General features: G+C 64.4%; 57 protein-coding genes and 3 pseudogenes (2 of these 60 only partly in view). 9 read left to right on the plus strand and 51 right to left on the minus strand.

What is annotated here, in order from left to right; genetic code table 11:
* The 8 genes from AC3ANW_RS18030 to AC3ANW_RS18065 form a co-directional block, all read right to left on the minus strand.
* Positions 1-745, minus strand: the 5' portion of a protein-coding gene (locus tag AC3ANW_RS18030) for a hypothetical protein (protein ID WP_488342213.1). The gene continues 11 nt to the left of window position 1, outside the view; only the first 745 of its 756 coding nucleotides appear in the window; it begins with the start codon at positions 743-745; its stop codon lies beyond the left edge, outside the window.
* Positions 746-1,085: 340 nt separating this feature from the next.
* Positions 1,086-1,607, minus strand: coding sequence for a ClpXP protease specificity-enhancing factor (locus AC3ANW_RS18035; RefSeq protein ID WP_488342214.1), 522 nt, complete (start codon positions 1,605-1,607; stop codon positions 1,086-1,088).
* A gap of 13 nt (positions 1,608-1,620) precedes the next feature.
* Complete coding sequence (locus AC3ANW_RS18040) at positions 1,621-2,232, minus strand: glutathione S-transferase N-terminal domain-containing protein (RefSeq protein WP_488342215.1); 612 nt, start codon at positions 2,230-2,232, stop codon at positions 1,621-1,623.
* 103 nt (positions 2,233-2,335) lie between these two features.
* Positions 2,336-3,097, minus strand: a complete 762-nt coding sequence (locus AC3ANW_RS18045; protein WP_488342216.1) for a cytochrome c1 — start codon at positions 3,095-3,097, stop codon at positions 2,336-2,338.
* Between the two features lie 16 nt (positions 3,098-3,113).
* Complete coding sequence (locus AC3ANW_RS18050; protein ID WP_488342217.1) at positions 3,114-4,514, minus strand: cytochrome b N-terminal domain-containing protein; 1,401 nt, start codon at positions 4,512-4,514, stop codon at positions 3,114-3,116.
* 21 nt (positions 4,515-4,535) lie between these two features.
* Positions 4,536-5,153 (minus strand): ubiquinol-cytochrome c reductase iron-sulfur subunit, encoded by a 618-nt coding sequence (gene petA / locus AC3ANW_RS18055; RefSeq protein WP_488342218.1) that lies wholly within the window; start codon positions 5,151-5,153, stop codon positions 4,536-4,538.
* Positions 5,154-5,256: 103 nt separating this feature from the next.
* Entirely contained in the window at positions 5,257-6,285 is a 1,029-nt protein-coding gene (pdxA, locus tag AC3ANW_RS18060) for a 4-hydroxythreonine-4-phosphate dehydrogenase PdxA (protein ID WP_488342219.1), read from the minus strand.
* Entirely contained in the window at positions 6,282-7,061 is a 780-nt protein-coding gene (locus tag AC3ANW_RS18065; protein ID WP_488342220.1) for a Nif3-like dinuclear metal center hexameric protein, read from the minus strand. Before AC3ANW_RS18065 ends, pdxA begins: the two co-directional genes overlap by 4 nt.
* A 92-nt stretch (positions 7,062-7,153) precedes the next feature.
* Between AC3ANW_RS18065 and AC3ANW_RS18070 the strand changes: the two genes are divergently transcribed.
* From AC3ANW_RS18070 to AC3ANW_RS18095, 6 genes and pseudogenes are all read left to right on the plus strand, one after another.
* A complete protein-coding gene (locus AC3ANW_RS18070) occupies positions 7,154-8,317 on the plus strand; it encodes a S1C family serine protease (protein ID WP_488342221.1) in 1,164 nt (387 codons plus the stop codon).
* Between the two features lie 146 nt (positions 8,318-8,463).
* Complete coding sequence (locus tag AC3ANW_RS18075; protein WP_488345456.1) at positions 8,464-9,594, plus strand: ABC transporter substrate-binding protein; 1,131 nt, start codon at positions 8,464-8,466, stop codon at positions 9,592-9,594.
* A gap of 109 nt (positions 9,595-9,703) precedes the next feature.
* On the plus strand, positions 9,704-10,585 hold the full coding sequence (locus AC3ANW_RS18080) for a branched-chain amino acid ABC transporter permease (RefSeq protein WP_488342222.1): 882 nt from the start codon (positions 9,704-9,706) through the stop codon (positions 10,583-10,585).
* A gap of 2 nt (positions 10,586-10,587) precedes the next feature.
* The gene (locus AC3ANW_RS18085; protein WP_488342223.1) at positions 10,588-11,451 is read left to right on the plus strand and encodes a branched-chain amino acid ABC transporter permease; all 864 of its coding nucleotides are present in this window, start codon (positions 10,588-10,590) and stop codon (positions 11,449-11,451) included.
* Positions 11,448-12,215: pseudogene (locus AC3ANW_RS18090) on the plus strand (ABC transporter ATP-binding protein); the annotation flags it as partial. The gene AC3ANW_RS18085 and the pseudogene AC3ANW_RS18090, both read left to right, overlap by 4 nt.
* Before the next feature lie 101 nt (positions 12,216-12,316).
* Positions 12,317-13,054, plus strand: a complete 738-nt coding sequence (locus AC3ANW_RS18095) for an ABC transporter ATP-binding protein (RefSeq protein ID WP_488342224.1) — start codon at positions 12,317-12,319, stop codon at positions 13,052-13,054.
* Positions 13,055-13,124: 70 nt separating this feature from the next.
* Here the strand turns inward: AC3ANW_RS18095 and tatC are convergent, their stop codons facing one another.
* The 41 genes and pseudogenes from tatC to AC3ANW_RS18300 form a co-directional block, all read right to left on the minus strand.
* Entirely contained in the window at positions 13,125-13,925 is an 801-nt protein-coding gene (tatC, locus tag AC3ANW_RS18100; RefSeq protein WP_488342225.1) for a twin-arginine translocase subunit TatC, read from the minus strand.
* 39 nt (positions 13,926-13,964) lie between these two features.
* Positions 13,965-14,114 (minus strand): annotated as a pseudogene (gene tatB, locus AC3ANW_RS18105) (Sec-independent protein translocase protein TatB); the annotation flags it as partial.
* A gap of 71 nt (positions 14,115-14,185) precedes the next feature.
* Positions 14,186-14,444, minus strand: a pseudogene (gene tatB, locus AC3ANW_RS18110) (Sec-independent protein translocase protein TatB); the annotation flags it as partial.
* Between the two features lie 37 nt (positions 14,445-14,481).
* Positions 14,482-14,727, minus strand: a complete 246-nt coding sequence (gene tatA / locus AC3ANW_RS18115) for a Sec-independent protein translocase subunit TatA (protein WP_488342226.1) — start codon at positions 14,725-14,727, stop codon at positions 14,482-14,484.
* Positions 14,728-14,801: 74 nt separating this feature from the next.
* Positions 14,802-15,176 (minus strand): histidine triad nucleotide-binding protein, encoded by a 375-nt coding sequence (locus AC3ANW_RS18120; protein WP_488342227.1) that lies wholly within the window; start codon positions 15,174-15,176, stop codon positions 14,802-14,804.
* A 37-nt stretch (positions 15,177-15,213) separates the two neighbouring features.
* On the minus strand, positions 15,214-15,606 hold the full coding sequence (locus tag AC3ANW_RS18125; RefSeq protein WP_488342228.1) for a DUF4870 family protein: 393 nt from the start codon (positions 15,604-15,606) through the stop codon (positions 15,214-15,216).
* Positions 15,607-15,623: 17 nt separating this feature from the next.
* Positions 15,624-16,019 carry a phosphoribosyl-ATP diphosphatase gene (locus AC3ANW_RS18130; RefSeq protein ID WP_488342229.1) on the minus strand — a complete coding sequence of 132 codons (396 nt, stop codon included), beginning with the start codon at positions 16,017-16,019 and terminating at the stop codon, positions 15,624-15,626.
* Positions 16,016-16,405: a phosphoribosyl-AMP cyclohydrolase gene (hisI, locus tag AC3ANW_RS18135; RefSeq protein ID WP_488342230.1), complete on the minus strand. Its 390-nt coding sequence runs from the start codon at positions 16,403-16,405 to the stop codon at positions 16,016-16,018. Before hisI ends, AC3ANW_RS18130 begins: the two co-directional genes overlap by 4 nt.
* Before the next feature lie 47 nt (positions 16,406-16,452).
* A complete protein-coding gene (gene hisF / locus AC3ANW_RS18140; RefSeq protein WP_488342231.1) occupies positions 16,453-17,232 on the minus strand; it encodes an imidazole glycerol phosphate synthase subunit HisF in 780 nt (259 codons plus the stop codon).
* Positions 17,233-17,277: 45 nt separating this feature from the next.
* Positions 17,278-18,117 (minus strand): D-hexose-6-phosphate mutarotase, encoded by an 840-nt coding sequence (locus tag AC3ANW_RS18145; RefSeq protein WP_488342232.1) that lies wholly within the window; start codon positions 18,115-18,117, stop codon positions 17,278-17,280.
* 4 nt (positions 18,118-18,121) lie between these two features.
* Positions 18,122-18,862 carry a 1-(5-phosphoribosyl)-5-[(5-phosphoribosylamino)methylideneamino]imidazole-4-carboxamide isomerase gene (gene hisA / locus AC3ANW_RS18150; protein ID WP_488342233.1) on the minus strand — a complete coding sequence of 247 codons (741 nt, stop codon included), beginning with the start codon at positions 18,860-18,862 and terminating at the stop codon, positions 18,122-18,124.
* Positions 18,863-18,906: 44 nt separating this feature from the next.
* A complete protein-coding gene (gene hisH, locus AC3ANW_RS18155) occupies positions 18,907-19,575 on the minus strand; it encodes an imidazole glycerol phosphate synthase subunit HisH (protein ID WP_488342234.1) in 669 nt (222 codons plus the stop codon).
* Between the two features lie 51 nt (positions 19,576-19,626).
* Positions 19,627-20,247, minus strand: a complete 621-nt coding sequence (gene hisB / locus AC3ANW_RS18160; RefSeq protein ID WP_488342235.1) for an imidazoleglycerol-phosphate dehydratase HisB — start codon at positions 20,245-20,247, stop codon at positions 19,627-19,629.
* A complete protein-coding gene (locus AC3ANW_RS18165) occupies positions 20,244-21,356 on the minus strand; it encodes a pyridoxal phosphate-dependent aminotransferase (protein WP_488342236.1) in 1,113 nt (370 codons plus the stop codon). The genes hisB and AC3ANW_RS18165 overlap by 4 nt, the downstream gene beginning before the upstream one ends.
* Positions 21,353-22,684: a histidinol dehydrogenase gene (gene hisD / locus AC3ANW_RS18170; protein ID WP_488342237.1), complete on the minus strand. Its 1,332-nt coding sequence runs from the start codon at positions 22,682-22,684 to the stop codon at positions 21,353-21,355. Before hisD ends, AC3ANW_RS18165 begins: the two co-directional genes overlap by 4 nt.
* 18 nt (positions 22,685-22,702) lie before the next feature.
* A complete protein-coding gene (gene hisG / locus AC3ANW_RS18175) occupies positions 22,703-23,359 on the minus strand; it encodes an ATP phosphoribosyltransferase (protein WP_488342238.1) in 657 nt (218 codons plus the stop codon).
* Positions 23,356-24,645: a UDP-N-acetylglucosamine 1-carboxyvinyltransferase gene (gene murA / locus AC3ANW_RS18180; protein ID WP_488342239.1), complete on the minus strand. Its 1,290-nt coding sequence runs from the start codon at positions 24,643-24,645 to the stop codon at positions 23,356-23,358. Before murA ends, hisG begins: the two co-directional genes overlap by 4 nt.
* Complete coding sequence (locus tag AC3ANW_RS18185) at positions 24,645-24,893, minus strand: BolA family protein (protein ID WP_488342240.1); 249 nt, start codon at positions 24,891-24,893, stop codon at positions 24,645-24,647. The genes murA and AC3ANW_RS18185 overlap by 1 nt, the downstream gene beginning before the upstream one ends.
* Before the next feature lie 52 nt (positions 24,894-24,945).
* Positions 24,946-25,704 carry an ABC transporter permease gene (locus tag AC3ANW_RS18190; RefSeq protein ID WP_488345457.1) on the minus strand — a complete coding sequence of 253 codons (759 nt, stop codon included), beginning with the start codon at positions 25,702-25,704 and terminating at the stop codon, positions 24,946-24,948.
* An 8-nt stretch (positions 25,705-25,712) separates the two neighbouring features.
* Positions 25,713-26,651, minus strand: a complete 939-nt coding sequence (locus AC3ANW_RS18195; RefSeq protein WP_488342241.1) for an ABC transporter ATP-binding protein — start codon at positions 26,649-26,651, stop codon at positions 25,713-25,715.
* Positions 26,652-26,759: 108 nt separating this feature from the next.
* Positions 26,760-27,029 carry an STAS domain-containing protein gene (locus AC3ANW_RS18200; RefSeq protein WP_488345458.1) on the minus strand — a complete coding sequence of 90 codons (270 nt, stop codon included), beginning with the start codon at positions 27,027-27,029 and terminating at the stop codon, positions 26,760-26,762.
* 53 nt (positions 27,030-27,082) lie between these two features.
* On the minus strand, positions 27,083-27,733 hold the full coding sequence (locus AC3ANW_RS18205) for an MlaC/ttg2D family ABC transporter substrate-binding protein (protein WP_488342242.1): 651 nt from the start codon (positions 27,731-27,733) through the stop codon (positions 27,083-27,085).
* A gap of 145 nt (positions 27,734-27,878) precedes the next feature.
* Positions 27,879-28,685 (minus strand): MlaA family lipoprotein, encoded by an 807-nt coding sequence (locus AC3ANW_RS18210; RefSeq protein ID WP_488342243.1) that lies wholly within the window; start codon positions 28,683-28,685, stop codon positions 27,879-27,881.
* Positions 28,682-29,167, minus strand: a complete 486-nt coding sequence (gene mlaD, locus AC3ANW_RS18215) for an outer membrane lipid asymmetry maintenance protein MlaD (protein WP_488342244.1) — start codon at positions 29,165-29,167, stop codon at positions 28,682-28,684. Before mlaD ends, AC3ANW_RS18210 begins: the two co-directional genes overlap by 4 nt.
* A 60-nt stretch (positions 29,168-29,227) precedes the next feature.
* A complete protein-coding gene (gene mlaE / locus AC3ANW_RS18220; RefSeq protein WP_488342245.1) occupies positions 29,228-30,010 on the minus strand; it encodes a lipid asymmetry maintenance ABC transporter permease subunit MlaE in 783 nt (260 codons plus the stop codon).
* Positions 30,007-30,867 (minus strand): ABC transporter ATP-binding protein, encoded by an 861-nt coding sequence (locus AC3ANW_RS18225; protein ID WP_488342246.1) that lies wholly within the window; start codon positions 30,865-30,867, stop codon positions 30,007-30,009. Before AC3ANW_RS18225 ends, mlaE begins: the two co-directional genes overlap by 4 nt.
* 92 nt (positions 30,868-30,959) lie before the next feature.
* On the minus strand, positions 30,960-32,138 hold the full coding sequence (locus tag AC3ANW_RS18230; RefSeq protein WP_488345459.1) for an aminotransferase-like domain-containing protein: 1,179 nt from the start codon (positions 32,136-32,138) through the stop codon (positions 30,960-30,962).
* Positions 32,139-32,533: 395 nt separating this feature from the next.
* A complete protein-coding gene (locus AC3ANW_RS18235; protein WP_488342247.1) occupies positions 32,534-34,012 on the minus strand; it encodes a glutamate synthase subunit beta in 1,479 nt (492 codons plus the stop codon).
* A gap of 29 nt (positions 34,013-34,041) precedes the next feature.
* Positions 34,042-38,769 carry a glutamate synthase-related protein gene (locus AC3ANW_RS18240; RefSeq protein WP_488342248.1) on the minus strand — a complete coding sequence of 1,576 codons (4,728 nt, stop codon included), beginning with the start codon at positions 38,767-38,769 and terminating at the stop codon, positions 34,042-34,044.
* A 179-nt stretch (positions 38,770-38,948) separates the two neighbouring features.
* Positions 38,949-39,644 carry a transposase gene (locus tag AC3ANW_RS18245; RefSeq protein ID WP_488342249.1) on the minus strand — a complete coding sequence of 232 codons (696 nt, stop codon included), beginning with the start codon at positions 39,642-39,644 and terminating at the stop codon, positions 38,949-38,951.
* Between the two features lie 3 nt (positions 39,645-39,647).
* Complete coding sequence (locus tag AC3ANW_RS18250; protein ID WP_488342250.1) at positions 39,648-40,562, minus strand: class I SAM-dependent methyltransferase; 915 nt, start codon at positions 40,560-40,562, stop codon at positions 39,648-39,650.
* Positions 40,559-41,152: a DUF1415 domain-containing protein gene (locus AC3ANW_RS18255; RefSeq protein ID WP_488342251.1), complete on the minus strand. Its 594-nt coding sequence runs from the start codon at positions 41,150-41,152 to the stop codon at positions 40,559-40,561. Before AC3ANW_RS18255 ends, AC3ANW_RS18250 begins: the two co-directional genes overlap by 4 nt.
* A gap of 26 nt (positions 41,153-41,178) precedes the next feature.
* Positions 41,179-42,342: a deoxyguanosinetriphosphate triphosphohydrolase gene (locus AC3ANW_RS18260; protein WP_488342252.1), complete on the minus strand. Its 1,164-nt coding sequence runs from the start codon at positions 42,340-42,342 to the stop codon at positions 41,179-41,181.
* 17 nt (positions 42,343-42,359) lie between these two features.
* Positions 42,360-43,508 (minus strand): 3-dehydroquinate synthase, encoded by a 1,149-nt coding sequence (gene aroB / locus AC3ANW_RS18265; protein WP_488342253.1) that lies wholly within the window; start codon positions 43,506-43,508, stop codon positions 42,360-42,362.
* Between the two features lie 78 nt (positions 43,509-43,586).
* Positions 43,587-44,132 (minus strand): shikimate kinase, encoded by a 546-nt coding sequence (locus AC3ANW_RS18270; RefSeq protein WP_488345460.1) that lies wholly within the window; start codon positions 44,130-44,132, stop codon positions 43,587-43,589.
* Positions 44,132-46,114 (minus strand): hypothetical protein, encoded by a 1,983-nt coding sequence (locus tag AC3ANW_RS18275; RefSeq protein ID WP_488342254.1) that lies wholly within the window; start codon positions 46,112-46,114, stop codon positions 44,132-44,134. The genes AC3ANW_RS18270 and AC3ANW_RS18275 overlap by 1 nt, the downstream gene beginning before the upstream one ends.
* 38 nt (positions 46,115-46,152) lie before the next feature.
* On the minus strand, positions 46,153-48,315 hold the full coding sequence (locus AC3ANW_RS18280) for a type IV pilus secretin PilQ (RefSeq protein WP_488342255.1): 2,163 nt from the start codon (positions 48,313-48,315) through the stop codon (positions 46,153-46,155).
* The gene (locus AC3ANW_RS18285; protein ID WP_488342256.1) at positions 48,312-48,848 is read right to left on the minus strand and encodes a pilus assembly protein PilP; all 537 of its coding nucleotides are present in this window, start codon (positions 48,846-48,848) and stop codon (positions 48,312-48,314) included. The genes AC3ANW_RS18280 and AC3ANW_RS18285 overlap by 4 nt, the downstream gene beginning before the upstream one ends.
* Positions 48,845-49,513 (minus strand): type IV pilus inner membrane component PilO, encoded by a 669-nt coding sequence (locus AC3ANW_RS18290; protein ID WP_488342257.1) that lies wholly within the window; start codon positions 49,511-49,513, stop codon positions 48,845-48,847. The genes AC3ANW_RS18285 and AC3ANW_RS18290 overlap by 4 nt, the downstream gene beginning before the upstream one ends.
* Positions 49,514-49,526: 13 nt before the next feature.
* Positions 49,527-50,180, minus strand: a complete 654-nt coding sequence (locus AC3ANW_RS18295) for a PilN domain-containing protein (protein WP_488342258.1) — start codon at positions 50,178-50,180, stop codon at positions 49,527-49,529.
* Positions 50,177-51,247, minus strand: coding sequence for a pilus assembly protein PilM (locus tag AC3ANW_RS18300; RefSeq protein ID WP_488345461.1), 1,071 nt, complete (start codon positions 51,245-51,247; stop codon positions 50,177-50,179). The genes AC3ANW_RS18295 and AC3ANW_RS18300 overlap by 4 nt, the downstream gene beginning before the upstream one ends.
* Positions 51,248-51,508: 261 nt before the next feature.
* Here AC3ANW_RS18300 and AC3ANW_RS18305 point away from each other — a divergent pair, with 261 nt between their 5' ends.
* Complete coding sequence (locus AC3ANW_RS18305) at positions 51,509-53,962, plus strand: penicillin-binding protein 1A (RefSeq protein WP_488342259.1); 2,454 nt, start codon at positions 51,509-51,511, stop codon at positions 53,960-53,962.
* 6 nt (positions 53,963-53,968) lie between these two features.
* Here the strand turns inward: AC3ANW_RS18305 and cyaY are convergent, their stop codons facing one another.
* Positions 53,969-54,292, minus strand: a complete 324-nt coding sequence (cyaY, locus tag AC3ANW_RS18310) for an iron donor protein CyaY (protein ID WP_488342260.1) — start codon at positions 54,290-54,292, stop codon at positions 53,969-53,971.
* A 45-nt stretch (positions 54,293-54,337) separates the two neighbouring features.
* Between cyaY and lptM the strand changes: the two genes are divergently transcribed.
* On the plus strand, positions 54,338-54,598 hold the full coding sequence (gene lptM, locus AC3ANW_RS18315; RefSeq protein ID WP_488342261.1) for an LPS translocon maturation chaperone LptM: 261 nt from the start codon (positions 54,338-54,340) through the stop codon (positions 54,596-54,598).
* Between the two features lie 65 nt (positions 54,599-54,663).
* Positions 54,664-55,947 (plus strand): diaminopimelate decarboxylase, encoded by a 1,284-nt coding sequence (gene lysA, locus AC3ANW_RS18320; protein WP_488342262.1) that lies wholly within the window; start codon positions 54,664-54,666, stop codon positions 55,945-55,947.
* 15 nt (positions 55,948-55,962) lie between these two features.
* Here the strand turns inward: lysA and msrQ are convergent, their stop codons facing one another.
* Positions 55,963-56,284: the final stretch of a protein-methionine-sulfoxide reductase heme-binding subunit MsrQ gene (msrQ, locus tag AC3ANW_RS18325; RefSeq protein WP_488342263.1), read on the minus strand. 338 nt of this gene lie beyond the right edge of the window; 322 of the gene's 660 nt are visible here — the last part of the coding sequence; the start codon falls outside the window, past its right edge; its stop codon occupies positions 55,963-55,965.

A 56,284-nucleotide genomic window follows, 5' to 3' on the forward strand; every position in this document is an offset into this window, starting at 1 on the left:
CCCGCATCTTGGGAGCGAAGCACCCAGCCAGACCCGGCCAGGCCGGCGGGTACGAGCAGCCGACGCCATAGATAGATGATCGATGCATCACTGCATCAGCCCAGTGCGACCTGGTCTCGCCGGTGTGCAGCGTCAGGTGACAAAGTCCTTTGCTCATGTTGCCAGCGAGATCGGTGCAAACCAAGTCGACATCCTTGCGACCGTCGTCACCCAGGTCCAGGCTACCGGATACTGGCTCCTGGCTTGCCATGTCTAGCCGCCATGCGCCACTGCTTTCGACGACGGCAACAAAAGTCGCACCGGCAAAAGTGACGGACACGACACCACCCGGCTCGGCGTGCCCCTTCAGCAAGAGGGCGTCGCGGAACAAATGATCCGTTGCCAGCGTCGGAGGCTCCGGAGAGGCCGTCGAAACTGTAAACACACCTTCGACAACTCGACTCCGACCTTTGGTGTCGATAACGGTCACCATCAGTTTTTTGCGTCCGTCCGACTTCAAGTTGAAGCGGCCCGACAAGGGCACCTCGATGCGGGTATCGAGCGACCACTCTCCAGCGTCGGTAGCGGTGGTTCCGAAGACCGCCCCGCCGATGCTGATCAATACGGTGCAGCCATGGTCGGCCGTGCCGCCGATCAATGGCGTCACGTCGTTGATGGTTTGACCCAAAAGACTTGTCCGCGCCTCTGCTTCGATATTCACAAAACACTGGCGACCGCCAACTGGGCTCATACGCGGCAACTGCATGGTGATGACCTCCGGCAGAACTACTCTGACTAACTGCATGCCGGCGAAGATAAACCTACTACCAAACGTAAACAATATTTAATTGCGGCAGTTTCTCTTTATATAAATAAAATCAACAAATACAAATGAATTCATCCGCACAGTACGGGCGGGGCAATCGAAAGCAAGCATTTGCATTCATTCTGACGCTGATGAACGCAATCCCGATTTGCATCGGCGATGGACTCCAGAAAAATCAAGGTCTGCGAGACGGCCGCCATGAGGCGGACATTTCGCAGACCTGATTTTTTGCCGTTACAGTTTTACGGCCGGTTCGCTGCACGTCTCCAGCCTTCCGGACTTATTTGATTCGCTTGAGCGACGGCCTGGGAGTCGGCGAAGATGGCCTGGGCGGTTCATCGTCCTTTTCTGGAACGATCGCATCGGCAGGATCTGCGCTGCGGGCCGGGTCGGCCGAAACGAGTTGCACAAAACCTCGCGGCTCGTTGTCTTCGGACGACGAGACTGGCTCGGCATCTGCCTGGCTTCCAGGCTCCATGGGATCAAGCAGGGGAAAGGCCATGCCTTGCCCGTTTTCCCTTGCGTAGATTGCCATGATCCGGCCAACCGGAACCATGATGTCGCGAGGAATACCGGCAAATCTGGCTTTGAATTCGATGAATTCGTTTCCTACCTGCAAGTTGCTGGTGGCGTCGTAGCTGATATTCAGCACGATTTCACCATCCTTCACATACTCACGCGGCACCTGGACGGTGTCATCGACGGCAACCGCCACATACGGCGTAAAACCGTTGTCGGTGCACCATTCATAAAGCGCCCGCAGCAGATACGGGCGGGTGGAGCGGGATTCGATGGCGTTCATGCCGAGCGCCCGATTACTTGCGCATCACCTTTTCAGACGGCGTCAGCGCTTCGATATAAGCCGGACGCGAAAAGATGCGTTCGGCGTATTTCAACAGCGGTGCAGCATTCTTGCTGAGATCGATACCGTAGTAATCCAGGCGCCAGAGCAGCGGAGCGATGGCCACGTCGAGCATCGAGAAGTTCTCGCCCAGCATGTATTTGTTCTTCAGGAACACCGGGGCAAGCTGGGTCAGGCGGTCACGAATATGGGCGCGAGCCTTTTCCAGTGCCTTGTCGGCACCCTTTGCACCACGGGCTTCCAGCGCACTGACGTGCACGAAGAGTTCCTTTTCGAAGTTCAGCAGGAACAGGCGCACACGGGCGCGGTCGACCGGGTCGCCGGGCATCAGTTGGGGATGCGGGAAACGCTCGTCGATGTATTCGTTGATGATGTTCGACTCGTACAGGATCAGGTCACGCTCGACCAGGATCGGCACCTGCCCGTACGGATTCATCACATTGATGTCTTCGGGCTTGTTGTAGAGGTCGACGTCGCGGATCTCGAAGTCCATTCCCTTTTCGAACAGCACGAAGCGGCAGCGATGGGAGAAAGGGCAAGTCGTTCCGGAATAAAGCACCATCATGGCGGGAGGCTCCTGAAAATCGAAGGAGCGGGACACGTTGAAATGCCCGCTCCCACAGGGAAAAGCCGCACAGGCCATCGGCCCGCACGAATACGTTGAAATGCTAGCGCACGGCGCGCCAATACGAAGCGTTGAGCCGCCAGGCAACGAAGGCAAAGATCCCCAAAAAGATCAGAACCCACACGCCCACCCGAACACGGATGTTGGCTGCCGGTTCGCCCATCCACTGAAGATAGTTGACCAGATCGCCGACCGCCTGCTCGTATTGCAGGGGCGTCATTGTGCCCGGAGTGAGTTGCTCCCATCCAGTCACGACATGGATCTTCTCGCCGTGTTCTTCGCGTTCTTCATAGATCGGACGTCGCTGGCCCTGCAGTTGCCAGAGCGGATTGGGCATGCCCACATTGGGAAAAGCCAGGTTGTTCCAGCCGGTCGGCCGGGTGTCGTCTCGATAGAAAGTGCGAAGGAAAGTGTAAAGGTAATCAGGACCGGTGCCTCCGTGGCCCGACCGCGAGCGGGAAATCACGGTGAGATCAGGCGGATTGGCGCCGAACCATTCCTTGGCCTGTTTGGGGTCGATCGCCGACTTCATGGTTTCACCCACCTTGTCGGTGGCGAACAACAGATTGGCCTTGATTTGCGCCTCGCTCAGCCCGATGTCGCCCAGCCGGTTGTAGCGCATGAAAGCCGCCGAGTGACAACCGATGCAGTAGTTGACGAAGAGTTTTGCGCCGTTTTGCAGTGACTGCAGATCGGTGACCTGGTTGGGAGCCTTGTCCCAGGCGTAGCCGCCCTCTTCCGCCTGGGCGGCACTGCCCAACGCCAGCGCAACGGCCGCGATCATCGTGAGGATCGTTTTTTTCATTTGCTGCATCCAGCGATCAGTGGGGGTGGAAGACCACACGGTCGGGCGGCGTCTTGAAGGTTCCCTGACGGCTCCACCACGGCATCAGCAGGAAGAAGCCGAAGTAGAACAGCGTGCCGATCTGCGAGACACGTTCACCCACCGGTGACGGTGGCTGCACGCCCAGGTATCCCAGCACCATGAACACCACCACGAATACGCCGTACAGCGCCTTGTGCCACTGCGGCCGATAACGGATGGACTTGACCGGGCTGTGGTCGAGCCAGGGCAGGAAGAACAGGATGATGACCGCGCCCCCCATCACCACCACACCCCAGAACTTGGCGTCGATGCTGAGCATCATGGCAACGACGCCCAGCGCGGCCAGCACCACGATGCCCTTTACGATCACCGGCAGGCGACTCTTGATGGCACCGAACGCCGCCGCACCCACGACGCAGGCGATCAGGGCGTACATCATCTCGCTGGTGATGGCCCGCAGCATCGAGTAGAAGGGCGTGAAGTACCAGACCGGCGCGATGTGGTTCGGCGTCTTGAGTGAGTCGGCGGGTATGAAGTTGTTGTATTCCAGGAAGTACCCGCCAGCCTCGGGTGCGAAGAAGATCACCGCGGTAAAAGCCATCAGGAACATGCTCACCGCGAAGATGTCGTGCACCGTATAGAACGGGTGGAAGGGAATGCCGTCGAGCGGCACGCCGTTCTCGTCCTTGTGTTTCTTGATCTCGACCCCGTCCGGGTTGTTGGATCCGACCTCGTGCAGCGCCACGATGTGCGCCACCACCAGGCCCAGCAGCACCAGCGGCACGGCGATGACGTGGAAGCTGAAGAAACGGTTGAGAGTCGCATCGCTGACCACGTAGTCGCCGCGGATCAGCAGGGCCAGGTCGGGGCCGATGAAGGGAATGGCCGAGAACAGGTTGACGATCACCTGTGCGCCCCAATACGACATCTGGCCCCAGGGCAGCAGGTAGCCCATGAAGGCCTCGGCCATCAGGCACAGGAAGATGGCGCATCCGAACAGCCAGACCAGCTCGCGCGGCTTGCGGTAACTGCCGTACATCAGCCCGCGGAACATGTGCAGATAGACCACGATGAAGAAGGCGGACGCTCCGGTGGAATGCATGTAGCGGATGAGCCAGCCCCAGGGCACGTCACGCATGATGTATTCGACCGACGCGAACGCCAGCGTGGCATCCGGCTTGTAGTGCATCACCAGGAAGATGCCGGTGACGATCTGAATCACCAGCACCAGGAGTGACAACGAACCGAAGACGTACCAGATGTTGAAGTTCTTGGGAGCGTAGTACTCGCTCATGTGCTCTTTGTAGAGCTTGGACGCCGGGAACCGGTTGTCCACCCAGTTCATCAGCTTCGTTCCCGCCGGTGCGTTGGGCGAGATTTCCTTGAATTCAGCCATGGCGTTTGTTTCCCCCTGCCCTCAGGCGCTCTTCTTGTCTTCACCGATCAGCAGGCGTGTGTCGCTCAGGTACACATGCGGCGGAATGGGCAGGTTGTCGGGTGCGGGTTTGTTCTTGAAGACCCGGCCGGCCAAGTCGAAGGTCGACCCGTGGCAAGGGCACAACCAGCCACCCGGCCAGTCCGCAGGCAGCGAAGGCTGCGGACCGGGCTGCAGCTTGTCGGTGGGCGAACAACCTAGGTGGGTGCAGATACCGATGACCACCAGCACCGCCGGTTTGATGGAACGATGCTCGTTGCGGGCATATTCCGGGGTGAATTCGTCCGGGTTGCGTTTGGACTGCGGGTCGGCCAGGGCCCCGTCGTGTTTGGCCAGGGCCGCCACTTCTTCGGCGGTGCGCTTGACGATCCACACGGGTTTGCCACGCCATTCGACCGTGATCTTCTCGCCCTCTTTCAGGCCCGAGATGTCCACTTCCACCGGCGCACCGGCCGCCTTGGCTTTTTCGGACGGCTGGAAGGTGCTGACGAAAGGGACCGCGGTCGCCACGCCACCCGCGACGCCCATGCAGCTCGATGCAATGAGCCAAACCCGTTTGCCGCTGTCGATCTGTTGGCTGTCGACTACTGATGCACTCATGGATTTCCTCGGGTGTTCATCGCTTTATGGGGGGAATCAGCCAAAGATTGTAGGGGTGCCCCCCGCCCCTTAGAACGCGTGGTAGCCCTTATACGGCGCGGGTTCAGCCTGCGAGTTTGCGGGCGGTGCGGACCGCCGCCAGCAGGCTGGAGGCATCCGCACGACCGGTACCCGCGATGTCGAAAGCAGTGCCGTGGTCGGGGCTGGTCCGAACCATCGGCAGCCCGAGCGTGACGTTGACGCCGTCGTCGATGCCCATGTATTTCACCGGGATCAGCCCCTGGTCGTGATACATCGCCACCACTGCGTCGAAACCCTCGGGTTTGCCGTGAAACGCCCGGGCGCGCATGAAGATGGTGTCCGGCGGGAACGGACCGAACGCTTCCACGCCGGCCGCGCGCGCAGCCTCGATGGCCGGCGCGATGGTGTCGATTTCCTCCGAGCCGAACAGACCGCCCTCCCCCGCATGCGGATTGAGTCCGGCGACCGCCAGCCGCGGCGCACGCCCCAGCAGACGCGACAGGGATTCGTGGCTGATACGCAGTGTCTCCTGCACGTTGTCGAACGTGACGGCATCGAGCGCCCGGCGCAGCGACATGTGGATGCTGACCAGCACGGTGCGGAGTTCTTCGTTGGCCAGCATCATGCGGACCGGCATGGCCTCGATGCTGCAGCCCACATGGGCGGCGGCCTCGGCCTGCAGCATTTCGGTGTGGCCCGGAAACGCAACGCCGGCAGCCGACAACGATTCCTTGTGCAGGGGCGCGGTCACCAGTGCGGCCACTTCGCCTCGCAACGCGGCACGCGCCGCCCAGACGACCGCCTCGGCCGCCTGCCGGCCGCCTTCCGCGGAAATCTCTCCCAGGCTGACATTGCCCCGCGCTTGGACGACAGGCAGCACCGGCAGGCAGCGCGGCGGCGCCGTCCAGGCATCGGCGACCGAATCCAGCACCGCCAGTGGCAGCGAGGGTGTACCCAGGCAGGCGGCAGCGCGGCGCAGCACGTCGATGTCACCGACGACAAAACAGCCGCGCATCTCTTCTGCATGGTCGCGGAACAGTTTCGCGACGATTTCCGGGCCGATGCCGGCCGGGTCGCCAGCGGTGATCACGATGGGAGCGGCGCGTTTCATGCGGGGTTATCGATATCGATGAAGGTATGGCGCAGGCCGAGTTCGGCTGCCAGGTGCCCGGCCACTGCCGGCGCACCGTAACGTTCGCTGGCGTGGTGGCCGCAGGCGATGAAGGTCGCGCCGAGTTCGCGGGCGTAATGGGCCTGCGGCTCGGATATCTCGCCGGTCACGAAGGCGTCGGCGCCGGCAGCGATGGCGGCCTCGAAGAAACCCTGCGCGCCACCGGTGCACCAGGCCACCCGCCGGATCGGGCCGCGACCGGGGTCGACCAGCGTCACCGGCCGCTCGACCACGCGCTCGACATGGCGCGCCAGGGCCGAAGCGCTCTCGAAGGATGTGTCGCCGATGTGGCCGAGTTCCTGTTCGCCGAAAAAGGCATCGGCCACCCAGCCCAGCCGCGCACCCAGCTGGGCGTTGTTGCCGAACTGCAGATGCGCGTCCAGCGGCAGGTGATAGGCGAACAGGCTGATGTCGTGCGCCAGCAGCAGCGCCAGCCGCTGCTTGAGCCAGCCCGTCACGCGGCCGTCGTGGCCGCGCCAGAACAGGCCGTGGTGCACGAAGATCGCGTCGGCGCGGGCGTCGATGGCAGCTTCGATCAAGGCCCGGCTGGCGGTCACACCCGAAACGATGTGGCCGATGGCGGCACGTCCTTCGACCTGCAGGCCGTTGGGGCCGTAGTCCTTGAACCGCGCCGGACTCAGCAATGCGTCGAAGCGCTGCAGCAGTACGTCACGGCCGATGGTCGCGCCGCCAGGGATGTTGCTCAGGATTTCCATGCGGGCATTGTCTCCGAGCGTCCGGGAGGTGCCGGTGTTTCGCCGACAATCGCGGCCTGGTTTTTTCTTCGCTTTCCTGACCCACCGAATCCATGAAACGCACCTGGCTGCTGTTCGCGCAAACTGTCACCGTCCTGCTGGCGGCCTACTTCGTGGTGAGCGTGCTCAAGCCGCAATGGGTCGGACGGCCCAGCTTCGGCGGTGGCGTGGTGTCGCTGCTGGAAGCGCCCGCTGCGCCGATGGGCAGCACCGAGCCCGGCAGTCTCTCTGCGGCTGCCAAGAAGGCGGCACCTGCAGTGGTCAGCATCACCACCAGCAAGGCCGCGGTGCGCAACCCGCGCATGGACGACCCGTGGTTCAAGTTCTTCTTCGGTAACCAGGCACCGTCGCAACCGCAGGCCGGGCTGGGCAGCGGCGTCATCGTCAGCCCGGACGGCTACATCCTCACCAACAACCACGTGGTCGAAGGCGCCGATGAAATCGAGGTGCTGCTCAACGACAGCCGGCATGCGCAGGCCAAGGTCATCGGCACCGACCCGGAAACCGACCTGGCCATCGTCAAGGTCGACCTCGACAAGTTGCCGGTCATCGTGCTGGGCGATTCCGACCGCATCGAGGTCGGCGACCGGGTGCTGGCCATCGGCAACCCGTTCGGCGTCGGGCAGACCGTCACCAGCGGCATCGTCAGTGCGCTGGGCCGCAACCAGCTGGGAATCAACACCTTCGAGAACTTCATCCAGACCGATGCCGCCATCAACCCGGGCAATTCGGGCGGCGGCCTCGTGGATGTGAACGGCAATCTGCTGGGCATCAACACGGCCATCTTCTCGCGCTCGGGCGGCAGCATGGGCATCGGTTTCGCCATTCCGGTTTCGACCGCCAAACGGGTGCTCGAATCCATCGTGCGCGATGGCAGGGTCACCTATGGATGGATCGGCGTCGAACCCGGCGAACTGTCGCCCGAGCTTGCCGAAACCTTCGGCGTGAAGGCCGAGAAGGGCGTCATCATCACCGGCGTGCTGCAGGCCGGACCGGCCGCTGCAGCCGGCATCCGGCCAGGCGACGTGATCGTGCGTGTGGCTGACAAACCAATCGCCAACGTCGCCGAACTGCTGTCCTCGGTGGCAGGCCTGCGCCCCGGCACGCCCGCCGAATTCGGCCTGATGCGCGGCGACAGCAAGATCGACCTGCCAGTGACGCCGGCGGTGCGTCCGGCCCGTCCGCGCAACCAGCAGCCGCAGCCACAGCCCGAATGACGGGACCGGCGGCGCAGGCAGTAGTAGCCCCAAGGCGACACTCGTAGAGGCCGGCGGATAGAATTCGCCCTCGCGTTTTACCGCGACTCTCCTAAGGAAGACATCCCATGACCGCAATTTCGTTCCAGCGCCGTGCCGTTTTCGCCATGATGGCCACGGCAGGCCTGGTTGGCATCAGCTCCGCAGCCCAAGCCGCCGACATCAAAATCGGTGTCGCCGAAGCCCTGTCGGGCGGTGCGGCCCAGTACGGCGTCGCCATCCGCAACGGCTTCCAGCTGGCCGCCGAAGAGATCAACGCCGCCGGCGGCATCAACGGCAACAAGATCGCACTGGTCATCGAGGACGAACGCGGCAACAAGGAAGAAGCGATCAACGTCTTCAAGAAGCTGATCTTCCAGGACAACGTGCTGATGGTCTTCGGCCCAACGCTGTCCAATTCTGCCCAGGCAGCCGACCCGATCGCCCAGGCATCCAAGACAGTCGCCTTCGGTACATCGAACACTGCCGACGGCATCACCTCCATCGGCAACTTCGTGTTCCGCAACTCGGTCACCGAAGCCGACGTGCTGCCGGAGACCCTGAAGATCACCGCAGCCAAGACCGGCGTGAAGAAGGTCGCCGTGCTGTACGGCAACGACGACGTCTTCACCAAGAGCGGCTATGACAACTTCAAGAAGGCCCTCGAAGACCTGAAGATCCCGGTGACCACCACCGAAACCTTCGCCAAGGGCGATGTGGACTTCAAGGCACAGCTGACCAAGATCAAGGCCACCAACCCCGACGCCATCGTGCTGTCGGCGCTGCTGGCCGAAGGCGCACCCATCATGGTGCAGGCCCGCCAGGTCGGCCTGAACGTGCCGATCATCGGCGGCAATGGCATGAACTCGGTCAAGATCTTCGATCTGGCCAAGGAAAAGGCCGAAGGCCTGTGGGTCGGCAGCCCCTGGTCCATCGAGAACCAGACCGACGCCAACCGCAAGTTCATCGTCGCCTACACCGCCAAGTTCAAGACCGCGCCCGACCAGTTCGCGGCACAGGCGTACGACGCCCTCTACATCGCAGCCCAAGGCCTCAAAAAGGTCAAGCTGACAGGCTCCGTGCCGGCCGACCGCGCCGCGTTCCGTGATGCCCTCCCCTCGGCCAAGTGGGTCGGCGCCACCGGCGCCTTCGAATTCACCCAGGCCAAGGACCGCGCCGGCAAACCCGCCGGCTACGATGCCAAGCAGAGCGCCATCGTCAGCGTGACCCGCGGCGGCAAGTTCAGTATCGAAAAATAAAGAGACTTCTCGCAGCAAATGGACGGCGCCCCACCAGCGCCGTCCTTTTGCATTTTGGCTCTTGCCTTATCTGATGCCGACATAGCGGCATCTCCGCAGGATATCCACCGTGCTGGAACAGCAGTTAATCAATGCCTTGTCACTGGGGTGCGTCTACGCACTCTTCGCGCTCGGCTTCACCCTCATCTTCGGCGTCCTCGGCGTCATCAACCTGTCGCATGGCGCGGTCTTCATGGTCGGCGCATACGGCGCAGTCCAGGCCATCACGCATCTGCACCTGCCGCTGTGGGCAGGGCTGGTCTTCTCGTTCGTCCTGTGCGGCGTGCTGGGCCTGCTGATCGACTTCCTGGTGTTGCGGCCGCTGCGCAAACGCAATGCGCCCCACCTGATCCCGATGATCGCCAGCATCGGCGTGGCCATCGTGCTGAACAACGGCATCCAGGGCATCTTCGGCGCAGAGAACCTGCGCTTCCCATCGGGCATCGTGTCGACCGATTCGATGGACCTGGGCGGCCTGCACCTGACCGCGCTCGAGCTCGGCATCATCCTGCTGTCCTTCCTGCTGATGGGCGTCCTGATGTTCGCCCTGAAGCGCACACAGCTGGGCCGTGCGCTGCGCGCTATCGCCGAGTCTCCCAAGGCGGCCTACCTGGTGGGCATCAACGTCGAAGGCCTGTTCTTCCTGGTGTCCTTCGTGGCGGCCGGGCTGGGTGGCGTGGCCGGCGTGCTGATCGGTCTCTATTCCAACGCGCTGTTCCCACTGATGGGCCAGCCGATGCTGCACAAGGGCATCGCGGTGATCATCCTGGGCGGCATGGGCGACATCCGCGGCGCCATGCTGGGCGGCCTGTTTCTCGGTTTCGCCGAGGTGCTGTCGGTGGCCTACATCGGCTCCAACATGCGTGACGCGGTGGCCTTCGGCCTGCTGTTCCTGGTGCTGCTGGTGCGACCGAAGGGGTTGTTCGGCACCCTGCAAGAACGGAAGGTCTGACGATGAGCGATTTCGACAACTTCTGGGCCGTCTACAGCAACCTGGTCCTCGGGCTGGGCATCAACTCCCTGCTGGCGCTCTCCATCTACCTGACCCTTTCGTGCGGCATGCTGGCCATGGCCAACGCCGCGTTCATGGGCATCGGCGCCTACACCGCCGCCCTGCTCACCATGAACTACGACACGCCTTTCATCGTGTCGATCGCCGCCGGCATGGTGGCGCCGGCCATCGTCGCCTTCATCATCGGGAAACCCACCCTACGCCTGTCGGGTGTGTACCTCGCGATGGCCACGTTGGCCTTCGGCGAAGTGGTGCGTATCGTGGTGCTGAACACCGAATCCATCACCGGTGGCGCGCTGGGCCTGAACGGCATTCCGCAACAGACCCAGTGGTGGCATGTGCTGCTGGCGCTCGTGGTCGTGCTGCTGGTGCTGTGGCGCCTGCGGCATTCGCGTATCGGCCGGGCTTTCGAGTCGATCAAGGAAGACGAGACCGCCTCGGGCCTGATGGGCATCGACGTCGGCGCGCACAAGATGCTGGCCTTCGTGCTGGGCGCGGCCATCGCCGGCCTGGCGGGCACACTCAACGCGCACCTGACCTTCTTCATCGGCCCCAACGAATACGGCTTCGACCGTGGCGTGGACATCCTCACGATGGCCATCCTGGGCGGCATCAACGGCCTGACCGGCCCGGTGCTGGGCGGCACCATCCTGACGCTGTTGCCCGAGGTGCTGCGTGGTTTTGCCGACTTCCGCCTGATGATCAACGGCGTCATCCTCGTGCTGATCGTGCTGTTCCTGCCCAAGGGGCTGTGGGATCCGGTGCGCATCCGCAACTGGTTCGGCAAGGGAGGTAAACAGGCATGAGCGCGACCCTCGAACTGAAAAACATCTCGCGTCATTTCGGCGGCCTGAAGGTCCTGCAGGACGTCAACCTGCGGATCCCGCAGGGCGGCATCTTCGGCCTGATCGGCCCGAACGGCGCCGGCAAGACCACCGTCTTCAACCTGATCACCGGACTGCTGCCGCCCACCTCGGGCAGCATCACTTTCGACGGGAAAGACCTGGCCGGCACCAAGCCGCACATGATCACCCGCAGCGGCATCGCCCGCACTTTCCAGAACATCCGGCTGTTCAAGGAAATGAGCCTGCTCGAAAACGTGATGGTCGGCATGCACGCCCAGCTGCGCTACGGCAACCTGGGCCTGCTGACCACTTCCGGCCTGTTCCGCTCCGAGGAGAAACGGGCGCGCGAACGGGCTCGCGAGCTGCTGTCCTGGATGAAACTCGACCACAAGGCCGACGACACCGCGGACAACCTGTCGTACGGCGAACAGCGCAAGCTCGAACTGGCGCGTGCGCTGGCCACCGAGCCCAGGCTGCTGCTGCTGGACGAACCCGTGGCCGGCATGAACGCCAACGAGAAGACCGAGCTGATGCACGAGATCAGGCAGATCAGTGCACGCGGCTACACCATCTTCATGATCGAACACGACATGCGTTTCGTCATGGGCCTGTGCCAGGAAATCGCAGTGCTGAATTTCGGCCGGATCATCGCCCAGGGCGGACCGGACGCCATCCGCAACGATCCGCAGGTGATCGAGGCCTACCTGGGCCGCGAAGACGACGAACCCGCGGCCGATGGCCCGCACGGCATCGTCACCGACGGCGCCCCTTCCGCGGTCGCCGCGGGTGTGGTGCCCACCTCCGTTCCCGTACCGGGAGCCCAAGCATGAATAGCGCCGTGAAAGAAGCCAGCAAGACCATCCTTTCCGTTGAGGGACTGAAGGTCTCGTATGGCCACATCGAAGCCGTCAAGGGGATCGATTTCGCTCTGCAGGAAGGCAGGATCACCACTCTGGTGGGTGCCAACGGCGCAGGCAAGTCGACCACGCTGCTGGCCTTGTCCGGACTGGTGAAGAAGTCTGCCGGCCGCATCATGTTCGACGGGCGCGACATCGGTTCGCTGGCACCGCATCGCATCGTCGAAGGCGGCGTGGTGCAGGTCGCCGAAGGCCGCGCGACGCTCACCACGCTGACGGTGCGCGAGAATCTCGAACTGGGCGCCTACACCCGCCGCAACCGGGCCGAGCGCGCACAAGACCTCGACTATGTCTACGGCCTGTTCCCCCGACTGGCCGAGCGCCACACCGGCCTGGCGGGCAACCTGTCGGGCGGCGAACAGCAGATGCTCGCCATCGGCCGTGCGCTGATGGCACGCCCCCGGGTGCTGCTGCTGGACGAGCCTTCGATGGGCCTGGCGCCGATCATCGTGCAGGACATCTTCCGCACGCTGCGCACCATCAACCAGGGCGGCCTGACGATCTTCCTGGTCGAGCAGAACGTGCGCCAGGCGTTGAAGATCGCCGACCAGGCTTATGTCGTCGAGACCGGCAAGATCGTGTTGAGCGGCACCGGCTCCGCCCTGCTGGTCGATCCCAAGGTGCAGGACGCCTACCTGGGCGGCTGAAGCTCCCGGGCAGGCACAAAAAAAGGCGGTCGATACGACCGCCTTTTTTTATGGCAAACACAGCCCGGTGTCAGGCGGCCGAATCGGCGGAGGATTCCTTGTTGTCCTCACCAGGCGCCTTGGTGGTGCGGATGAAGATGCGGGCAGCCCAGATGCCCACTTCGTAAAGTATGCACATGGGGATAGCCAGCGACAACTGCGACACCACGTCGGGCGGTGTCACCACGGCGGCCACCACGAAGGCACCCACCACGAAATAACCGCGGAAAGACTTCAGCTTGTCGATGCTGACCAGGCCCATGCGCGCCAGCAGCACCACTACGATCGGCACTTCGAATGCAATGCCGAACGCCAGGAACATGGTCAGCACGAAGCTCAGGTATTCCTCGATGTCGGGTGCCGGCGTGATGCTCTTCGGCGCAAAACTCTGGATGAAGGCGAAGACCTTGCCGAACACGAAGAAGTAGCAGAACGACATGCCGATGAAGAACAGCAAAGTCGACGAGATGACCAGCGGCAGCACCAGCCTCTTCTCGTGCAGGTAGAGGCCCGGTGCCACAAAGGACCAGACCTGGTAGAGCACCACCGGCAGCGCACACACGAAGGCCGCCATCATCAATATCTTGAGTGGCACCATGAAGGGCGAGATCACCGAGGTGGCGATCAGCGTGGCGCCCTGCGGCAGGTGGGCGATGAGCGGTGCGGCCAGCAGGTCGTACAGCGCACCGGGACCGGGGAAAAAGAACAGCACCGCGCCGGCGATGCCGACGGCGATGAGCGCCTTGACCAGCCGGTCGCGCAGCTCCATCAGGTGCTCTACGAAGGGCTGTTCGGTGCCGGCGAGTTCGTCGTCGCGTGAGGGATCTGGCATGGGGCTAGCGGGCTCGCAGGGCGCGGCGCCGCCGTGGTTTTAGTTGATCTTCTTGGGACGATGCCGGGCCACACGTGCAGCGCCGGAAAGCGCCTTGGTGCGGACACCCGCGTTGGCCTTGTACCACTGCGGGGTGGCACCACGCTTGACGCGCCAGTTCTTGCCCGGATGCCGGTATTGCGGCGACACCGGTTCGACGTGGGTCGTCGGCGGCGCGATGGAGTTGTCGGCGTCGTAGCCGTTGTAGGCGGTGTCCAGTCCGCTCTGAAAATCGCTCGCCTGCGTCTGCACCGACTGATGCACGTCGCGCGCGGCGGATTCCACCGTGTCCTTCATCTTGCGAAGTTCGTCCAGTTCCATCGAACGGTTGACTTCGGACTTGACGTCGTTCACATAACGCTGCGCCTTGCCCAGCAAGGTGCCCACGGTGCGCGCCACACGCGGCAGCTTTTCGGGGCCGATGACGATCAACGCCACCGCGCCGATCAGCGCCATCTTCGATAAGCCGATGTCGATCACGTTGCGGTACCGCCTTCAGTCGAGAGCCGGTGACGGCTCAAGAACGGGTCTTGGTTTCGACGTCGATCGGAGCCTTGTCCGACGTGGAGGAATGCGCCACATGTGCTGACGACGGCGGAACCGCCGGTTCGGCCGGATCGGCACCGCCGTCCTTTACGCCGTCCTTGAAACCCTTGACCGCGCCGCCGAGGTCGGAGCCGAGGTTCTTGAGCTTCTTGGTGCCGAACACCATCACCACGATCAGCAGCACGATCAGCCAGTGCCAGATGGAAAACGAACCCATGGATATCTCCTAAAGATGTCTGCGATTTTAGGCTGCGCGAAGCGACGCCCGAATGAAAGGCCCTGAAAGCCCGATCAACCTTTTGCCCAGGGGCGCGGGCCGCCCAGCACGTGCACGTGCAGGTGGTGGATTTCCTGTCCGCCTTCGTCGCCGGTGTTGACCACGACCCGGAAACCGCCCTGCGGATACGGCTTGCACCCCTGCTCGAGCGCAAGCTTGGGGGCCAGCAACATGATGCGTCCGAGCAGGGCCGCATCGCCTTCGGTGGCCTGGGCCAGCGAAGGGATGTGCGCCTTCGGAATGATCATGAAATGCACCGGCGCATGCGGATGGATGTCGTGGAAGGCGAACAGTTCGTCGTCCTCGTAGACCTTCTTCGAGGGGATCTTGCCCTCGACGATCCTGCAGAACAGGCAATCGGGGTCGTGGCGCACGGGCGCTGCGGTCATGTCGGTCGGTCTCCGGAGTTTTATTTCTGGCGGTCGATCAGGCGTCCATGGCCTGGTGGCGGTTCATGCGCACCATGCCCAGCAGGATGCGGTAGAGGAACCAGAGCGAAATCAGGGTCCAGGCGATCCAGCCGGGAATGAAGAACAGCAGCCACAGCCAGGAGGTGAGGATGTAGAGCGCCCCACACCAGAAAACCGACCGGAGGCGCCAGCGGAAATGCGATTCCTGCCATGTGCCGGCTGCATCGCCGCGTTTGACCAGGTCGAGCACCAGCGCGATGAGCAGCAGCGTGATCGACGCCTGCGCTCCGGGCACCACGGCGGCCACTGCCACGATGAGATGCAGGATGTAGCTGACCCAGCCAAAGGTGGCCAGGCTGTCGTCGGGTGCGCGGGGTGGCACCGGGACCGGGGGGCGGAAATCTTCCATCGATGGCTCCTTGTTGCTCAATCGGCGGCGCGTTCAGAGGCTTCGCGTGCTTCGCGGGCCTGCACCTTGCGCAGCGATTTTTCCTCGATGCCGCTGGTGCCTTCGCGGCGCTCGAGTTCCTTAACGACATCCGCAGGCGACAGGCCGTAATGCGACAACGCCACCATGCAATGGAACCACAGGTCGGCCACTTCGTTGACGACCTTCTGCCGGTCCCCGCCGTGGTCGGCATCCTTGGCGGCCAGCACCACTTCGGTTGCCTCTTCGCCGATCTTCTTCAGGAAAGCGTCAGGGCCCTTGTGCAGCAGGCGTGCGACGTAGCTGCTCTCCGGGTCGCCACCGCGCGCAGGCAGCCGGCTGTCGATGACGGCGGCCAGGCGGGCCAGCGCGTCGATGGAAGTTGTCTGGTTCATTTGTAGATGGATTCCGGGTCTTTCAGCACCGGCTCGACCGGTGTCCAGGCGCCATCTTTCAGCACGCTGAAAAAGCAGCTGTGACGACCCGTATGGCAGGCGATGCCGGGTTCGTGCCCCAGCTGTGTGACCTTGAGCAGCACCACGTCGTTGTCGCAGTCGAGGCGGATTTCGTGCACCGTCTGCACATGGCCCGACTCTTCGCCCTTGAACCACAGCCGCTTGCGCGAGCGGCTGTAATACACCGCACGGCCCAGCTCGGCGGTCTTTTCGAGCGCCTCGCGGTCCATCCAGGCGAACATCAGCACATCGTTGCTGCCCTGCTCCTGCGCGATCACGGGCACCAGCCCGTTCGCGTCCCACTTCACTTCATCTAGATAACTCATCGGTCGGATTGTCGAGCATGCGCGGAACCAGCCCGTGCAGCGTGGTTTCAGAGTCGGACAGGAATGCCGCGTGCGGCCATGGCATTTTTCGCCTCGCCGACCGTGTGTTCGCCGTAATGGAAGATGCTGGCGGCCAGCACCGCGTCCGCACCGCCCTGCTGCACGCCGTCGGCCAGGTGCTGCAGGTTGCCGACGCCGCCCGAGGCGATGACCGGCACCGACACCGCATCGCTCACCGCCCGGGTCAGGGCCAGGTCGAAACCGCTTTTGGTTCCGTCGCGGTCCATGCTCGTCAGCAGGATTTCACCGGCGCCGCGTCGCACCATCTCGACCGCCCAGGCGACCGCGTCCAGGCCGGTGTTCTTGCGGCCGCCATGGCTGTAGACGTCCCAGCCGGCGCCGCGCGCGTTCTCGTCCTCGCCGCTGCGGCGCTTGGCGTCGATGGCGACCACGATGCACTGTGCGCCGTAGCGAGCAGATGCGTCCTCGATGACCTGCGGATTGGCGATGGCCGCCGAGTTGAAGCTGGTCTTGTCGGCCCCGGCATTGAGCAGGCGCCGGACGTCGTCCACCGTGCGCACGCCGCCGCCCACCGTCAGGGGAATGAAGACCTGCGAGGCCACCGCCTCGATGATCGGCAGGATCAGGTCCCGGTCGTCGCTGGTGGCGGTGATGTCGAGAAAGGTCAGTTCGTCGGCGCCCTGCAGGTTGTAGCGGGCGGCGATCTCCACCGGATCGCCGGCGTCGCGCAACTCCTGGAAATTGACACCCTTGACGACACGGCCGCCGGTAACGTCGAGGCAGGGAATGATGCGTTTGGCGAGCATGGGAATCGGTTTGAGAGCGGTGTGGAAAGCGGTACGAGAAGAGTCTCAGTGCTGCACGGAAAGCCGTTGCGCGCCCGACCAGGTATCGCCCGGCGACAGGCGCACCGGCGTGTCGATCTCGGCGGCTTCGACACACAGCATGTGGCGGTAACCGTCGTCCGGCATGTCGGCCAGCCGGGCCGACAGTTCGGCGCCGGGGTTCCACACCACCGTCTGGCCGAACACCGGGTCCTGTTCGATGGACAGGCGGCCCAGCCCGTCCTCCAGCACCAGCGGAACGGCCGCGGCCTGGTATACGCGGTCGATCTCGCGGTCGAACGTCAGCGCCGCGCCGGACGCCAGCGGTGCCGGATGGGTGTCGTCGACAGAGTCCCAGAACGGCAATCCGCCCAGGCCGTGCAGGCGGGCGGCAGCGATGTCCGAAGTACGCAGATAGCTGTGCAGCGCGAGCGTGAATTCGAGCGCTTCGGCACCGGTGTTCTCGACAATGAAGCCCACCGTCAGGCTGCCCGGCCGGAGCGCGACTTCGAGCCGCGCATTGAATGCATGCGGCCACAGCAGACGGCTTTCGTCGTCGTCACGCAGCGCAAGCACCGCTGTGCCCGGCTCGGCGTCCATGGCCTGCCAGACACGGTTGCGGACGAAACCGTGCTTGGGCAGCGGGCCGCGCTGGTTGAACTGCGGGAAACACACCGGCACGCCGCCACGGATCGCCGTGCGGCCGTCCAGCACGGCCTGCGGGCTGAGATACAGACGCTCGACGCCGTCCCCGGTCGTCCACGACAGCACCTGGGCGCCCTGCAACGACACGATGGCACGGTCGCCCTCCGGCAGGGCCAGCACCAGGCAGTCCTGGCCGCGGAAATTCACGGCCTGCGTTGCCATGACCTCAGACCGCCAGTTCGTCGGCGCGCACCTGCGCAGCCGTGAAGTCGAGGTCGCCCGAGTAGATGGCGCGGCCGCAGATGACTCCTTCGACGCCTTCGGATTCGACGGCGCAAAGCTGCTCGATGTCGGCCATGTTGGACAGGCCGCCCGAGGCGATGACCGGAATGGTCAGCGCCTGCGCCAGCTTGACGGTGGCGTCGATGTTGATGCCCGACAGCATGCCGTCGCGGCCGATGTCGGTGTAGATGATGGATTCGACGCCCCAGTCCTCGAACTTCTTTGCGAGGTCGACCACCTCGTGGCCGGTCAGCTTGCTCCAGCCGTCGGTGGCGACCTTGCCGTCCTTTGCGTCCAGGCCCACGATGATGTGACCGCCGAAAGCGCTGCAGGCGTCCTTCAGGAAACCCGGGTTCTTGACCGCGGCGGTTCCGATGATCACGTAGCGCAGGCCGCCGTCGATGTATTTCTCGATGGTGTCCAGGTCTCGGATACCGCCGCCCAGCTGCACCGGGATATCGTTGCCGACCGCCTTCAGGATGGAGCGGATGGCCGTCGCGTTCTGCGGCTTGCCGGCGAAGGCGCCGTTCAGATCGACCAGGTGCAGGCGGCGCGCACCGGCGGCCACCCATTTCAGCGCCATCGCGGCGGGGTCTTCACCGAAGGTGGTGGATTGGTCCATGTCGCCTTGCTTGAGGCGGACGCAGTGACCGTCTTTGAGATCGATGGCAGGGATGAGAAGCATGGTGCCGGCAGCAGCTAGATGAAAGGAAGGGGGGGTTGGACCCGTCAGGGGTTCCAGGAGAGGAAGTTGCGATAAAGCGCCAGTCCGTGGTCGGCGCTCTTCTCAGGATGGAACTGAGTCGCAAAAATGTTATCGCGTGCAACGGCTGCGGTAAAGCGTGCACCGTAGTCCGCCTCGCCAGCGCTATGGCGCTTGTCGGTCGGCCGTGCATAGAAGCTGTGCACGAAATAGAACCAGGCGCCGTCGGGAACTCCGGCCCAGATGGGGTGCGGTGCGCCGCCGTCCGCCGGCGTCTGGAACACCTGGTTCCAGCCCATCTGCGGCACCTTGAAACGGCTGCCGTCCGGTTGCAGCCGGCCGGCCAGGTCGAACTTGTCGACCGATCCCGCAATCAGGCCCAGGCCGTCGGTCGGGCCTTCCTGGCTGCGGTCGAGCAGCATCTGCATGCCGACACACACACCGAAGAGCGGTTTTTGCGCCGCCGCCTCCAGCACCGACGCGCGCAGGCCGGAATCGGCGAGTTCACGCATGCAGTCGGGCATGGCGCCCTGGCCGGGCAGCACGACGCGGTCGGCGGCACGCACCGTTTCGGGTTCTGCCGTCACCACCACGTTCCATCCCGTGCCCAGGGCGGCGTGCTGCACCGCCTGCGAGACCGAACGCAGGTTTCCCATGCCGTAGTCGACCACGGCCACCGTTTTGGAAGAAGTCATGTCAACAAGCCCCGGCAAGATAGGTGCCAGCAGCCTTTCCTTTTGGAAAAATCAGAGCGAACCTTTGGTGGAAGGGATCACGCCTACGGCACGTGGATCGCGTTCCAGTGCCGCGCGCAAGGCGCGGGCAAAAGCCTTGAAGACAGTCTCGGCCTGATGGTGCGCATTGACGCCCTTCAGGTTGTCGATGTGCAGCGTGACACCGGCGTGGTTGACGAATCCCTGGAAGAACTCGAAGGTGAGCTGGGTGTCGAAAGCGCCGACCATGCCGCTGGTGAAAGGCACTTCCATGTGCAGGCCGGGCCGGCCGGAAAAGTCGACCACCACCCGCGACAGGGCTTCGTCGAGCGGCACGTAGGCGTGGCCGTAGCGGCGGATGCCGCGTTTGTCGCCCACCGCCACGGCAAAGGCCTGGCCCAGCGTGATGCCCACGTCTTCGACCGTGTGGTGGCCGTCGATGTGCAGGTCGCCTTCGCAATGGATGTCGAGGTCGATCAGGCCGTGGCGGGCGATCTGGTCGAGCATGTGGTCGAAAAAACCGATGCCGGTGGCCAGCGTGGCCTTGCCGGTGCCGTCGAGGTTGATGCGCGCCGTGATGCGGGTCTCGGCGGTGTTGCGGGTGACCTCGGCGGTGCGGTCGGCGCTGTTCTGTACGGAAAGGGCGGTGGTCATGGGGTGTTGGGCAGGCTGGTCGCCAGGGCCGAAATGAGCTGCGAATTCTCTTCGGCGGTGCCGACGGTCAGACGCAGGCAACCGGCCAGCGACACATGCATTGTAGAAACGTTCTTGACGAGTACACCAGCGGCCCGCAGGGCGGCGAAGACCCGGGCGGCGCCGGCGTTGTCGTCCGCGACCCGTACCAGCACCATGTTGGCGTCGCTGGGCCATGCTTTCACGCCGGGCATCGACCCGAGCGCTGCCATCAGCCGATCGCGCTCGGCGCATACCCGGCGCGCCTGCGCGGCGAACACGTCGGTGTGTTCCAGCGCGAACAGGCCGCATTCGGCGTTGAGGCTGCTGATGTTGTAGGGCGGTCGTAGTTTGTCGATTTCGGCCACCAGCGCGGCCGGACCCATGAGATAACCGATCCGCACACCCGCCAGGCCGAACTTGCTGAGCGTACGCAGCAGCAGCACGTGGGCGTGGGCCGACGGCTCGGCGCGGATGGTGTCGATCCAGCTGCGGCCGGCGAAGGGCTGGTAGGCCTCGTCGATGACACAGATGCCGCCCGCGGCGCCCGTGGCGGCGATGACCTTCTCCATGTCGCCGGCATCCCAAAGCCCGGCGGTCGGATTGTTGGGCCAGGCGAGATAGGCGATGGCAGGTCTTTCGGTCGCGATCGTCGAACACAGAGCATCGACATCCAGTCCGAAATCGTCCGGCCGCAGCGGCACGCCGACAAAACGCAGGCCCTGCAGGCGAGCGCTGAAGGCATACATCACGAAGCCGGGCTCGGGCGCCAGCACGGTCGCGCCAGGCATGTCGCACGCCAGCGTGATGAGCGAGATGAGTTCGTCCGAACCGTTGCCCAGCATCAGCGACCAGCCTTCGGGCAGGCCGGCATGGTCGATCAGGGCGTGGCGCAGGGCAGCCACCCGGTCGCCTGGATAGCGGTTGAGGGCGACAGCACCGAGCCTTTCGCCCAAGGCCTGTTGCAGCGTGGGCGGCAAGGCGTAAGGGTTCTCCATCGCATCGAGCTTGACCAGCCCGGCGGAATCCTGCACCGCATAAGCGTGCAGGCCCAGCACATCCTGGCGGATGCGCGACAGCGGCGAGCTCATGACAGATCGGGTGGGGTCAGGCGCATCTCGGCCGCCCGGGCGTGCGCCTGCAGGCCTTCGCCGTAGGCCAGCGTGGCCGCGATGCCGCCCAGCGACTGCGCACCCTGGGCGCTGACTTCGATGATGCTGCTGCGCTTCTGGAAGTCGTACACGCCCAGCGGGCTGCTGAACCGCGCGGTGCCGCTGGTGGGCAGCACGTGGTTGGGGCCGGCGCAGTAGTCGCCCAGGCTTTCGCTGGTGTACGCGCCGAGGAAGATGGCGCCGGCGTGACGCAGCGACGGCTCCCAGCGGTGCGGGTCGTTACTGGAGATTTCGAGGTGTTCGGGTGCGATGCGGTTGCTGATCTCGCAGGCCTCTTCCATGCTGCGGGTGAGGATCAGCGCACCCCGGCCGTTGAGGCTCTTGGCGATGATGCCGGCACGCGGCATCTCGGGCAGCAGGCGATCGATCGCTTCCTGCACCGCGTCGATATAGGCGGCATCGGGGCACAGCAGAATGCTCTGCGCAAGTTCGTCGTGTTCGGCCTGGCTGAACAGGTCCATCGCCACCCAGTCGGGCGGCGTGCTGCCGTCGGCCAGCACCAGGATTTCGCTCGGGCCGGCGATCATGTCGATGCCCACCGTTCCGAACACACGGCGCTTGGCGGCTGCCACATAGGCATTGCCTGGGCCGGTGATCTTGTCGACTGCCGGCACGGTCGCCGTGCCATAGGCCAGCGCAGCCACCGCCTGCGCACCGCCGACGGTGAAGGCACGGCTGACACCGGCCACGTGGGCGGCGGCCAGCACCAGCGGATTGCGTTCACCCCTGGGTGTGGGCACGACCATGATGATTTCGCCAACACCGGCCACATGGGCCGGCACCGCGTTCATCAGCACCGACGACGGATATGCCGCCTTGCCGCCCGGCACGTAGATGCCGACACGGTCCAGCGGCGTGACCTTCTGGCCCAGCAGCGAACCGTCGGTGTCGCGGTAGCTCCAGCTTTCGCCGGAGGCCTTCTTCTGGGCCTCGTGATAGCTGCGCACCCGGTCGGCGGCCACTTCCAGGGCATGACGCTGCTCGTGCGGCAGCGAATCGAAGGCGGCCTTCAGCTCGGCCTGGGTGATCTCCAGCGCGCTCATGTCGGCCACATCCAGGCCGTCGAAACGCGCGGTGTATTCCAGCACCGCTGCATCGCCACGCGCCTGCACGTCGGCCAGGATCTCGGCGACACGCTGCTCAATGGCAGCATCGGTGTCGGCCGACCAATGCAGGCGTGCCTTGAATGCGCGCTCGAAATCGGCGTCGGCACAGGACAGGCGGGCGGGTCGGGCTTGGAGATCCATGGTGTCTTGTGGGTTGACTTACTCGGAGGGAATGGCGGACGCGAAGGCGTCGATGATGCGGCGGATGGGTTCGCGCTTGAGCTTGAGCGCAGCCGGATTGACCACCAGCCGGGAGCTGATGTCCATGATGCGTTCGACTTCGACCAGGTGGTTGGCCTTGAGGGTGTTGCCGGTCGAGACCAGATCGACGATGGCGTCGGCCAGGCCGGTCAGCGGTGCGAGTTCCATGCTGCCGTAGAGCTTGATCAGGTCGACGTGCACGCCCTTGGTGGCGAAAAATTCGCGGGCGATGCCGACGTACTTGGTGGCAACTTTCAAGCGGCCGCCCTGGCGCACCGCATTGGCATAGTCGTAGTCGTTGCGCACCGCCACGCTGACCCGGCACTTGGCGATGCGCAGGTCCAGCGGCTGCACCAGCGAGGCGCCGCCGGGGTGGTCCATATTGTGTTCGAGCAGAGTGTCGAGGCCGGTGACGCCGAGGTCGGCGCCGCCGTATTCGACATAGGTCGGCACGTCGCTGGCGCGCACCAGCACCACCCGTACGCCGGGGCTGCTGGTCGGCAGGATCAGCTTGCGCGACTTTTCCGGGTCTTCCAGCACTTCGATGCCGGCGGCGGCGAGCAACGGAAGCGTCTCTTCGAAGATCCGTCCTTTTGACAGGGCCAAGGTGATCACGGCGCGACCCTTTCGATGTCTGCGCCGATGGCGCGCAGTTTTTCTTCCATGCGGTCGTAGCCGCGATCGAGGTGATAGATGCGGTCGACCACGGTTTCACCTTCAGCCACCAGGCCGGCGATGACCAGGCTGGCCGACGCCCGCAGGTCGGTCGCCATCACCGTGGCGCCCGACAGGCGCCTGACGCCCTCGACCATCGCCACGCGGCCGTCGATGCGGATGTCCGCACCCAGCCGCACCAGTTCGTTGACGTGCATGAAGCGGTTCTCGAAGATGGTCTCGGTGGCCATCGAGGCGCCTTGCGACACCACGTTGAGCACCATGAACTGGGCCTGCATGTCGGTCGGGAAACCGGGATATTCGGTGGTGCTGAAGCTCTGGGCCTGCAAACGCCCCATGGCGGGGCCGGCGGAACGCACGCGTACGCCACCTTCTTCGGCAAGCACTTCGACCCCTGCGTCGCGCAGCTTGTCGATGACGGCCTCCAGGTGGTCGGGCCGGGCCGAACGCAGCAGCACGTCGCCGCCGGTGGCCGCGACCGCGCACAGGAAGGTGCCGGTCTCGATGCGGTCGGCCACCACGCTGTGTTCGCAGCCGTGGAGTTTTTCGACGCCCTGGATGCGGATGTGGCTGGTGCCGTGGCCTTCGATCTTCGCGCCCATCTTGATGAGCATCTCGGCCAGGTCGGCGATCTCGGGCTCTTGCGCCGCGTTTTCCAGCACGGTCTCGCCTTCGGCCAGCGTGGCGGCCATCAGGAAGTTCTCGGTGCCGGTGACGGTGACCATGTCGGTGCTGATGCGCGCACCCTTCAGGCGGGTGCGGCCTTCGGGCAGTTTGGCCAGGATGTAGCCGTGTTCCACCGTGATCTCGGCACCCATGGCCTGCAGGCCCTTGATGTGCTGATCGACCGGGCGCGAGCCGATGGCGCAGCCGCCCGGCAAGGACACCGTGGCATGGCCGAAGCGTGCCAGCAGCGGGCCGAGCGCCAGCACCGACGCACGCATGGTCTTGACCAGGTCGTAGGGCGCTTCGGCCTTGTCGAGCGCGGAGGCATCCAATCGCACACACGAGGTGCTGCTGTTTTCCTGGCGGTCGGCTTTCACACCCATGTTGCGCACCAGCTTCAGCATGGTGTGGACGTCCTGCAGGCGCGGCACGTTGTGCAGCAGCACGGGTTCGGCGGTGAGGAGCGCGGCGCAGAGTTCGGGCAGCGCCGCGTTCTTGGCGCCGGACACCGGCACTTCGCCCCTGAGCATGCGTCCGCCGCGGATCAGCAACTTGTCCATCACTCTTCTCCGCCCTGCGCCAGCCATTCGGACGGCGTGAAAGTCTTCATCGACAAGGCATGCACCTCGTTGGTCTGGATGCGTTCGCCCAAGGTGGCATAGACCCGCTGGTGACGTTTGATGGCACGCATGCCGTCGAACTCGGCCGACACGATGGTGGCGTACCAGTGGGCGCCGTCGCCGTCGAGGGTGATGTGCTCGCAGGGCAGGCCTGCAGCGATGATCGAGCGCAGTTCTTCAGCGGTCATGGAAAACAATCGTGGGGGCGGGAACGGACAACCGACGGCCGGGTGAAGGCGGTCAGTGTCGGATTTTGTAGCCGGTAGTCAGCAGGCGAAGGGCGATGGCGCTGGTCGCGCCCCATGCGCCGGCGACGATCGCCAGGCTCAGCCAGGGCGACACATCGCTCTGGCCGAAAAAGCCGTGGCGGAACCCGTCGATCATGTAGAAGAACGGGTTGAAATGGCTCACCGCCTGCCAGAACGGCGGCAGAGAATGGATGGAATAGAAGACGCCCGCCAGGAACGTCATCGGCATGACCAGGAAGTTCTGGAACAGCGCCATCTGGTCGAACTTCTCGGACCACAGGCCGGCGATCAGGCCGAGCGTACCCATGAGTGCTGCCGCCAGCAGACCAAACACGATGATCCAGCCCGGCGCCGCAAAACTCACCCGCGCAAAGAAAAGGAAGGTGACCAGGAACACGCCGATACCGACCGCGATGCCACGCACCAGCGACGACCCCACGTAGGCGATGAACATGGCCAGCGGGCTCAATGGCGTCAGCAGCACGAACACCAGGCTGCCCATCACCTTGCTCTGGATGAGCGACGACGAACTGTTGGCAAAGGCGTTCTGCAGCACGCTCATCATGACCAGGCCGGGCACCAGGAAGGCGGTATAGGCGACCGAACCGTAGACGGTGACGTCCTTGCCGAGGGCATGTCCGAAGATGATCAGGTACAGCACCGCCGTCAGGATGGGCGCACCGACGGTCTGGAAACCGACCTTCCAGAAACGCAGCACCTCTTTGTAGAAAAGCGTGTTCCAGCCCGTGATGTCGAAATTCATACTGGCACCTGCCAGCGGTTGCCGCCAGCGCCCTGTTCTGCGGCCATCACCTGGAGGAATACATCTTCCAGGTCGGCCTTGCGGATTTCAACGTCTTCCACCGTCAGCCCCGCCATGCGGACAGCCGCGAGGTATTGCTCGATCTGGTGCGCGCCGGGTGCGGGCAGTTGCACGATACGGCCGGTGATGCGGGCTTGGGCGGCGAGTTCGGCCGGCAGTTCGCCGTCGACCTTGAAACGCAGCACATTGCCCGAAGCCATGCTGAGCAGTTCGCTGGTGCGGTTGAGCGCCACCAGTTGGCCCTTCTTCAGCATGGCGATGCGGTTGCACAACGCCTCGGCTTCTTCGAGGTAATGGGTGGTCAGCAGGACCGTATGACCTTCGCGGTTGAGGCGCGCGATGAACTGCCACAGGGTCTGCCGCAGTTCGACATCGACACCGGCCGTGGGTTCGTCCAGCACGATGATCGGCGGACGGTGCACCAGCGCCTGAGCGACCAGAACCCGACGTTTCATTCCGCCGGACAGCTGGCGCATGTTGGCGGTCGCCTTGTCGGCGAGGCCCAGGTTTTCAAGCAGTTCGTCGATCCAGGCGTCGTTGTTCTTCACGCCGAAATAACCGGACTGGATGCGAAGGGTTTCGCGTACGTTGAAGAAAGGATCGAAGACCAGTTCCTGCGGGACGATACCGAGGCGCCGACGGGCTATGGAGTAGTCGGCCTGGACGTCGTGCCCATCGACCAGCACCTTGCCGCCGGTCGCCTTGGCCAGGCCCGCGAGGATGCTGATCAGGGTGGTCTTGCCCGCGCCGTTCGGACCGAGCAGGCCGAAGAATTCTCCGGGCTCGATGTCGAAACTGACGTTGTCGAGCGCCTGCAACGTGCCGCGGGCGGACTCGTAGCGTTTGGAGACGGACTGAAAGGAGATGGCTGCCATGGGGAACCGGCGATTCTAAGGTGTCGCTGCCACCCGGGCTGGCACGGGGCTATCCCAGGACCACCGGCGCGCGACCGGCGTGCAGGGAAAAAAGAGGGATCGGGACGATCAGGCAGTGGCTGGCAACAGGGCCGAAACGCCGTAGAGCGCCGCCAGCCCGGCCAGGCGCGGATGAAGACCGCGCACCATGAACGAACGGCCGAGCGAAAGCACCTCGCGGCGGCAAGCCAGCAGCACCGCCAGCGCCGACGAATCGAAGCGGGTCAACGCGGTGGCATCGGCCACCACCGGCTCCTTGCCCTGCCCCAGGCCCTGCGTCAACATGCGCAGGCAGGTCTGAGCCTGGTCATGCGTCAGCTCGCCAGGCAGGACCAGCACCTGGGCGGTGTCGCCGAAGGTGGAAGCCGGGGGGGACACGGCGTCTGCCACGATCAGCCCTTCTTGGCCGACTGGTTGGCGCTATTGCGGGCCGCCAGCGCTGCGATCAGGCCGTCGATGCCCTTGGCGTTGATTTCCTGCGCAAACTGGCTGCGGTAGGTTTCGACCAGCCACACACCCAGCACGTTGAGGTTGTAGATCTTCCAGCCGGCGCCGTCGCCGGGCGTCTTTTCCAGGCGGTAGTCGAGCTGGATCGGGTCGCCACGGCCGGTGACCTCTGTACGCACGACGACTTCCTTGTCTTCCGGGGCGGCGCGCAGCGGCTTGATGACGATGCTCTGGTCGCTCACCTGCGACAGGGCGCCCGAATAGGTGCGCACCAGCAGCGACTTGAACTCGGCCTGCAGGCGTTGCTGCTGTTCGGGCGAGGCCTGGCGCCACTGCGGGCCCACGGCCGCGGCGGTCATGCGGCGGAAGTCCACGTTCGGCATGATCTTGGTGTCGACCAGCGCCATGACCTTGTTCAGGTCACCGTTGCGCAGGGAGGCATCGGCCTTGATGGCGTTCAGCGTCTCGTCGGCAAGGCGCTTGATGAGCGCATCGGGCGCTTCGTCGGCCGCAAGGACGGACACCGGCAATGCCAGCGTGGCGACGGCCGCCAGGCTGCAAGCCACGCGGGCCAGGAAACGTCGGTTGATCAACATAGGTTCTCCTCGGAATTCAAAGGGGGCAAGCGCATGCGTCCGCCCCGGACAGGTTCGAGCGCAGCATCTCACGACGGTTCCGAACTGCGCCGCCAGACATGCAACTGCCTGCAACCTGGCGATGGGCGGACCGGCGGGCTCGCGGCTACTGGGCGGCAGGATTGACGCCGGCGGCAGGGGCGGCCGGGGCGGCAGGGGCATAACCGCTGTCGTCCAGGTCGCCATCGCTCTCGGTGGTGTCCTTGCGCTGGTTGCGGCGCAACTGCAGGAAGGCGTCGCGGGTGAAGCTGTACTGGTCGAGCGCGGCACCATCGAGAACCGAACTGACCCGCAGCAGGTTGGCCCGGGTGTCGACCACACGCAGGCCGGTCAGCGAATTGCGCACCGCCACGTTGTCGACATGGGACAGCAGGTTGCCGTTCCAGTCGATGGGCAGTGCCGCCGTGTCACGCACGGTGGACGGACCCAGCAGCGGCAGGATCAGGTAAGGGCCGGTCGGCACGCCGTAGAAGGCCAGCGTCTGGCCGAAATCCTGCTTGTGGCGGTCGATGTTGGCTTCACCGGCGATGTCCAGAATGCCGCCGAGGCCGAACACGGTGTTCACCGCGAAGCGGATCCAGGTTTCTCCGGCGTCCTGAACACGGCCCTGCAGCACGTTGTTCACGAACGACCATGGCTCGGTCAGGTTGCGGAAGAAGTTGCCCACGCCGGTACGCACCAGTGCGGGTGTCGCATCGCGGTAGACAGTCGCCACCGGCTTCAGCACGGCGCGATCGACGCCGTCGTTGAAGCGGTAGACACCCCGGTTGAAGGGCTCGAAGGGATCACGCGGATTGGTGCGTTGCCCGGGACTGGTGGCACAGCCGGTCATGACCAGCGCAGCGACCACCACGGCGAACAGGCGCGCAGGGGCACGCAGGCCGCGGCGAAGGGAGGATGTCTTGTCGTTCATTTTTTTGCACCTGCCGCGGGCGTGGGGCCATCGGCAGCTTTGTTATAGAGGAATTGGCTGATGAGATTTTCGAGCACCACCGCCGATTGCGTGGTGGTGATCACGTCGCCGGCTGCCAGGTTCTTTTCGTCGGCACCGGCTTCGATGCCGATGTATTGTTCGCCCAGCAGGCCGCTGGTCAGGATCTTCAGCGAGCTGTCCTTGGGGAACACGTACTGGTCTTGCAACGACAGCACCACCGAGGCCTGGAAGCTCTTGTCGTCGAAATTGATCGATTCGACACGCCCCACGACCACACCTGCGCTCTTGACCGCGCTCTGCGACTTGAGGCCGCCGATGTTGTCGAACCGTGCTGTCACCTTGTAGGTCGGCTGAAAACTCAGACGCAGCAGATTGGCCGATTGCAGGGCCAGGAACAGCAGGGCGGCGGCTCCCAGCAGCACGAAGATGCCGACCCACACATCGCTCTTGGATTTTTCCATTTCTCTTTCAACTCCCTTGCACGAGGCAAGAATCAGGGCATGTCATGACAGCGAGGCGGTTCATATGCTGAACATCATCGCGGTCAGCAGGAAGTCCAGCCCCAGCACGGCCAGCGATGCCACCACCACGGTGCGTGTGGTCGCGCGCGAGACGCCTTCGGGTGTGGGCTTGGCCGAATAGCCCTGCAGCAGCGCGACGAAGGTCACGGTCAGGCCGAAAACAAAACTCTTCAGGACGCCGTTGCCGACGTCGCGCACCACATCGACGCCGCCCTGCATCTGCCCCCAGAACGAACCGGAGTCGACGCCGATCAGCACCACCCCCACGACCCATCCGCCGAGGATGCCGACTGCGCTGAAAACTGCCGACAGCAGCGGCAGCGCGATCACGCCGGCCCAGAAACGCGGGGCGAGGATGCGGCGCACCGGATCGATGGCCATCATTTCCATGGCGGTGATCTGCTCGCCGGCGCGCATGAGGCCGATTTCAGCCGTCAGCGAGGTGCCCGCGCGGCCCGCGAACAACAGCGCCGAAACCACCGGGCCCAGTTCACGGACGAGCGAGAGCGCCACCAGCAGGCCGAGGGCACTCGATGCGCCGTAGCGCTGCAGCGTGTAGTAGCCCTGCAGGCCCAGCACGAAACCGACGAACAGGCCGGACACCGCGATGATCGCCAGCGAATAGTTGCCGAGGAAATGAAGTTGTTCGCTGACCAGCCGGAAACGCCGCAGCGTCGGGCCGGCCAGTGCCAGCAGCCGTACGAAAAGACGTGCCGCCCAGCCCAGGCCGGAAAGCCAGCCGCGGGTTGCCTGCCCGACATCCGCCGGATGCCACCATCTCATGAACCGCTCCTGGTATGCGTGGGCGGGCCGAAGTCGGCCTCGGCGGTGAGCGCCGGGTAATGAAAGCGCACCGGACCGTCGGGCTGCGCATGCACGAATTGATAGACCAGCGGGTCGATGCTGTTGCGGATGGCGTCGGGCGGGCCCTGCACCGCGATGCCTCCGTTGGCCAGCACCACCACATGGTCGGCGATGGCCAGGGTTTCGTCGACATCGTGCGAAACGACGATGCTGGTGAGACCCATGGCGTCGTTCAGCTGCCGGATGAGGCGGGCCGAAATGCCGAGCGATATGGGGTCGAGGCCGGCGAAGGGCTCGTCGTACAGCACCAGTTCCGGATCGAGGGCGATGGCCCGGGCCATGGCCACACGCCGCGCCATGCCGCCCGAGATTTCGCTGGTGCTGAGTGACCGGGCGCCGCGCAGGCCCACGGCGTCGAGTTTCATCAGCACGATGTCGCGGATGAGGGCGTCGGACAGGTCTGTGTGCTCGCGCAGCGGAAAGGCCACGTTCTCGAACACGTCGAGGTCGGTGAAAAGCGCGCCGAACTGGAACAGCATGCCCATGCGCCGACGTGCCGCGAACAGCGCATCGGCGGACATGGGGCCGACATCGACGCCATCGAACTGCACCTGACCGGACTGCGCCCGGATCTGCCCGCCGATCAGGCGCAGCACCGTGGTCTTGCCGCCGCCGGATGCTCCCATCAGCGCGGTGACCTTGCCGCGCGGAACTTCCAGCGTCACGCCATCGAGCACCTTGCGGCCGGCGTAGGCGAAGCTGACATCACGCAGGACGACCAGAGCGTCCTGGGCAGCGGCAGCTGAAGAGAGGGGATCGGGCAGGGATGTGTCCATGAATAGAAAAAGCCGGACGGACGCCCGGCTTGGGATTCGGGATGATAAGGGAAACCCGTAATACCCGGATACGGCTGATACACCACACCGTGTTACCGGGCGTGGGCGGCAGAATCCCCGACTGGAACGGCTTGCGCGTCACGTTCTTCGCGTATGGCAGCAGCCAGCGCAGCGATACCGGCACCAATCTGCCCGACCGTAGCCGTCACGAAGGACAGCCGCATGTCGCGGTCGTCCGGCACGTCGGCATAGAAAGGCCGGCCGGGAACGAAGGCGACATTCTTCTCGACCGCCCGCGGCAGCAGGGCTGTGGCCGACATGCCCGGCGGTAGCCGCAACCAGAGAAACATGCCGCCGGCCGGCCGGTTCCACGTGACGCCCAGGCCGGCCATCTCTCGCTCCAGTGCGGCCAGCATCGCGTCGCGTTTGGTCTTGTACAGCTCACGGATACCTGGAACGTGCCGCCCCAGGAATTCGTCCTGCAGTACTTCGATCACCACCCGCTGGTCGAAGTTGGAGCTGTGCAGGTCGGCAGCCTGCTTGGCCATCACCAGCCGCTGGTAGATCGCGGGCGCCGCCACGATGAAACCCAGGCGCAGACCGGGCACCAGCACCTTCGAGAACGAACCCATGTAGATGGTGTTTTCCGGGTAACTGGCCGCCATAGGCGGTGGCGGCGGCGTGTCGAACCACAGCTCGCCGTAGGGGTTGTCTTCCAGCACCGGCACACCCGCCCGCGAGGCCAGTGCCGAGATTTCTGCGCGCCGCATGGCATCCATGCTGCGGCCCGTGGGATTCTGGAAATTCGGCAACACATAGACCAGGCGCGCACCGTCGATCTTGGCAGCCAGGTCGGCGGCCAGCATTCCGCCACTGTCGCTTTCGACACTGACCAGCGTCGGCTCCATCGGCTGGAAAGCCTGCAGCGCCCCCAGATAGGTGGGCCTTTCCACCAGGATGCGGCTGCCGGGATCGACCAGCACCTTGCCGACAAGGTCCAGCGCCTGCTGCGACCCGGTGGTGATGAGCACGCAGTCCGGATCGACCTTCCACGGCAGGAAATCGGCCACCGCCTGGCGTAGCGCCGGCAAGCCTTCGGAACTGGTGTATTGCAGGGCGGCGCGGGCATCTGGCGCGCTCAGCACCGTGGAACAGGCGGCGGCGAATCTCTCCACCGGGAAGGTGTCGGGCGACGGCAGTCCACCGGCAAAGCTGATGATCCCGGGGCGACTGGTCAGCTTGAGAAGGTCACGGATCGCGGATGAGGTCATCCGGCTGGTGCGTGTCGCGAGAGTCCATTCCTTGGCTGGCGCAGCCTTCGAGACCTGCGAGGCCCGGTCGAAATACGCCTTCTGCTCGGTGGCGGTCAGGGCTTTCGGAGCGGGTAGATTGAGCCGTGATTCATCATCCACCGGCTCGGAAGGCTCGTCCCGGGCCTTGTCGCCGGATGCCAGGGAGCGGTGTGGCGACACTTGCGAATGCAGCACCGCACCGAGCTGTGCAGCGCCTTTATTCGCAAAACTCCTGAGAGGCTGTTGCAGATACATGGCGGTTCTCCGTCAAAAGTCAGACTTTTGTAGGAAATGCGAGCGACCGTCGCCCACCGCACGAAGGGCTCCGGCCCGGGGCGAAGCGGATCGAAAAACCGATCCGCCCTCCCTGCAGGTCAGCGTGGCAGGTCGCTGTATCCCATCAGGAACTCATCCACGGCACGGGCCGCCTGGCGCCCTTCGCGGATGGCCCAGACCACCAGCGACTGGCCGCGACGCACGTCGCCGGCGGCAAACACCTTGGGCACGTTGGTGACGTAACCGCCATCGAAGTCGGTGCTGGCCTTGGCGTTGCCGCGTGCATCCTTGTCGATGCCGAAGGCTTCCAGCACTGGCGACACCGGCGCGACGAAACCCATCGCCAGCAGCACCAGGTCGGCCTTGAGCACCTGCTCGCTGCCCGGCACCTCGACCATCTTGCCGTCCTTCCACTCCACACGAACGGTCTTCAGGCCGGTGAGCTTGCCGTTCTCGCCGATGAATTCCTTGGTGGAAATGGCGAATTCGCGTTCGCAGCCTTCGTCGTGGCTGGAGCTGGTGCGCAGCTTGATCGGCCAGTAGGGCCAGGTCATCGGACGGTTCTCGACTTCCGGCGGCTGCGGCATCAGTTCGAACTGGGTGACGCTGACCGCACCGTGCCGGTTGCTGGTGCCGACACAGTCGCTGCCGGTGTCGCCGCCGCCGATGACGATGACGTTCTTTCCGTCGGCGCGCAGCTGGTTCTTCAGCTTGTCGCCGGCGTTGACCTTGTTCTGCTGCGGCAGGAACTCCATCGCGTAGTAGATGCCGTCCAGGTCGCGGCCGGGCACCGGCAGGTCACGCGAGGTTTCCGAACCGGCCGTCAGCAGCACTGCGTCGAACTCCGCCTGCAGCTGTGCGGGCGTAATGGTTTCCTTGGCCCAGTTGGTGACCTTGGAGCCCTTGCCCAGCGGATCCTGCGCCGCACCGACGACGACACCGGTGCGGATGGTCACGCCCTCGGCGGCCATCTGCTCGGCGCGCCGGTCGATGTGGGTCTTCTCCATCTTGAAGTCGGGAATGCCATAGCGCAGCAGGCCGCCGATGCGGTCGTTCTTCTCGAACAGCGTCACGTCGTGGCCGACACGCGCCAGCTGCTGTGCAGCCGCCATGCCGGCCGGGCCGGAACCGACCACCGCGACCTTCTTGCCGGTCTTGTGTTTGGCCACGCGGGGCGTGACCCAGCCTTCGGACCAGGCGCGGTCGATGATGGCGTGTTCGATGGACTTGATGCCGACGGCATCGTCGTTGACGTTGAGCACGCAGGCAGCTTCGCAGGGCGCGGGGCAGATGCGGCCGGTGAACTCGGGGAAGTTGTTGGTCGAATCCAGCACCGTCCAGGCGCTCTTCCAGTCGTCCTGGTAAACCAGGTCGTTGAAGTCCGGAATGATGTTGTTGACCGGGCAGCCGTTGTTGCAGAAAGGCGTGCCGCAATCCATGCAGCGCGCACCCTGGACCTTGGCCTGCTTGTCGTCGAGGCCGACGACGAATTCCTTGTAGTGCTTCAGACGTTCACCGACGGGCTTGTAGCCCTCCTCGATGCGCTCGTACTCCATGAAGCCGGTGACTTTTCCCATGATCGTGGTGTCCTGCTTTTTATTGTTTCTTACTTGGCCGGCGCGATTTCGCGCTGGGCGGCAGAAGGAACGGCGGGGGTGGCCGGGTCGGCCTGCACCTTGCGTTCGTAGATTTCGGCCAGGGCGCGTTTGTATTCCGTCGGGAACACCTTCACGAACCTGGTCCGCGAAACCGCCCAGTTGTCCAGCAGGTCGCGCGCGCGTTTGCTGCCGGTCCAGCGGTTGTGCTGCTCGAGCAGCTTGCGCAGGTTGGCCTCGTCGGTCTCGCCCTTGTGCCAGATCTTCTCGTGCACGCTGGCGGCCTGTTCGGCAGAGCTGACCACTTTTTCAAGGGTGACCATCGACAGGTTGCAGCGCGAGGCGAACTGGCCGTCTTCGTCGTACACGTAGGCGATGCCGCCCGACATGCCGGCCGCGAAGTTGCGGCCGGTGAGGCCCAGCACCGCGACGGTTCCGCCGGTCATGTATTCGCAGCCGTGGTCACCCGTACCCTCGACCACCGTGGTGGCGCCCGAAAGACGAACCGCGAAACGCTCACCGGCCACGCCGGCGAAGTAGGACTCACCGGCCGTCGCGCCATACATGACCGTGTTGCCCACGATGATGTTTCTGGCCGCCTCGCCGCGGAAGTCCAGGCTCGGACGCACCACCACACGGCCGCCCGACAGGCCCTTGCCGGTGTAGTCGTTGGCATCGCCGATCAGGTACAGCGTGATGCCGTTGGTCAGGAACGCGCCGAACGACTGGCCGCCGGTGCCTTCCAGCTGGATGCGGATGGTGTCGTCCGGCAGGCCGGTCGGGTGCACCTTCGTCACCGCGCCGGACAGCATGGCGCCCACGGTACGGTTGACGTTGCGAGTCACTTCCATGAACTGCACACGTTCGCCGCGGTCGATGGCGGCGCGCGACTTCTCGATCAGCTTGTTGTCCAGCGCCTTGTCCAGGCCGTGGTCCTGGAACTCGGTGTGGAACTTGCCCACCGTGTCCGGCACGATGGGCTGGGCGAACAGGCGACCGAAGTCCAGGCCTTTGGCTTTCCAGTGGGCGATGCCCTTTTTGGTGTCGAGCAGGTCGACGCGGCCGATCATGTCGTCGAACTTGCGGATGCCCAGCTGCGCCATGATCTGCCGCACTTCCTCGGCGATGAAGAAGAAGAAGTTGACGACGTGTTCGGGCTTGCCGGAAAACTTCTTGCGCAGCACCGGGTCTTGCGTGGCCACCCCCACGGGGCAGGTGTTCAGGTGGCACTTGCGCATCATGATGCAGCCTTCGACCACCAGCGGCGCGGTGGCGAAGCCGAACTCGTCGGCACCCAGCAGCGCGCCGATGGCGACGTCGCGGCCGGTCTTCATCTGGCCGTCGGCCTGCACCCGGATGCGGCTGCGCAGGCGGTTCAGCACCAGGGTCTGCTGGGTTTCGGCCAGGCCGATTTCCCAGGGCGAGCCGGCATGCTTGATCGACGACCAGGGCGAGGCGCCGGTGCCGCCGTCGTGGCCGGCGATCACCACATGATCGCTCTTGCACTTGGCAACGCCCGCGGCGATGGTGCCGACGCCGACTTCCGACACCAGCTTGACGCTGATGCCGGCGTGCGGCGCCACGTTCTTCAGGTCGTGGATCAGCTGGGCCAGGTCCTCGATGGAGTAGATGTCGTGGTGCGGCGGCGGGCTGATGAGGCCCACGCCCGGCACCGAATGGCGCAGCTTGCCGATGTAGTCGGACACCTTGCCGCCGGGCAACTGGCCGCCTTCGCCGGGCTTGGCGCCCTGTGCCATCTTGATCTGGATCTGGTCGGCGGACGACAGGTATTCGGCGGTGACACCGAAACGGCCCGACGCCACCTGCTTGATCTTCGAGCGCAGCGAATCGCCGGCTTCCAGCGCCATGTCGACTTCGACGTTGGCTTCGCCGATGACACTCTTCAGGGTGTCGCCGAGCTTGATCGGAATGCCCTTGAGTTCGTTCCGATAGCGGTTCTCGTCCTCGCCGCCTTCGCCGGTGTTGCTCTTGCCGCCGATGCGGTTCATGGCGACCGCCAGCGTGGCGTGGGCTTCGGTGGAGATGGAACCCATCGACATCGCGCCAGTGGCGAAACGCTTGACGATTTCCTTGGCCGACTCGACCTCTTCGACCGGAATCGCCTTGGACGGATCGATCTTGAATTCGAACAGGCCGCGCAGCGTCATGTGGCGACGGCTCTGGTCGTTGATCAGCTGGGCGTATTCCTTGTAGGTGCTCCAGTTGTTGGCACGGGTGCTGTGCTGCAGCTTGGCGATGGCATCGGGCGACCACATGTGTTCTTCGCCACGGGCGCGCCAGGCGTATTCACCGCCGGCATCCAGCATGGTGTTGAGCACCGGGTCGTCACCGAAGGCGGCCTTGTGCATGCGCAGGGCTTCTTCGGCGATCTCGAAGACACCGATGCCCTCGACACGGCTGGCGGTGCCGGTGAAATACTTTCCGATGGTCTCGGTGTTCAGGCCGATCGACTCGAACAGCTGCGCACCGCAGTAGCTCATGTAGGTCGACACGCCCATCTTGGACATGATCTTCGACAGGCCCTTGCCGATGGCCTTGACGTAGTTGTAGATGGCCTTGTCGGCCGACATGTCCGAAGGCATGTCCTTGTGCAGCTGGGCCAGGGTTTCCATTGCCAGGTAAGGATGGACGGCCTCGGCGCCGTAACCGGCCAGCACGGCGAAGTGATGCACTTCACGGGCGCTGCCGGTCTCGACGACCAGGCCGACCGTGGTGCGACGGCCTTCGCGCACCAGGTGCTGATGGATGGCCGAAAGGGCCAGCAAGGCGGGGATCGCCACCTTGTCCGCGCCCACGGCGCGGTCGCTGATGATCAGGATGTTGTTGCCGCCCTTGATCGCATCGACCGCTTCGGCGCACAGCGACGCCAGCTTGGCCTCGACACCTTCGCGGCCCCAGACGAACGGGTAGGTGATGTCCAGCGTGGCGCTGCGGAACTTGCCCTGCGTGAACTTCTCGATGTCCCGCAGCTTCACCATGTCGTTGAAGTCGAGAATGGGCTGGCTCACCTCGAGCCGCATCGGCGGGTTGACCTGGTTGATGTCCAGCAGGTTCGGCTTGGGACCCACGAAGCTGACCAGCGACATCACGATGGCTTCGCGGATCGGGTCGATCGGCGGGTTGGTCACCTGGGCGAACAGCTGCTTGAAATAGCTGTACAACGGCTTGTCCTTGCCGGACAGCACGGCCAGCGGGCTGTCGTTGCCCATCGAGCCGATGCCCTCTTCGCCGTTCTTGGCCATCGGCTGGATCAGGAACTTCAGGTCTTCCTGCGTGTAGCCGAAGGCCTGCTGGCGGTCGAGCAGTGCCACGTCGCTGGCGGGCGCGTCGCCGCTGCCTTCGACGTCGTCGAGCTTGATGCGCAGGTTCTCGATCCACTGCTTGTATGGCTTGCTGCTGGTCAGGTTGGCCTTCAGCTCGTCGTCGTCGATCATGCGGCCCTGGTCGAGGTCGATCAGGAACATCTTGCCGGGCTGCAGGCGCCACTTGCGCAGGATCTTCTGCTCGGGCACCGGCAGCACGCCGGATTCGGAAGCCATGATGACCATGTCGTCGTCGGTCACGATGTAACGCGAAGGGCGCAGGCCGTTGCGGTCGAGCGTGGCGCCGATCTGGCGGCCGTCGGTGAACACCAGCGAGGCCGGGCCGTCCCACGGCTCCATCATCGCGGCGTGATATTCGTAGAAGGCCTTGCGGCGGCCGTCCATGGTGGTGTGCTGTTCCCAGGGCTCGGGAATCATCATCATCACCGCCTGGCTCAACGGGTAGCCGGCCATGGTCATGAGCTCGAGGCAGTTGTCGAAGGTGGCGGTGTCGGACTGGCCGGCGAAGCTGATCGGATACAGCTTCTTCAGGTCTTCGCCCAGCACCGGCGAGGACATCACGCCTTCGCGGGCCTTCATCCAGTTGTAGTTGCCCTTGACCGTGTTGATTTCACCGTTGTGGGCGACATAACGGTAGGGGTGGGCCAGCGGCCACTCGGGGAAGGTGTTGGTCGAGAAGCGCTGGTGAACCAGGCCCAGGGCCGAGACGCAACGTGCGTCCTGCAGGTCCAGGTAATAGGTGCCCACCTGGTCGGCCAGCAGCAGGCCCTTGTAGACCACGGTGCGGCTGGACATGCTCGGAACGTAGTATTCCTTGCTGTGCTTCAGGCCCAGCGCCTGGATGTTGGCGCTGGCGGTCTTGCGGATCACGTAGAGCTTGCGTTCGAGTGCGTCCTGCACGATGACGTCGGCACCACGGCCGATGAACACCTGGCGGATGATCGGCTCGGTCTTCTTGACCTGGGGCGACATCGGCATCTCGCGGTTGACCGGCACTTCGCGCCAGCCCAGCAGCACCTGGCCTTCGGCCTTGATGGCACGCTCGACTTCCTGTTCACAGGCCAGGCGGGACGCGTGCTCCTTTGGCATGAAGATCATGCCGACGCCATATTCGCCAGGCGGTGGCAGTGCCACGCCCAGCTTCGCCATCTCTTCGCGGTAGAGCAGGTCAGGCAGCTGGATCAGGATGCCCGCGCCGTCGCCCATGAGCTTGTCGGCACCGACCGCGCCGCGGTGGTCGATGTTCTCGAGGATCTTCAGCGCCTGCGTCACGATGTCGTGACGCTTCTCGCCCTTGATGTGGGCCACGAAACCGAGGCCGCAGGCGTCGTGTTCGTTGCTGGTGGAATACAGACCGTTGTCTTGGAGATGCTTGATCTCGGCAGCCGTCGTCATGGGCGTGCTCCTTCGAATGTCGCGGGGATTGCGAGCATAGGACACAGCAACAACGGTGCCAAGAAGTTTTAATTAGGGTCAGATACTAATTATTTCCCGATAAATCTGGTGGGAGAATAAATTGGGGACGGGTTATTTCAAGCTGCAACCTCTTGATTTCATTGGTCTTGCCAAATCGGTCAAACGGTTTTTTTGGTAGCCACCGGTCTTCCCGCAGTCCCTGGTTGGAGCCTTCGCTGCGTCTTTTTTTCCAATGCGGACAGGAATTCCGGGTTTCCCAGTGCCCATCCGCCAAGCGTTGCAGCCTCCAGTTGCTTCTGGATCGCAGATGAAACGCCGCCGTGCACCAGATCGGCATAGGCCATTTCGCGTGCGAATGGGGTGTTTCCCAGCGCCCAGCAGCTGGCATGCGGCGTCACCAGCCGATCGACGTGACGGCCGACGTAATGGGCGTGGCTGGACCAAGGCCAGGCTTCGGGTTGCGGCGCCAGGCCGGTTGTCACCGGCGCCAGATCGGCGACCACCATGGCGGGTAGCAGCCAATCTGCCGCATCGAGCACGGTAGAGCGATAACGGCCTTCGAACAAGGTGCCGCTGCGGTGGTTCCGGTCATTGAAATAACGCACGTAGCGCCGGCCAACGGCCTGCATCCAGGCACCGAGCCGGCCATCTGCCGGAGTGACCAGCAGCTGCACCTGGTTGCCCAGCAACACATAGCCGTGGACCGCGACGGCGTTCTCGATGGCATGGTCCTGCAGCAGTTGCAGCAGGTACTGCCGATCGGCATCGTCACCGAACACCGGCTGACCATTGTTGCCACGCAATACCAGCCGATGGACCTGGCCGGGAATGGTGAGTCGCGGCAGTCGGGCCACGATCTACTCGGCGGTTTCTACAGCCCGGTCCGCGGCTTCCGGCAACGGCGCGCGGCTGTAGCGCTCGGCGGCCAGCGACTCCAGTCCGAACTGCGCCAGCAAGGCGTGTAGCCGCTCGGCGGCGCTGCGTTTGCGCTGCCCGGTGTAGCGGGCAATGATGAGTTCGTTCTTCATGCTGTGTTCCCAGCCGACCAGTTCGGTCACCGTCACCTGGTAACCGCAGGCCTCGAGATAAAGGCAACGCAACACATTGGTGAGTTGGCTGCCCATTTCGCGGGTGTGCAGCGGATGACGCCACAACTCGGCAAGCGGTGTGCGTTTCAGCGCCAGCGCCTTCTGGCCGCGCAGCACCGAGGCGACCTCGGCCTGGCAACAAGGCACCAGCACCAGCGCTCTCGCCTTTTTTTCCAGCCCGAAGGCGATGGCGTCGTCGGTGGCGGTGTCGCAGGCGTGAAGCGCGGTGACGATGTCGATGCGTTCGGGCAAGGCGGAATCGGTGGCGGCATCGGCAGCCGACACGTTCAAAAAGGACATGCGGCCGAAGCCCAGTCGTCGCGCCAGTTCGGAGGACCGCTCGACCAGTTCGGCGCGGGTTTCGACGCCGTAGATGTGGCCGCCCTGCCCTTCGGCCTGGGCCTTGAAGAAGAGGTCGTAGAGGATGAAACCCAGATAGGACTTGCCGGCGCCGTGGTCGGCGAGCGTGGCGCCCTGGCCTTTTTCAGGCAGTTCGCGCAGCAGCGGCTCGATGAAATTGAACAGGTGGTAGACCTGCTTGAGTTTTCGCCGCGAATCCTGGTTGAGTTTGCCGTCGCGGGTCAGGATGTGCAGCTCTTTCAGCAACTCGACCGACTGGCCTTCCCGGATTTCAGGCGGCAGTGCCGCGGCTGCGTCGACGGTCTTGGGAGCGTGTTTCTTCATGGGGAATCCTGGTGGGCGCGCGCCGCGCTGCCGGGGCCGACGTCGAGCGCCGACCAGCCCTCGTTGCCCAGTTTTTCCAGCGTTTCGATGTTGCGGCCGAAGATTTCCTCGGCATCGGGGAACGCCTCGACGGCTCGGTCGACGCTGGTTTCGCGCAGCAGGTGCAACGTGGGCCAGGGCGCGCGGTTGGTGGCATTGGTGATGTCGTCCGCCTCGGTGCCGCCGAACTGGAAGTCGGGGTGAAAGGTGGCCAGTTGCAACACGCCTTCGAAGCCGCGCTCGAACAGGCGGTCTTCGGCATCACCGGCAAAGTCGTTGAAGTCCAGGAAGTCGCCGAGACAGCCGGTGGCGATCAGCAGCGTGGTGTCGCGTTCGTGGGCGTCCAGCGCCATCAAGGCATCTGCTTCCGCTAACAGCATCTGCAGCAGGGTTTCGGGGTCTTCGGTGTCGCAGCCGGCGTAATGCACCTGGCCTCGCACCTGCACGGCCTTGGCAAAGGGGCACAGGTTCAGGCCGATGACTGCGCGGTCGACCCAGCGGCGGGTATCGGCCAGGGCAACGTCGATGGAGGTGGTATTTGGCTGGGGCACGGGGCGCCGAGTTTACCGGCGCAGGCTCAATCGAACAGGCGGCGGCCGGTCAGGCGCTGGTGTTCGCTGCTGGCGAAGCGGTCGGTCATGCCTGCGATGTAGTCGGACACGATGCGTTGCCGACTGAGGTCCGGCCCCGCCTCGGCCGCGCGGTCGCCGAAGCCGCCGCGCATTTCTTCCGGCTCGGCGCAGTAGGCGTCGAACAGTTCATGCACGACCTGTTTGCCGGCTGACGCCATGGCGGATACCTGCGGATGGCGGTAGAGGTTCTGAAAGAGAAAACGCTTGAGCACGATGGATTCGGCCCGCATGGCTTGGCCGAAACCCACCAGCGGCCGGCTGGCAGTGCGGACCGCGTCGGCCGACTGCGGCGCGACGTCGGCAAGCGCCTTGCGGGTGGTGTCGATGACGTCGTAGACCTGGTCGCTCAGCATTAGGCGAATCGACTCGTAAAGCAGGCGGCGTTGGCCGCGGCCTCGGCCCAGGGCAGGATGGGCGGCCAGCGCGGCGCGACGGTACCGGTCGAACAGCGGCACGGCTTCCAGCTGCTCCAGCGTGATCAGGCCCGAACGCACGCCGTCGTCGATGTCGTGGGCGTTGTAGGCGATCTCGTCGGCCAGGTTGCAGAGCTGGGCCTCGAGTGCGGGCTGCTCGCGGTCGATGAACCGTCGGCCCACGCCGCCGGGTTCGATGGCTTCGAGCGCCTCGGCCGCCGGTCGGGCGCAGTGCTTGAGAATCCCTTCGCGGGTTTCGAAGGTCAGGTTGAGGCCGTCGAAATCGGGGTAACGCTCTTCGAGCGTATCGACCACCCGCAGGCTCTGCAGGTTGTGTTCGAAACCACCGTGGTCCTGCATGCAGGCATGCAGCGCATCCTGCCCGGCGTGGCCGAAGGGCGTGTGGCCCAGGTCGTGCGCCAGCGCTACGGCTTCGACCAGGTCTTCTTCGAGGCCGAGCGACCGGGCGATCGATCGACCCAGTTGCGCCACTTCGAGCGAATGGGTCAGCCGTGTGCGGAACAGGTCGCCTTCGTGGTTCAGGAAAACCTGCGTCTTGTAGACCAGACGCCGGAATGCGGTCGAATGCACGATGCGGTCGCGGTCACGCTGGTAGTCGGTACGGGTGGGCGCCGGGACTTCCTGAAAACGGCGCCCCCGGCTCAGTGCCGGGTCGCAGGCGTACGGAGCGAGCATCGTGATCGCCAGCGGGTTCAGATCGGCGCGCAGCAGGCGTCGATCACGGCGCGCACCAGCGCGTCGGGCGCGGGCCGCACCACCGCGCGGCCGGGGCCGTCGATCAGCACGAAACGGATTTCGCCGCCTTCGGACTTCTTGTCTCCCCGCATCAGTTGCAGATAACGGCCGGCGTTGTCGACCGGATCGATATGAGGACCCACCACCGGCAGCCCGGCGCGTTCGATCAGGTTGCGCAGCCGTGCGACGAACGCGGCGTCGACCAGCCCGAGATGCTGCGACAACGTGGCCGCCATCACCATGCCGCAACCCACGCCTTCACCGTGCAGCCAGGTGCCGTAGCCCATGCCGGCCTCGATGGCGTGGCCGAAGGTGTGGCCGAAATTGAGGATGGCACGCAGGCCGGCTTCGCGTTCGTCGGCACCGACGACCTCTGCCTTGATCTCGCAGCTGCGCTGCACCGCATGGGCCAGCGCGGCGGTCTCGCCGGCTCGCAAGGCATCCAGGTTGGCTTCGATCCAGTCCAGGAAAGCCATGTCGTGGATGGGACCGTACTTGATGATTTCGCCCAGGCCGGCGCTCATCTCGCGCGGCGGCAGCGTGCGCAGGGTGGCCAGGTCGCAGACGACCTGCAGCGGCTGGTAGAAGGCGCCGAGCAGGTTCTTGCCGGCCGGATGGTTGACCGCCGTCTTGCCGCCGACCGACGAATCGACCTGCGCCAGCAACGTGGTCGGCACTTGCACGAAAGGCACGCCGCGCATGTAGCAGGCGGCCGCGAAACCGGTCATGTCGCCCACCACACCGCCGCCCAGCGCGAACAGCACGCTCTTTCGGTCGCAGCCATGGGTAGCCATGGCGTCGAACACCAGGTTGAGGGTGTTCAAGTCCTTGTGGTCTTCACCATCGGGCAGCACCACCGTGTGGATCTGCGGGAATCGCCCGGCGAGGCTGGCCCGCAGTCGCGCGCCATATAGCGGCTCGACCACCGTGTTGGTGACGATGACCGCCACCGCCGCCTTTGGAAGGCCGGCAAAACTGGCGGGGTCGTCGAGCAGGCCGGCGCCGATGTCGATGTCGTAACTGCGATCCCCCAGGTCGATCGACACACGGGTGTTCTGCAGGGTTTCGACAGGGGCGGAATCGGTGGAGATCAGGACAGGAGGCATGGAACGATCAGAACAGGGGCAGCGGGGCCTCGCCGCCCGAAAGCGCGAAGTGTAAATTGCCTGCCACGCCGTGGGGGCTCAGGGGTGGCCTGCAGCCGCCTCCGGATTGACGCAGCAGCCACCGGCCAGCTCGAGTTGCATGACCACCGTCCCGACCATCATGGCCACCGAACGACGGGCGCTGTCGATGGTGAAGGCCGCTACCTCGCGGTAGAGCGGGTCGCGTGCGGCGTATAGCTCCCGCAGGCGTGTCAGCGGGTCGACGCCCTGGAGAAGCGGCCGCTGGGCGTCGTGCTTGAGCCGGCGAGCGAGTTCTTCGGGAGAAGATCGCAGGTAAACCACCGTGCCGACGCTACGCAGGCAGTCGCGGTTCGCCTGGCGCAGCACGATGCCGCCGCCCGTGGCCAATACCTTGGCTTTCGGTTCGGCGCATAGATCGGCCAGTACCGCCTGTTCGACGTCACGGAAAGCCGCCTCACCCTCGCGCTCGAAAAAGTCGCGGATGGTGCAACCGATGCGTTGCTCGATGACCGTGTCGGTGTCCACGAATGGCATCTGCAACCGCCGGCCGAGTTGCCGGCCGACGGTGGACTTGCCCGAGCCGGGCAGGCCGATGAGGGTGATCAAAAGGATTTCGAGGTCGCGATGCCGCTAGGCGAAGTCACGGTCACCAGGATGGTCGCGGCGGAGCAACTGGCATCGCCGTTGAGCGTGATCGGATAAACGATCGCGGCGGTGGTGTTGGGGATCGTGCCACTGCCGCCACCGGTGATCGCGCAGGCGCTGCCGGTAGTCGTGACACTGGCGGATACCGTGGAACCGGTGGGTGCAGAGTTGCCGTTGAGATCCGAGATGGACACCGTCAGGAAGCCGGTGGTGCGCGAGCTCTGGGTAAGAACCGTCCTGCCGGTTGCCAGCACCAAAGTCATCTGCCGACGCACGCGGATGCTGCTGCTCCAGACGCCGTCACAACTGTTGGCGATGAAGGGCGTATTGACACGGGTGCTGGTACAGGCGGCGGAGCCGACGGAGCCACCGGGATAGGTCTGCTCGGTGGATTGGTAAACACCATCTTCGTTGTCATCGCGGTAGGTCGTACCAATTTCGGTAAAGGTTTCGCCAGGGTCGTAGCTGTTGTTGCCGTTCAGGTCGACGAAGTTTTCCTCGCCGTCCAGATAGGCAAGGACGATGACACGGCCGTTGGTAGGTCGTGTGCCCTGCGAGGTATAGGTGACGACGCAGGCCGAATTGGCATCGAGCGTGCAGCTTCCGGTCACCAGGCCCTGCGATGTGACGAAGGTCACAGTGGTTCCCGCAGGCACCGGATTGCCCTGGCGGTCGGAAATGCGGAAAGTCAGGCTGTCGGCGACGCCGTCGATATTGAAAGCCTCCGGCGCCAACGTGGCGGCAGCCAGGGAAGCAGCATCCTGTGTCGGCACGCCCGAGGTGATGGCAAGCGTGCTGGAAGAGGCCTGCATCGAAGTGTTGGACGCAAGCGTGGCCGTCACGATCACCGGCGTGGGCAGGCTACCCGCGCTGATGGTGACAGCGGCTTTGCCGCTGGAGTCGGTGGTTGCTCCCGAAGCCGTGGACGTACCGCTGGCGGTAAAGGTCACGCCGGCAGCTATCGCACTGCTCGAAAGGCCAAAGTTGATCAACTGACCCGACATGCCGGCACCGCTGGAATCGACGACCTGGAACGTCAGGGTGGCCTGCTTCACACCGCTGCTGGCACGCGAGGTGAAGATGGTGCTTACGCCTGTACCGAGGTTGGTGCCGAAGAACAGCAGGTTTGCAGCCTGTGCGGCTGCTACGGTGATCGTGGTTGATGCGTTGACCGCGCCCGACTGGGCAGTCAGGGTGACCGGGCCGCTGCAACCGGCTGTCGACTGGTAGACGGTCGATACCGTGCCGTCGCTGGCGCTGGACGCAGTGCTCGGGCTGAAAGTGCCACAGGACGCATTGAAGGTCACGCTCACCTGGCCGGACTTGGCTGCCACGCCGCCGACCAGGGCCTTGAGCGTCACCGCCGAGGTTTGCAATGCGGTGATGTTGGTGGAGGTGGGGGTAAAGCTGGTCAGCGCCACAGTGGCGGCCGCCGTCTGGTAGTCCACGGTGGCCTGCACTGCGGTACCCGCCACGGTAGCACTCGCCGTGACCGTGCCGGCAGCCGATGCCGTGCTGCTGACAGGTGTGATCCGAACCAGGGCGACACCGGCGGCATCGGTCAGAGCCGATGCCTGCGCCAAGGTCGCGACGGTGGCGGCGGTGGTGAAGGTCACAAGCTTGCTGGGTACGACCGCACCGGCCGCGTCCTTGAGCAGGACACGTACATATGTGGTCGACGAACTGATCGAGTTCGCTGCGACAGCGGCGCCGGACCCGTCCACGATGGCAATGGTCATCGTGGGCGTCGTCACCGTGCCCGTGCCCGTGCCGGTACCAGTGCCGGTACCAGTGCCACTAGTGCCCGTGCCCGTGCCGGTATTGCTCAGCGAGGTTCCACCGCCGCCACCGCCACCGCCGCAGGCCACCAAGGCAGCAGCCAGCGCACTCGCAGCAACTACACGCGTCCACCGCGCAAATATCCGGATACCGTTCTGCATTTGTAGTCTTCCCCCAATGAATGTCTGCAAGCGTGCTGTCAGCGCGCCGCGTTCTGGTCCGTGATCATCTTCGGCGTGATGAACACCAGCATTTCCGTCTTGTTGTTCACATTGGCGCTGTTACGGAACAGCACGCCCGCGAACGGGATGTCGCCCAGGAACGGAACCTTGTTGATGGTGGTCGTCTGGGTCAGTTCGAAGATGCCGCCGATGACCACCGTGCCGCCGTTTTCCACCAGGACCTGGGTCTTGATGTGTTTGGTGTCGATGGCGATACCCGCGGTGGTGGTCTCGCCACGCGAGTCCTTGTTGATGTCCAGGTCCAGGATGATGTTGCCTTCCGGCGTGATCTGCGGCGTGACCTCCAGCTTCAGGTTGGCCTTGCGGAAAGCCACCGAAGTCGCGCCGCTGGCCGTGGCCTGCTGGTAGGGGAACTCGGTGCCCTGCTCGATCAGCGCCTTGGTCTGGTCGGCGGTGACGATGCGCGGGCTGGACACCAGCTTTCCCTTGCCGTCCGCTTCGAGTGCCGACAATTCCAGGTTCAGGAAACGGTTGGCCGATGCATTGAAGATCGACAGCGCGAACGTCGCGGCACTGGTACCCGTGGCCGTGGTGGCCGGCAGGTTGACGAAGTTGGAGGTGGTGTCGACCGTACCGCCCGCGCCGGTGGTGGCGACGACGTTGTTATAGGTCGTGCCGACCGCCAGCCGGTTGCCACCGCCCAGTGAATAACCGGATGTGCCGCCCTGCTGGGTACGCAGGTCCGAACTGCCCAGCTTCACACCCAGCGAACGGCTGAAGGTGTCAGACGCTTCGACGATGCGGGCCTCGATCAGCACCTGCCGCACGGCCTTGTCGAGCCGGGCGATGAGTTCCTGCACCTGGCGGATCTTCTCGGCGGTGTCGGTGACGAAAAGCTGGTTGGTGCGCGGCTCGGCAATGACACTGCCGCGGGTCGACAGGAACCGCGCGTTGTTGCCGCTGACACCACCGATGCCGCTCACACCGCCGGCGCCGCCTACTGCCACGCCCAGCAACTGGCCCACCATGTCGGTGGCCTTGGCGTAGTTGAGCTGGAAGGCTTGCGTGCGCAACGGCTCCAGGTTCTGGATGGCCTGCTGCGCTTCCAGGTCCTTGCGGGTGCGTGAATCGATCTCGTCTTTGGGTGCGATCCACAGCACGGTGCCGTTCTTGCGCATGCCCAGGCCCTTGGCATCCATGATGATCTGCAGGGCCTGGTCCCAGGGCACGTCCTTCAGGCGCAACGTGAGCGAGCCGACGACGGTGTCGGACGTGACGATGTTGAAATTGGTGAAATCGGCGATCACCTGCAGCAGGGAGCGCACGTCAATGTTCTGGAAATTGAGCGAAAGGCGATCGCCCGAGAAACCCGGACCCTGGGTGAGTTTTGTCAGGTCGACCTTCTTGGGCCGGACTTCCACCACGAACTGCGTATCGCTCTGATAGGCGCTGTGCTCCCAGTCGCCACGGGGTTCGATGGTCATGCGCACCCGGTCACCCAGTTGCGATGTGGTGATCAGCTGGACCGGAGTGCCGAAATCGGCAACGTCCATACGGCGCCGCAGGCCTTCGGGCAAAGACGACTTGAGGAACTCGACCACCAGGCTGCCGCCTTGCTGGCGCAGGTCGACGCCGACCTTGTTGTTCGGCAGTGTGACCACGATGCGGCCCACCGCCTCGTCGGAGCGGCGAAAATCGATGTCGCGCAACGGTTCGACATCGCTCGCCGTGTTTTCGGCAAATGACGGGCGCGGGGTCAGCGCTGCAGCGCCGGCGGCTGAAGGCTCGAGCGACACCAGCAGGGTGTTGCCCTCGATGCGTGCGGTGTAGGCGGTCGGGCGACGCAGGTTGAGCACCACCCGGCTGCGATCGCCGGCCTCGACCACCGTGGCCGAACGCAGGTTGCCCTGGTTCAGTTCGACCGAGGAACGGCCCAGGCCGTTGACGGCGCCGGGAAAGTCGAGCGCGATACGTGCCGGCGACTGGATCGCGAAACCGGTAGGCAGTGCAGCGGGCGGTGTCGAAAAATCGATCCGCAGCAGTTCACCCGCTCCCTGTGCAAACGCGGTCATCGACTGAATGCTCGTCTGGCCCCATGCCGCCATGCCGACCAGGCTTCCCAGCAGCAGTGCCGTCAGGCCGCGCAGAAGGTTTCGAATACGCCCGTAGCCTTGATTCATTTCGTAGTCTCCTGAAGCTGCAGGCTCGTATTGCGTTCAACCCAATCGCCGCCCGGGTCCTGAACGACCTCGCGGATGCGCGTTTCTGTTTCGGTGATGGCGGTTACCCGCCCATAGTTCTGCCCAAGGTGTTCACCCACCCGTACCTGGTACAGCAGGGTTCCGACCTTGACCAGAGCCGCCGGCTGACGGTCTTTCTGAAGGCTGCCGACCATGCTCAGGGCGTCCAGCGGATAGGATTCGAGCGGCTCCTTGCGACGCACCAGTTCGGGCGCGAGCAAGGCTGTATTGACGGTAGTGCGAGTGGTGTCCCGCTGCAGCGCCTGGGTGAGTTTCTCGGCACTGAACGGATCGACCGCTTCGCGCTGGGTGTAGTCGGCCGGCGTGAACTGCTTGGGTGGACTCAGCGGTGGCACCCGCGGTTTGGCTGCGGCCTTTTGTTCGGCCATCCAGGTGCTCAGGTCGTCGTCGACCGCGTCACCACAGGCGGCGAGCAGGGGCAGCAGGCAGAAAGCCAGGGTCCAGACCTTCATTTCTTGGCTCCGGCCGCAGCCTTGCGTTGCGCTTCGATCTCGTCCTGGTCGAGGTAGCGGAAAGTGCGGGCGGTGACGTCCATGGCCAGCATGCCGTCCTTGGCCGGGGAGATGGACAGGTTGTCGAGCGTGACGATGCGCGACAGGTGCGCAACATCGGAGGTGAAGGCGCCCATGTCGTGGTATTTGCCGGTGACACGCACCTGGATGGGCAACTCGGCGTAATAGTCGCGCACCTGCACGCTGCCCGGCCGGAAAAGTTCGAATTGCAGACTGCGGCCCAGGCCGGCCTGGTTGATGTCGGACAGCAGGGCGTCCATTTCAGCCTTGCTCGGCAGCTGCTTTTCGAGCTGGGTCACGTAGACGCTGATCTGCTCGCGCTGCTTCTTCAGCGCATCCAGGTTGGTCGCCTTAGCCAGCTTGGTCGTGTAGCTGGTGCGCAAGACTTCTTCCTGGGCCACCGAAGCATCGAGTTCGGCCTGGAAGTCGCTGAGATACGCATACCAGGCGCCACCGATGACCGCCAGCGCGATGACCATGTAGAGCAGCGCCCGCGGAATGCCGGGCCACTGCGAGGGATCCTTGGGATCGAGCCCGCGGAACTGGCTTTGAAGCTTGTAGGAAAGCTCGGCGAGGTCGAGCCTGGGAAGGGACGGGGTTGCCATGGCAGTGCGTCCTTTAACGTGCGGGTGCCGCTGCGGCGGGCGCCGGAGCGGTCGATGCGGCCGGGCCGCCAGCCGCGCTTGCCGCCGTGGCAGCGGCCTGGACCTCGCTGGATCGCAGCAAACGCACCGAAATCGTGAAATTGGCAACCCGCCGCTGGTCGCGCGGGCCGAGGGAAACGGAGCCGGTAACGATCTCTATCAGTTGCGGCTTGGCGAAATAAGGCGTGTTGTTGCCGAGGTTCCGCAGCAACTCCGACACACGCTCGTTGGACTGCGCCGAGCCCTTGAGGGTGATGGTCTGGTCCACCTGCCGCATGTCGGTCAGGTAGACCCCGTCAGGCAACTGGCGCACCAGTTCGTTGAGCAGGTAGACCTGCAGGTTGCGGTCGGACTGGAGGTCTTCCACCGCCTTCTGCCGGGCCCGCAGGGCGGTGATCTCGGCTTCGATGGTGGCGATGTCCTTGATTTGTTTGTCGAGTACGGTGATGGCGCCCTGCAGCGCGGCATTGCGACCCGACTGGTTGTCGAGGCGCGCCTGGAAATACAGGTAGATGCCACCCGCCAGCAGCCCCCCCACCACGACCGAAGCGCCGACCGCGGCATTGAAGGCCTCTCGACGCTTCTTGCGCGCCGCTTCACGGTGCGGCAGCAGATTGATCAGGATCACTGCAGGAACCTCCGCATGGCCAGGCCACAGGCAGTGAGATAGGAAGACGCGTCACGCAAGGTGCGCGCCGAAGAACGCACGCCCGAGCCGATCGTCATGCCCTCGAACGGGTTGGCCACCGAACAGCTCACGCCGGACTGCAGGGATATGGCAGCCGGCAGACCGGGAAGCGCGGCGGAGCCTCCGCACAATAGGATGTGATCGATGCGGTTGTAGGTGGAGCTGGTGAAGAAGAACTGCAGGGCGCGGCTGACTTCCGCCGCCATGCTTTCGACGAAAGGCGCCAGTACCGCGTTGGCATAGTCGTCCGGCAGTTCGGCATTGCGTTTCTTCAGTTCGGCCTCTTCGACCGAAAAACCGTATTGGCGCACGATCAGCTGCGTGAGTTGTGCGCCGCCGAAGGCCTGGTCGCGTTCATAGACGACCTCGTCGTTGCGCATGACCTGCATGCTGCTGCCGACGCCGCCGATCTTGAGCAACGCGACCATGGCGTCCTTGCCGTTCGGCAGGGTCTCGATCAGCCGGCCGGCCGAAAGGCGTGCGGCGAAGGATTCGATATCGAGTACCTGGGGCTTGAGGCCGGCGGCTTCGGCCAGCCCCTGACGGTCCTGGACCTTTTCCTTGCGCGAGGCTGCGATCAGCACCTCGATGTCCTCGACCGAACCGGCGCTCGGGCCGATCACGCAGAAATCGAGGCTCACCTCGTCGAGCGAGAAAGGGATGTACTGACTGGCTTCGGACTCGACCTGCACTTCGAGCTCATGTTCGTTGAGCCCTGCCGGCAAGGTGATCTTCTTGGTGATGACGGCAGAGGGAGGCAGCGCCAGCGCCGCGTTGCGGGTACGGGTGCCGCTCTTCTTGACCAGGCGCCGCAGGGCTTCGGAGACATCGTCGAAACGCTCGACGTTGCCATCGACGATCCAGCCCTTTTCGAGCACCTCGATGGCGCATCGTTCGAGCACCAGCGTTCCGTCCTTGGACCGACCCAGCTCCACCAGCTTGATGCTGGACGAGCTGATGTCGATGCCCAGGAGCGGCGCGGCCTGACGGCTAAAAGGCAAAGCCAGCGAGATCAATGAGGCACCTGCTCGGACAGTTTATGAAACAAAAAGCTAACGGCAATCTCAATCCTATCAGCACCGTTTGAACGGGCGTCCAATTGGGTACCAACGAGCGTAAACACACGCTGCGCCAAAACAACAGCGGTCGCGCCCGTGTCCACGGAAGTGGTCACACACGCTGACACACTCGTGTGCTTTCAGGCCCAGGAATATGCATGCGGAATCCCTTCGATTTCTATAATGCCGGGTTCCCTTACGCGAGACGCCATGGCCACCGAACCCCGCGATCCACGCGAACCCAACGCTTCCAGATCCTCCGACAACACTTCTTCCAGGTCCAATCGCACGAGTGCCAAACCACGCAGGCCGCGGCCCTGGTGGTCCTGGCTGCTGCGCATCGCGCTGGGCCTGGTGGGCGTGGTGGCAGCCTTGGTCGCTGCTGCGGCATTGACCGTGGGCGTCGCACTGGCTGTTGCCTACCCCAACCTTCCCGACATTTCCGACCTGGCCGATTACCGGCCCAAACTGCCGCTTCGGGTCTTTTCGACCGAAGGAGCCTTGCTGGGCGAGTTCGGCGAAGAGCGCCGCAATCTGACACCCATCGGTGACATCCCCCAGGTGATGAAAGACGCCGTGCTGGCCGCCGAGGACGCCCGGTTCTACAACCACGGCGGTGTCGACTATGTCGGCGTGCTGCGTGCCGGCCTCGCCAACGTCAACCGGGCCAAGAGCCAGGGCGCGTCCACCATCACCATGCAGGTGGCACGCAACGTCTACCTTTCGTCCGAAAAGACCTTCACCCGCAAGATCTACGAAATATTGCTGACGCTCAAGCTGGAACACATGCTCTCGAAGGACCAGATCCTCGAGATCTACATGAACCAGATCTACCTGGGCAACCGCGCCTATGGTTTCGCCGCGGCATCCGAAGCCTATTTCGGCAAGCCGCTGCAAAAGATCAGCATCGCCGAGGCCGCCATGCTGGCCGGCCTGCCCAAGGCACCCACTGCCAACAACCCCATCAACAATCCGCGGCGTGCACGGGAGCGCCAGCTCTACATCATCAACCGCATGGCCGAGAACGGCTTCATCAACCGGGACCAGGCGGCCACGGCCAAAGAAGAAGAACTGCACCTGCGGGGCAATAACGACAGTACGCGTGTACATGCCGAATACATCGCTGAAATGGTGAGGCAGATCGTGTTCAACCAATACGGCAACGACGCCTATACACGAGGACTGAATGTCTACACCACCGTCAGCGCCGGCGACCAGGAAGTCGCCTATAAGGCACTGCGCCGCGGCCTGATGGATTACGAGCGCCGCCAGATCTACCGCGGCCCGGAACAATTCATCAACCTGCCTTCGGACCCAAAGGAAGTCGACGAAGCCGTCGACGAGGCCCTCGCCGACCATCCCGACAACGGCGACGTTCTCTCGGCCGTGGTGCTGGAAGCCGGCCCCAAACGCATCGTCGCCGTGCGCGCCGATGGCGACCGGGTCGAGGTCACCGGCGACGGCCTGAAGCCGGCCCAGTCGGGCTTGAACGACAAGGCCGGCCCCAACATCCGCATCCGCCGCGGCGCGGTGATCCGGGTGGTACGGACCACCAAGGGCACCTGGGAAATTACCCAGATCCCCGAGATCGAAGGCGCCTTCGTTGCCATCGACCCGCGCAGCGGCGCGCTCAAGGCGCTGGTCGGCGGCTTCGACTTCGGCAAGAACAAGTTCAACCACGTGACCCAGGCCTGGCGCCAGCCGGGCTCCAGCTTCAAGCCATTCATCTATTCGGCCGCGCTCGAAAAGGGGTTCACACCGGCCACCGTCATCAACGACGCTCCGCTCTATTTCGATGCCGGCACCACCGGCGGCCAGCCGTGGGAACCCAAGAACTACGGCGGTGGTTTCGACGGCCCGATGTCGATGCGCCGGGCGCTGGAGAAGTCGAAGAACCTGGTGTCCATCCGCATCCTGCAGTCCATCGGCACCAAATACGCACAGGACTGGATCACCCGTTTCGGCTTCGACAAGGAAAGGCACCCGGCCTACCTGCCGATGGCGCTCGGCGCCGGCTCGGTCACGCCGATGCAGATGGCGGCGGCCTATTCGGTGTTCGCCAACGGCGGGCACCGGCTCAGCCCCTGGCTGATCGCCAAGGTCACCGACCCCAAGGGACGCGTGCTGCTCGAAACCAAACCGCCTGCGCTGGACGCCAGCAACCAGGTGATCGAGCCGCGCAACGCATTCATCATGGACAGTCTGCTGAACTCGGTGGCTCGTAACGGCACCGCCGCCCGCACCCAGGCCACGCTGAAACGTCCTGACATCTATGGCAAGACCGGCACCACCAACGATTCGATGGATGCCTGGTTCGCCGGCTTTCAGCCCACCCTGGCCGCCATTGCCTGGATCGGGTACGACACTCCGCGCAACATGGGCGACCGAGAGACGGGCGGCGGCCTGAGCATGCCGGTCTGGCTGAGCTTCATGGAATACGCACTGCAGGGCGTGCCGGTGAAGGAATACGAACCGCCGGCCGGCGTGGTGAACAACGGCGGCGAATGGTTCTACGAGGAATACGCCCGCAGCGGCGGCATTCCGAGCCTGGGCGGTGGTGCGGGCGACGCGCCCGGCACGCCGGGCGCCTCGGCCGATGCCGTGGCACCGGCTGCGCCGCCGCCCAGCGAGGAGCGCAGCAAGATCCTGGACCTGTTCCGCTGACCGATTTCAGAACACCAGCGACAGGCCCGACTGGGCCGTCGCCTCGCGGGTGAGGATCTGCAGCATCTCGCCCTGGCCCTTGGTGTCGGTCCATGCGCCGTCGACCCACTTGAAGTGGTAGCCGCCCGACTTGGCCGCAAGCCAAAGTTCGTGCAGCGGCTTCTGCTGGTTCAGCACGATCTGGCTGCGGTTGGCAAATACCAGGGTGACCATGCCGCCGGAGCGTTGTGCGTCGATGTCGGCATCGGTCTCGTCGTTGAATCGGTCGCAGCAGGCCTCGACGTGGCCCAGCAGCTGCTCGGCAAGGGTCTGATACTCGAGGTCGGTCATTACTACAATCCGCTGATGTTGAAAGTCCCGCAAATTCTAGTCAGGGTGATAGTCCTTGTTGCCGGGGCGGCCGCCATGGCCGGCTGCGGCCAGAAAGGCAGCCTGTTCATGCCCACCGAGCCGGCCGCCAGGCAACGTGCCCCGCTGACACAGACCCTTCGCCCCGACTGGGCCCGAACCCGGGACGCCTCTCCTGCCAAACCGGCCCAGGCCATCGGTCCCGCCGATGTCGTGCCCCAGGCGCCAGCGATCATCGCGCCGCCCACGCCGACCGACCTCGTGCCCGAAAGCACCATGCAGGAATAGCGGTAGCCGCCCTGCCAGTCTGCCTGATCTTTTCGTTCTCGATTCCCGCCACCGTTGTCCAAGCCATGATTCCACCCACGCTGCCCGGCGCCCCCCAACTCGCCTATCGCGGTGACGCGCTGTTCCTGGAGGACGTTCCGCTGGCCGGTCTGGCCTCGACCCACGGTACGCCGCTCTACGTCTATTCCAAGGCGGCGATGCTGCAGGCACTGGCCGCCTACCAGCGCGGATTTGCCGGCCGCAAGGTGCAGATCTGCTATGCCATGAAGGCCAACTCGACCCTGGGCGTCCTGCAGGTTTTTGCCCGTGCCGGTTGCGGCTTCGACATCGTCTCGGGCGGCGAGTTGCGCCGTGTGCTGGCTGCCGGAGGCACGGCTTCGAGGGTCATCTTCTCGGGCGTCGGCAAGACTCCCGGCGAGATGCGCGAGGCGCTGGAGGCCGGCATCGGCTGCTTCAATGTCGAAAGCGAATCCGAGATCGACGTGCTGAATGCGGTGGCGCTGGCCGCGGGCAAGGTGGCGCCCATCAGCATCCGCGTCAACCCGAACATCGACCCCAAAACGCACCCCTACATTTCCACCGGCCTGAAGGGCAACAAGTTCGGCATCGCCCACGAACGGGCACTGGCCGTCTATCAGCATGCCGCCGCCCTGCCCGGCCTGAAGATCGCGGGCATCGACTGTCACATCGGTTCCCAGATCACCGAGGAAACGCCTTATCTCGATGCCATGAACCGGGTGCTCGATCTGGTCGCTTCCATCGAGGCGGCCGGCATTCCACTGCATCACATCGACTTCGGCGGCGGCCTGGGCATCGACTACCAGGGCGACACGCCGCCGGCGGCCGACGCCCTGTGGGCAAAGCTGCTGGCCAAGCTCGACGCAAGGGGTTACGGCGACCGCCAACTGATGGTGGAACCCGGCCGTTCCCTGGTGGGCAACGCCGGCGTGTGCCTGACCGAAGTGCTCTACAACAAGCCTGGCGAACACAAGAACTTCTGCATCGTCGATGCCGCCATGAACGACCTGCCGCGGCCGGCGATGTACCAGGCCTATCACGCCATCGTTCCCTTGCGACTGCCAGCGGCCGGTGCCACGAGCGTGACCGCCGATGTGGTCGGCCCCGTCTGCGAAAGCGGTGACTGGCTGGGCCGGGACCGCCAACTGGCGGTCCAGCCGGGCGACCACCTGGCGGTGCTGTCTGCCGGTGCGTACTGCATGAGCATGGCCAGCAACTACAACACCCGAGGCCGTGGCGCCGAGGTGCTGGTGGACGGCAGCGCCTCCACCCTGATCCGCCAACGGGAAACGGCCGAAGACCAGATGCGCGGCGAAAAGCTCGCCGGCTGAAATTGCCTGACGCCCTCAGGCGGCAGGCCGGGCCTTGCGTGCCTGGGCGGCCGCCAGGGCCTGGGCCTGCTTGCGTTTATTGCCGACCAACGCATACCAGACGCGCCACAGCAGCAGCACACCGATGATGCCGGCGTAGATGAACACCTCATTGAAGTTGTTCTTGCCGGCCCGCATCCAGAAAAAGTGCAGCAAGCCCAGGCCGGCGATCAGGTAGACCAGCTTGTGCAGCGTTTGCCAGCGTTTGGCACCCAGCGTCTTGATGGCCTTGTTGAACGAGGTCGCGGCCAGCGGCGTCAGCAGCACGAAGGCGGCGAACCCGACCAGGATGAATGGC

The sequence above is a fragment of the Xylophilus sp. PBN-3R genome (assembly GCF_057747805.1).

Bases quoted from the DNA above. Each gene is read 5' to 3' on its own strand.
- AC3ANW_RS18035 (WP_488342214.1), bottom strand. From the start codon at position 1,607: ATGAACGCCATCGAATCCCGCTCCACCCGCCCGTATCTGCTGCGGGCG.
- AC3ANW_RS18040 (WP_488342215.1), bottom strand. From the start codon at position 2,232: ATGATGGTGCTTTATTCCGGAACGACTTGCCCTTTCTCCCATCGCTGC.
- AC3ANW_RS18045 (WP_488342216.1), bottom strand. From the start codon at position 3,097: ATGAAAAAAACGATCCTCACGATGATCGCGGCCGTTGCGCTGGCGTTG.
- AC3ANW_RS18050 (WP_488342217.1), bottom strand. From the start codon at position 4,514: ATGGCTGAATTCAAGGAAATCTCGCCCAACGCACCGGCGGGAACGAAG.
- petA (WP_488342218.1), bottom strand. From the start codon at position 5,153: ATGAGTGCATCAGTAGTCGACAGCCAACAGATCGACAGCGGCAAACGG.
- pdxA (WP_488342219.1), bottom strand. From the start codon at position 6,285: ATGAAACGCGCCGCTCCCATCGTGATCACCGCTGGCGACCCGGCCGGC.
- AC3ANW_RS18065 (WP_488342220.1), bottom strand. From the start codon at position 7,061: ATGGAAATCCTGAGCAACATCCCTGGCGGCGCGACCATCGGCCGTGAC.
- AC3ANW_RS18070 (WP_488342221.1), top strand. From the start codon at position 7,154: ATGAAACGCACCTGGCTGCTGTTCGCGCAAACTGTCACCGTCCTGCTG.
- AC3ANW_RS18075 (WP_488345456.1), top strand. From the start codon at position 8,464: ATGATGGCCACGGCAGGCCTGGTTGGCATCAGCTCCGCAGCCCAAGCC.
- AC3ANW_RS18085 (WP_488342223.1), top strand. From the start codon at position 10,588: ATGAGCGATTTCGACAACTTCTGGGCCGTCTACAGCAACCTGGTCCTC.
- AC3ANW_RS18095 (WP_488342224.1), top strand. From the start codon at position 12,317: ATGAATAGCGCCGTGAAAGAAGCCAGCAAGACCATCCTTTCCGTTGAG.
- tatC (WP_488342225.1), bottom strand. From the start codon at position 13,925: ATGCCAGATCCCTCACGCGACGACGAACTCGCCGGCACCGAACAGCCC.
- tatA (WP_488342226.1), bottom strand. From the start codon at position 14,727: ATGGGTTCGTTTTCCATCTGGCACTGGCTGATCGTGCTGCTGATCGTG.
- AC3ANW_RS18120 (WP_488342227.1), bottom strand. From the start codon at position 15,176: ATGACCGCAGCGCCCGTGCGCCACGACCCCGATTGCCTGTTCTGCAGG.
- AC3ANW_RS18125 (WP_488342228.1), bottom strand. From the start codon at position 15,606: ATGGAAGATTTCCGCCCCCCGGTCCCGGTGCCACCCCGCGCACCCGAC.
- AC3ANW_RS18130 (WP_488342229.1), bottom strand. From the start codon at position 16,019: ATGAACCAGACAACTTCCATCGACGCGCTGGCCCGCCTGGCCGCCGTC.
- hisI (WP_488342230.1), bottom strand. From the start codon at position 16,405: ATGAGTTATCTAGATGAAGTGAAGTGGGACGCGAACGGGCTGGTGCCC.
- hisF (WP_488342231.1), bottom strand. From the start codon at position 17,232: ATGCTCGCCAAACGCATCATTCCCTGCCTCGACGTTACCGGCGGCCGT.
- AC3ANW_RS18145 (WP_488342232.1), bottom strand. From the start codon at position 18,117: ATGGCAACGCAGGCCGTGAATTTCCGCGGCCAGGACTGCCTGGTGCTG.
- hisA (WP_488342233.1), bottom strand. From the start codon at position 18,862: ATGCTTCTCATCCCTGCCATCGATCTCAAAGACGGTCACTGCGTCCGC.
- hisH (WP_488342234.1), bottom strand. From the start codon at position 19,575: ATGACTTCTTCCAAAACGGTGGCCGTGGTCGACTACGGCATGGGAAAC.
- hisB (WP_488342235.1), bottom strand. From the start codon at position 20,247: ATGACCACCGCCCTTTCCGTACAGAACAGCGCCGACCGCACCGCCGAG.
- AC3ANW_RS18165 (WP_488342236.1), bottom strand. From the start codon at position 21,356: ATGAGCTCGCCGCTGTCGCGCATCCGCCAGGATGTGCTGGGCCTGCAC.
- hisD (WP_488342237.1), bottom strand. From the start codon at position 22,684: ATGGATCTCCAAGCCCGACCCGCCCGCCTGTCCTGTGCCGACGCCGAT.
- murA (WP_488342239.1), bottom strand. From the start codon at position 24,645: ATGGACAAGTTGCTGATCCGCGGCGGACGCATGCTCAGGGGCGAAGTG.
- AC3ANW_RS18185 (WP_488342240.1), bottom strand. From the start codon at position 24,893: ATGACCGCTGAAGAACTGCGCTCGATCATCGCTGCAGGCCTGCCCTGC.
- AC3ANW_RS18195 (WP_488342241.1), bottom strand. From the start codon at position 26,651: ATGGCAGCCATCTCCTTTCAGTCCGTCTCCAAACGCTACGAGTCCGCC.
- AC3ANW_RS18205 (WP_488342242.1), bottom strand. From the start codon at position 27,733: ATGTTGATCAACCGACGTTTCCTGGCCCGCGTGGCTTGCAGCCTGGCG.
- AC3ANW_RS18210 (WP_488342243.1), bottom strand. From the start codon at position 28,685: ATGAACGACAAGACATCCTCCCTTCGCCGCGGCCTGCGTGCCCCTGCG.
- mlaD (WP_488342244.1), bottom strand. From the start codon at position 29,167: ATGGAAAAATCCAAGAGCGATGTGTGGGTCGGCATCTTCGTGCTGCTG.
- mlaE (WP_488342245.1), bottom strand. From the start codon at position 30,010: ATGAGATGGTGGCATCCGGCGGATGTCGGGCAGGCAACCCGCGGCTGG.
- AC3ANW_RS18225 (WP_488342246.1), bottom strand. From the start codon at position 30,867: ATGGACACATCCCTGCCCGATCCCCTCTCTTCAGCTGCCGCTGCCCAG.
- AC3ANW_RS18230 (WP_488345459.1), bottom strand. From the start codon at position 32,138: ATGACCTCATCCGCGATCCGTGACCTTCTCAAGCTGACCAGTCGCCCC.
- AC3ANW_RS18235 (WP_488342247.1), bottom strand. From the start codon at position 34,012: ATGGGAAAAGTCACCGGCTTCATGGAGTACGAGCGCATCGAGGAGGGC.
- AC3ANW_RS18240 (WP_488342248.1), bottom strand. From the start codon at position 38,769: ATGACGACGGCTGCCGAGATCAAGCATCTCCAAGACAACGGTCTGTAT.
- AC3ANW_RS18250 (WP_488342250.1), bottom strand. From the start codon at position 40,562: ATGAAGAAACACGCTCCCAAGACCGTCGACGCAGCCGCGGCACTGCCG.
- AC3ANW_RS18260 (WP_488342252.1), bottom strand. From the start codon at position 42,342: ATGCTCGCTCCGTACGCCTGCGACCCGGCACTGAGCCGGGGGCGCCGT.
- aroB (WP_488342253.1), bottom strand. From the start codon at position 43,508: ATGCCTCCTGTCCTGATCTCCACCGATTCCGCCCCTGTCGAAACCCTG.
- AC3ANW_RS18275 (WP_488342254.1), bottom strand. From the start codon at position 46,114: ATGCAGAACGGTATCCGGATATTTGCGCGGTGGACGCGTGTAGTTGCT.
- AC3ANW_RS18280 (WP_488342255.1), bottom strand. From the start codon at position 48,315: ATGAATCAAGGCTACGGGCGTATTCGAAACCTTCTGCGCGGCCTGACG.
- AC3ANW_RS18285 (WP_488342256.1), bottom strand. From the start codon at position 48,848: ATGAAGGTCTGGACCCTGGCTTTCTGCCTGCTGCCCCTGCTCGCCGCC.
- AC3ANW_RS18290 (WP_488342257.1), bottom strand. From the start codon at position 49,513: ATGGCAACCCCGTCCCTTCCCAGGCTCGACCTCGCCGAGCTTTCCTAC.
- AC3ANW_RS18305 (WP_488342259.1), top strand. From the start codon at position 51,509: ATGGCCACCGAACCCCGCGATCCACGCGAACCCAACGCTTCCAGATCC.
- cyaY (WP_488342260.1), bottom strand. From the start codon at position 54,292: ATGACCGACCTCGAGTATCAGACCCTTGCCGAGCAGCTGCTGGGCCAC.
- lysA (WP_488342262.1), top strand. From the start codon at position 54,664: ATGATTCCACCCACGCTGCCCGGCGCCCCCCAACTCGCCTATCGCGGT.